At 63.3% G+C, this 40,778-nt stretch carries 47 protein-coding genes and 1 pseudogene; 26 read left to right on the plus strand and 22 right to left on the minus strand.

The features are described 5' to 3' along the window. The first annotated feature begins 279 nt into the window (after nucleotides 1-279). The 4 genes from NKH49_RS30025 (at nucleotide 280) to NKH49_RS30040 (ending at nucleotide 2,810) form a co-directional block, all read left to right on the plus strand. Entirely contained in the window at nucleotides 280-663 is a 384-nt protein-coding gene (locus tag NKH49_RS30025) for a RidA family protein (RefSeq protein WP_352470853.1), read from the plus strand. Between the two features lie 48 nt (nucleotides 664-711). After that, entirely contained in the window at nucleotides 712-1,065 is a 354-nt protein-coding gene (locus NKH49_RS30030; protein ID WP_352470852.1) for a VOC family protein, read from the plus strand. A 136-nt stretch (nucleotides 1,066-1,201) separates the two neighbouring features. Beyond that, nucleotides 1,202-2,305 carry a 3-isopropylmalate dehydrogenase gene (gene leuB / locus NKH49_RS30035; RefSeq protein ID WP_352541965.1) on the plus strand — a complete coding sequence of 368 codons (1,104 nt, stop codon included), beginning with the start codon at nucleotides 1,202-1,204 and terminating at the stop codon, nucleotides 2,303-2,305. A gap of 4 nt (nucleotides 2,306-2,309) precedes the next feature. Further along, nucleotides 2,310-2,810: a GNAT family N-acetyltransferase gene (locus tag NKH49_RS30040; RefSeq protein ID WP_352615516.1), complete on the plus strand. Its 501-nt coding sequence runs from the start codon at nucleotides 2,310-2,312 to the stop codon at nucleotides 2,808-2,810. Between the two features lie 279 nt (nucleotides 2,811-3,089). Here the strand turns inward: NKH49_RS30040 and NKH49_RS30045 are convergent, their stop codons facing one another. Both NKH49_RS30045 and NKH49_RS30050 read right to left on the minus strand, forming a co-directional pair. Beyond that, nucleotides 3,090-3,803, minus strand: coding sequence for a DUF805 domain-containing protein (locus tag NKH49_RS30045; RefSeq protein ID WP_352615515.1), 714 nt, complete (start codon nucleotides 3,801-3,803; stop codon nucleotides 3,090-3,092). An 88-nt stretch (nucleotides 3,804-3,891) separates the two neighbouring features. Next, a complete protein-coding gene (locus NKH49_RS30050) occupies nucleotides 3,892-5,724 on the minus strand; it encodes a DEAD/DEAH box helicase (protein WP_352615514.1) in 1,833 nt (610 codons plus the stop codon). A 202-nt stretch (nucleotides 5,725-5,926) separates the two neighbouring features. On the opposite strand from NKH49_RS30050, the gene NKH49_RS30055 reads away from it, so the two are divergent. Together NKH49_RS30055 and NKH49_RS30060 are read left to right on the plus strand one after the other, a co-directional pair. Further along, nucleotides 5,927-6,076, plus strand: a complete 150-nt coding sequence (locus tag NKH49_RS30055; RefSeq protein WP_352450216.1) for a hypothetical protein — start codon at nucleotides 5,927-5,929, stop codon at nucleotides 6,074-6,076. A 106-nt stretch (nucleotides 6,077-6,182) separates the two neighbouring features. Further along, nucleotides 6,183-7,217: an aspartate-semialdehyde dehydrogenase gene (locus NKH49_RS30060; protein ID WP_023680535.1), complete on the plus strand. Its 1,035-nt coding sequence runs from the start codon at nucleotides 6,183-6,185 to the stop codon at nucleotides 7,215-7,217. 186 nt (nucleotides 7,218-7,403) lie between these two features. Here the strand turns inward: NKH49_RS30060 and NKH49_RS30065 are convergent, their stop codons facing one another. Further along, the gene (locus NKH49_RS30065) at nucleotides 7,404-7,811 is read right to left on the minus strand and encodes an ACT domain-containing protein (protein ID WP_352615513.1); all 408 of its coding nucleotides are present in this window, start codon (nucleotides 7,809-7,811) and stop codon (nucleotides 7,404-7,406) included. A gap of 256 nt (nucleotides 7,812-8,067) precedes the next feature. Here NKH49_RS30065 and NKH49_RS30070 point away from each other — a divergent pair, with 256 nt between their 5' ends. Together NKH49_RS30070 and NKH49_RS30075 are read left to right on the plus strand one after the other, a co-directional pair. After that, nucleotides 8,068-8,478, plus strand: a complete 411-nt coding sequence (locus tag NKH49_RS30070) for a DoxX family protein (protein ID WP_352615511.1) — start codon at nucleotides 8,068-8,070, stop codon at nucleotides 8,476-8,478. Between the two features lie 190 nt (nucleotides 8,479-8,668). After that, the gene (locus NKH49_RS30075) at nucleotides 8,669-8,932 is read left to right on the plus strand and encodes a YMGG-like glycine zipper-containing protein (RefSeq protein WP_023680734.1); all 264 of its coding nucleotides are present in this window, start codon (nucleotides 8,669-8,671) and stop codon (nucleotides 8,930-8,932) included. Nucleotides 8,933-9,004: 72 nt separating this feature from the next. Here the strand turns inward: NKH49_RS30075 and rpsP are convergent, their stop codons facing one another. The 7 genes from rpsP to NKH49_RS30110 all read right to left on the minus strand — a co-directional run bounded on the left by rpsP (nucleotide 9,005) and on the right by NKH49_RS30110 (nucleotide 14,911). Then, entirely contained in the window at nucleotides 9,005-9,406 is a 402-nt protein-coding gene (rpsP, locus tag NKH49_RS30080) for a 30S ribosomal protein S16 (protein ID WP_352615509.1), read from the minus strand. Nucleotides 9,407-9,456: 50 nt separating this feature from the next. Then, on the minus strand, nucleotides 9,457-9,783 hold the full coding sequence (locus tag NKH49_RS30085) for a chorismate mutase (RefSeq protein WP_352615508.1): 327 nt from the start codon (nucleotides 9,781-9,783) through the stop codon (nucleotides 9,457-9,459). A gap of 7 nt (nucleotides 9,784-9,790) precedes the next feature. Next, nucleotides 9,791-11,419 carry a signal recognition particle protein gene (gene ffh / locus NKH49_RS30090; protein ID WP_352541973.1) on the minus strand — a complete coding sequence of 543 codons (1,629 nt, stop codon included), beginning with the start codon at nucleotides 11,417-11,419 and terminating at the stop codon, nucleotides 9,791-9,793. 309 nt (nucleotides 11,420-11,728) lie between these two features. After that, a complete protein-coding gene (locus tag NKH49_RS30095) occupies nucleotides 11,729-12,697 on the minus strand; it encodes a CPBP family intramembrane glutamic endopeptidase (protein WP_352615507.1) in 969 nt (322 codons plus the stop codon). A 147-nt stretch (nucleotides 12,698-12,844) separates the two neighbouring features. Beyond that, nucleotides 12,845-13,447, minus strand: a complete 603-nt coding sequence (locus NKH49_RS30100; protein WP_352615506.1) for a DUF1236 domain-containing protein — start codon at nucleotides 13,445-13,447, stop codon at nucleotides 12,845-12,847. A gap of 63 nt (nucleotides 13,448-13,510) precedes the next feature. Next, a complete protein-coding gene (locus tag NKH49_RS30105) occupies nucleotides 13,511-14,605 on the minus strand; it encodes a zinc-binding metallopeptidase family protein (RefSeq protein WP_352615504.1) in 1,095 nt (364 codons plus the stop codon). Nucleotides 14,606-14,695: 90 nt separating this feature from the next. Further along, complete coding sequence (locus tag NKH49_RS30110) at nucleotides 14,696-14,911, minus strand: hypothetical protein (protein ID WP_352615502.1); 216 nt, start codon at nucleotides 14,909-14,911, stop codon at nucleotides 14,696-14,698. A 204-nt stretch (nucleotides 14,912-15,115) separates the two neighbouring features. Here NKH49_RS30110 and NKH49_RS30115 point away from each other — a divergent pair, with 204 nt between their 5' ends. The 3 genes and pseudogenes from NKH49_RS30115 to NKH49_RS30125 form a co-directional block, all read left to right on the plus strand. Then, nucleotides 15,116-15,916, plus strand: coding sequence for a lytic murein transglycosylase (locus tag NKH49_RS30115; protein ID WP_352615500.1), 801 nt, complete (start codon nucleotides 15,116-15,118; stop codon nucleotides 15,914-15,916). Between the two features lie 113 nt (nucleotides 15,917-16,029). After that, nucleotides 16,030-16,452, plus strand: a complete 423-nt coding sequence (locus NKH49_RS30120; protein ID WP_352615498.1) for a DUF4279 domain-containing protein — start codon at nucleotides 16,030-16,032, stop codon at nucleotides 16,450-16,452. A 76-nt stretch (nucleotides 16,453-16,528) separates the two neighbouring features. Beyond that, nucleotides 16,529-16,792 (plus strand): annotated as a pseudogene (locus NKH49_RS30125) (IS5 family transposase); the annotation flags it as partial. 85 nt (nucleotides 16,793-16,877) lie between these two features. On the opposite strand, the gene NKH49_RS30130 reads toward NKH49_RS30125, so the two are convergent. After that, nucleotides 16,878-18,101, minus strand: coding sequence for an argininosuccinate synthase (locus NKH49_RS30130; RefSeq protein ID WP_352615496.1), 1,224 nt, complete (start codon nucleotides 18,099-18,101; stop codon nucleotides 16,878-16,880). A 168-nt stretch (nucleotides 18,102-18,269) separates the two neighbouring features. On the opposite strand from NKH49_RS30130, the gene NKH49_RS30135 reads away from it, so the two are divergent. Then, complete coding sequence (locus NKH49_RS30135) at nucleotides 18,270-18,911, plus strand: LysE family translocator (RefSeq protein WP_352479689.1); 642 nt, start codon at nucleotides 18,270-18,272, stop codon at nucleotides 18,909-18,911. Here the strand turns inward: NKH49_RS30135 and NKH49_RS30140 are convergent. From NKH49_RS30140 to NKH49_RS30150, 3 genes are all read right to left on the minus strand, one after another. Beyond that, nucleotides 18,883-19,362, minus strand: coding sequence for a hypothetical protein (locus tag NKH49_RS30140; RefSeq protein ID WP_352577270.1), 480 nt, complete (start codon nucleotides 19,360-19,362; stop codon nucleotides 18,883-18,885). The genes NKH49_RS30135 and NKH49_RS30140 overlap by 29 nt on opposite strands. Next, a complete protein-coding gene (gene rlmN, locus NKH49_RS30145; protein ID WP_352615494.1) occupies nucleotides 19,359-20,591 on the minus strand; it encodes a dual-specificity RNA methyltransferase RlmN in 1,233 nt (410 codons plus the stop codon). Before rlmN ends, NKH49_RS30140 begins: the two co-directional genes overlap by 4 nt. A 340-nt stretch (nucleotides 20,592-20,931) precedes the next feature. Beyond that, nucleotides 20,932-21,438: an invasion associated locus B family protein gene (locus tag NKH49_RS30150; RefSeq protein ID WP_023721899.1), complete on the minus strand. Its 507-nt coding sequence runs from the start codon at nucleotides 21,436-21,438 to the stop codon at nucleotides 20,932-20,934. A gap of 360 nt (nucleotides 21,439-21,798) precedes the next feature. Here NKH49_RS30150 and NKH49_RS30155 point away from each other — a divergent pair, with 360 nt between their 5' ends. Further along, nucleotides 21,799-22,407 (plus strand): methyltransferase family protein, encoded by a 609-nt coding sequence (locus tag NKH49_RS30155; protein WP_352929121.1) that lies wholly within the window; start codon nucleotides 21,799-21,801, stop codon nucleotides 22,405-22,407. Between the two features lie 44 nt (nucleotides 22,408-22,451). On the opposite strand, the gene NKH49_RS30160 is transcribed toward NKH49_RS30155, so the two are convergent. From NKH49_RS30160 to NKH49_RS30175, 4 genes are all read right to left on the minus strand, one after another. Then, nucleotides 22,452-22,814 (minus strand): YkvA family protein, encoded by a 363-nt coding sequence (locus tag NKH49_RS30160; protein ID WP_352540811.1) that lies wholly within the window; start codon nucleotides 22,812-22,814, stop codon nucleotides 22,452-22,454. Nucleotides 22,815-22,906: 92 nt separating this feature from the next. After that, a complete protein-coding gene (locus NKH49_RS30165) occupies nucleotides 22,907-23,203 on the minus strand; it encodes a 4a-hydroxytetrahydrobiopterin dehydratase (RefSeq protein WP_023679826.1) in 297 nt (98 codons plus the stop codon). Between the two features lie 6 nt (nucleotides 23,204-23,209). After that, nucleotides 23,210-23,806, minus strand: coding sequence for an RNA 2',3'-cyclic phosphodiesterase (gene thpR, locus NKH49_RS30170; RefSeq protein WP_352450198.1), 597 nt, complete (start codon nucleotides 23,804-23,806; stop codon nucleotides 23,210-23,212). Nucleotides 23,807-23,943: 137 nt separating this feature from the next. Then, nucleotides 23,944-24,588 carry an arylesterase gene (locus NKH49_RS30175; RefSeq protein ID WP_352450197.1) on the minus strand — a complete coding sequence of 215 codons (645 nt, stop codon included), beginning with the start codon at nucleotides 24,586-24,588 and terminating at the stop codon, nucleotides 23,944-23,946. 107 nt (nucleotides 24,589-24,695) lie between these two features. On the opposite strand from NKH49_RS30175, the gene NKH49_RS30180 reads away from it, so the two are divergent. The 4 genes from NKH49_RS30180 (at nucleotide 24,696) to NKH49_RS30195 (ending at nucleotide 29,634) form a co-directional block, all read left to right on the plus strand. Further along, nucleotides 24,696-25,406: an ABC transporter ATP-binding protein gene (locus tag NKH49_RS30180; protein WP_352615489.1), complete on the plus strand. Its 711-nt coding sequence runs from the start codon at nucleotides 24,696-24,698 to the stop codon at nucleotides 25,404-25,406. Then, nucleotides 25,406-27,955, plus strand: coding sequence for an ABC transporter permease (locus NKH49_RS30185; RefSeq protein ID WP_352615523.1), 2,550 nt, complete (start codon nucleotides 25,406-25,408; stop codon nucleotides 27,953-27,955). The genes NKH49_RS30180 and NKH49_RS30185 overlap by 1 nt, the downstream gene beginning before the upstream one ends. Before the next feature lie 219 nt (nucleotides 27,956-28,174). Continuing rightward, the gene (locus tag NKH49_RS30190; RefSeq protein ID WP_254817871.1) at nucleotides 28,175-28,954 is read left to right on the plus strand and encodes a Bax inhibitor-1/YccA family protein; all 780 of its coding nucleotides are present in this window, start codon (nucleotides 28,175-28,177) and stop codon (nucleotides 28,952-28,954) included. Nucleotides 28,955-29,064: 110 nt separating this feature from the next. Then, nucleotides 29,065-29,634 carry a GNAT family N-acetyltransferase gene (locus tag NKH49_RS30195; protein WP_352470829.1) on the plus strand — a complete coding sequence of 190 codons (570 nt, stop codon included), beginning with the start codon at nucleotides 29,065-29,067 and terminating at the stop codon, nucleotides 29,632-29,634. Between the two features lie 4 nt (nucleotides 29,635-29,638). Here the strand turns inward: NKH49_RS30195 and NKH49_RS30200 are convergent, their stop codons facing one another. Together NKH49_RS30200 and NKH49_RS30205 are read right to left on the minus strand one after the other, a co-directional pair. Then, entirely contained in the window at nucleotides 29,639-30,025 is a 387-nt protein-coding gene (locus NKH49_RS30200) for a DUF2794 domain-containing protein (protein ID WP_031212724.1), read from the minus strand. 475 nt (nucleotides 30,026-30,500) lie between these two features. Next, nucleotides 30,501-31,250: a DUF1223 domain-containing protein gene (locus NKH49_RS30205; RefSeq protein WP_352470828.1), complete on the minus strand. Its 750-nt coding sequence runs from the start codon at nucleotides 31,248-31,250 to the stop codon at nucleotides 30,501-30,503. Between the two features lie 175 nt (nucleotides 31,251-31,425). Here NKH49_RS30205 and NKH49_RS30210 point away from each other — a divergent pair, with 175 nt between their 5' ends. Then, entirely contained in the window at nucleotides 31,426-32,106 is a 681-nt protein-coding gene (locus tag NKH49_RS30210) for a ceramidase domain-containing protein (protein ID WP_352615488.1), read from the plus strand. Between the two features lie 51 nt (nucleotides 32,107-32,157). Here the strand turns inward: NKH49_RS30210 and acnA are convergent, their stop codons facing one another. Continuing rightward, nucleotides 32,158-34,848: an aconitate hydratase AcnA gene (gene acnA, locus NKH49_RS30215; protein ID WP_352615486.1), complete on the minus strand. Its 2,691-nt coding sequence runs from the start codon at nucleotides 34,846-34,848 to the stop codon at nucleotides 32,158-32,160. A 282-nt stretch (nucleotides 34,849-35,130) separates the two neighbouring features. Here acnA and ccmA point away from each other — a divergent pair, with 282 nt between their 5' ends. From ccmA to NKH49_RS30245, 6 genes are all read left to right on the plus strand, one after another. Next, entirely contained in the window at nucleotides 35,131-35,739 is a 609-nt protein-coding gene (gene ccmA, locus NKH49_RS30220; RefSeq protein WP_352615485.1) for a heme ABC exporter ATP-binding protein CcmA, read from the plus strand. Nucleotides 35,740-35,935: 196 nt separating this feature from the next. After that, nucleotides 35,936-36,601: a heme exporter protein CcmB gene (gene ccmB, locus NKH49_RS30225; protein ID WP_352470824.1), complete on the plus strand. Its 666-nt coding sequence runs from the start codon at nucleotides 35,936-35,938 to the stop codon at nucleotides 36,599-36,601. Further along, nucleotides 36,601-36,978: an Imm50 family immunity protein gene (locus NKH49_RS30230; protein WP_352470823.1), complete on the plus strand. Its 378-nt coding sequence runs from the start codon at nucleotides 36,601-36,603 to the stop codon at nucleotides 36,976-36,978. Before ccmB ends, NKH49_RS30230 begins: the two co-directional genes overlap by 1 nt. Before the next feature lie 102 nt (nucleotides 36,979-37,080). Continuing rightward, nucleotides 37,081-37,248, plus strand: coding sequence for a heme exporter protein CcmD (gene ccmD / locus NKH49_RS30235; RefSeq protein ID WP_352456348.1), 168 nt, complete (start codon nucleotides 37,081-37,083; stop codon nucleotides 37,246-37,248). Continuing rightward, entirely contained in the window at nucleotides 37,245-37,820 is a 576-nt protein-coding gene (locus NKH49_RS30240) for a DsbE family thiol:disulfide interchange protein (protein WP_352491647.1), read from the plus strand. The genes ccmD and NKH49_RS30240 overlap by 4 nt, the downstream gene beginning before the upstream one ends. 15 nt (nucleotides 37,821-37,835) lie before the next feature. Then, a complete protein-coding gene (locus NKH49_RS30245) occupies nucleotides 37,836-38,879 on the plus strand; it encodes a DUF2332 domain-containing protein (RefSeq protein WP_352491646.1) in 1,044 nt (347 codons plus the stop codon). A 16-nt stretch (nucleotides 38,880-38,895) separates the two neighbouring features. Here the strand turns inward: NKH49_RS30245 and NKH49_RS30250 are convergent, their stop codons facing one another. Further along, nucleotides 38,896-39,063, minus strand: coding sequence for a hypothetical protein (locus NKH49_RS30250; RefSeq protein ID WP_023721879.1), 168 nt, complete (start codon nucleotides 39,061-39,063; stop codon nucleotides 38,896-38,898). 264 nt (nucleotides 39,064-39,327) lie between these two features. Here NKH49_RS30250 and NKH49_RS30255 point away from each other — a divergent pair, with 264 nt between their 5' ends. Together NKH49_RS30255 and NKH49_RS30260 are read left to right on the plus strand one after the other, a co-directional pair. Then, a complete protein-coding gene (locus NKH49_RS30255) occupies nucleotides 39,328-40,245 on the plus strand; it encodes an SMP-30/gluconolactonase/LRE family protein (RefSeq protein WP_352470820.1) in 918 nt (305 codons plus the stop codon). Nucleotides 40,246-40,277: 32 nt separating this feature from the next. Then, complete coding sequence (locus NKH49_RS30260) at nucleotides 40,278-40,487, plus strand: tautomerase family protein (RefSeq protein WP_352615482.1); 210 nt, start codon at nucleotides 40,278-40,280, stop codon at nucleotides 40,485-40,487. Nucleotides 40,488-40,778: the final 291 nt, after the last annotated feature.

Consider the following 40,778-nt stretch of genomic DNA (forward strand, 5'->3'; position numbering starts at 1 on the left):
CGGCCGCAAGGACCGTGCTCAAAGGCCGGACATATGGACGCAAGCGATCGAAAACGACGCAAAACAACCGTTGCAGGCAGGGCGCCGTCCACATATGGATCCTGGGGTCTGCGCCGCGTCGCTTCGCTCCTTGCTTCGCCCCAGGATGACGACTGGAGAGATGTTCTGGCCAATCTCCAAGGTCTGCGCTTCCACGTCGTAACAACAATCGGTTGCCTCTGGCCCATGGCCGGGTGGACCCTATACCTTCAGGATGGCCGCAACCACTGCGAGGAAGCCATGCGAAAACTGATCTCCACCGGTTCGCCCTTCGAGAAGACCGCCGGCTATTCGCGCGCCGTGGTGCAGGGCGACTGGTGTTTCGTGTCCGGAACGACCGGCTATGATTATGCGACCATGTCGATGCCGGAGACCGTAGAGGCACAAACGCGCAATTGCCTGGCGACGATCGCCAAGGCGCTCGGGGACGGCGGCTTCGAGATGGCCGATGTGGTGCGGGCACATTACTATATTACCGATGCGGCTTTCGTGGATGTGGTGTTCCCGATCCTCGGCGAGGCCTTTGGCGAGATCAGGCCGGCGGCAACGATGATCGTGTGTCAGCTCAACAAGCCGGAGATGAAGATCGAGATCGAGGTGACGGCGCTGCGGCGCACAGCCTGATGCCTGTCACGGTTGCGAAAACGACACGGTTAGCACGAGGATCGGCCCATGGCGAAGGTCAGGCGCATCGTTGCAAACATAGACACGCAGGATATCGCGGCGGCAAAACCCTTCTATCAGGATGTGCTCGGCCTCGATCTCAAGATGGATATGGGCTGGATCGCTACCTACGGCTCGCAAGAGACGATGTCCGTGCAGGTCAGTTTCATGGCCGAAGGGGGATCAGGAACGCCGGTGCCGGACATCTCTATCGAAGTCGACGACGTCGATGCCGCGCTTGAAAGCATGAGGACGGCCGGCTTTGCCATCGAATACGGTCCGGCGGACGAACCCTGGGGCGTGCGGCGCTTCTTCGTACGCGACCCGTTCGGCAGGCTGGTCAATATCCTTTCGCATCTCTAGGCATTTTGTCTTGAGCATCGGAGTTTCCCAAAACCGGTTTCCACTTTTGGGTCCGATGCTCTGAACCGCAGGCTTGCGCGCCGGCCGCTTGGCGTTTAGCAAGGCCGCGGCTCACGACACAATCAGGACGGTTCTCATGGCTTCGAAAAATCTTCTCCTGCTTGCCGGCGACGGTATCGGCCCCGAGGCGATGGCCGAGGTGAAGAAATTGATCGCCGGCATGAACGACAGCCTCGGCAGCGATTTCGCCACCGACGAGGGCCTTGTCGGCGGTTGCGCTTACGACGCACATGGCGCGGCAATTTCCGATGCCGACATGGCCAAGGCAATGGCGGCTGACGCGGTGCTGTTCGGCGCCGTCGGCGGGCCGAAATGGGATGCCGTGCCTTACGAGGTGCGCCCGGAGGCGGGTCTGCTGCGGCTGCGCAAGGACATGGAGCTGTTTGCCAATCTCAGGCCGGCAATCTGCTATCCGGCACTGGCGGCGTCCTCCTCGCTCAAGCAGGAGGTGGTCGAAGGTCTCGATATCCTCATCGTGCGCGAGCTCACCGGCGGCGTCTATTTCGGCGAGCCGAAGCAGATCATCGATCTCGGCAACGGCCAGAAGCGCGGCATCGACACCCAAGTCTACGACACATTCGAGATCGAGCGCATTTCGGGCGTTGCCTTCGAGTTGGCACGCACGCGCAAGAACCACGTCACCTCGATGGAAAAGCGCAATGTGATGAAATCTGGCGTGCTGTGGAACGAGGTCGTCACCCAGACGCACAAGGCCAGGTATGCCGACGTCAAGCTCGATCACATGTTGGCCGATGCCGGCGGCATGCAGTTGGTGCGCTGGCCGAAGCAGTTCGACGTCATCGTCACCGACAATCTGTTCGGCGACATGCTGTCCGACATCGCCGCCATGCTGACCGGCTCGATCGGCATGCTGCCGTCGGCCTCGCTCGGCGCACCTGATGTCAAGACCAAGAAGCGCAAGGCGCTCTACGAGCCGGTGCACGGCTCGGCGCCCGACATCGCCGGCAAGGGCATCGCCAATCCGATCGCCATGATCGCCTCCTTCGCCATGTGCATGCGCTATTCCTTTGGCATGGTTGAAGAGGCCGACCGGCTGGAAGGCGCGATCGCCGCCGTGCTCGATCAGGGCTTGCGTACCAGGGATATTCATTCGCCGGGGATGACCGAGGTCGGCACGACCGAGATGGGCGACGCGATCATCGCCAAATTTTTGGGCTGATCCCGTGTCGGTCGACGTCCGCTGGGCGACGACCGGGGATGCGGCGGCACTCGCCGCCATGCTTTGCGAAATGGCGGTGCATTACCGGCAGCCGCCACTCGACGCCAGCCAAGCTTTGTCGGCGGCACAGAAATGGCTTGGCGACGAAGGTCCGGCCTATCCGCATTTTGCGCTCGCCTTCGTCGATGGTGAAGTTTGCGGGCTGGCCCCGGTTGCGATCGCGCATCCCGGCATCGATCTCGAGCGGCTGTTCCTCAAGGACCTATTCGTACGCAATGATGCCCGCAATGGCGGTGTCGGTCGAGCACTGATGGCATTCCTCGCCGGCCATTGCCTGCGCGAAGGCATCGGCCGCATCGACCTGACCACGAAGGACTGGAACGAAGGCGCGCTGCGCTTCTATGCCCAATTTGGTGCCGAGCGTCACGAGCAGAAGGTCTTTCTAAGGCTATCCGGCGAGGCGCTGCTGGCGATCGCGGGTGGTTCCTCGACGCGGAAGCCCTAAATTTGGAGATTGGCCGAAACATCTCCCCTTTCGTCATCCTGGGGCGAAGCAAGGAGCGAAGCGACGCGGCGCAGACCCCAGGATCCATGCCGTTACCCGGCGGCAGTGCTCGGCCGACCAGAACCGAGCGCTTCTTCGTGGTGGATATGAGCGCCATTCTGAACCGCTGCGTTCCTCGGCTTATGTCGCGGCATGGATTCCAGGGTCTGCGCTCCGCTTCGCGTCGCTCCGCCCTAGGATGACGCAGGCGTGGCGGCCGGCGACCCAATCGTGGAGGTACTAAACCCTGACACCTACCGGCACGGGACCCCACTGGTTTTCGCGCGGCTGCGTCGGGATCAGCGCAAAGATCAGGATGATCACGGTCCCGAAGGTCGGGATCAGGAAAAGCAGGAAGAGCCAGCCGGTCAGGCCGGTATCGTGCAGGCGACGCACGTTGAGCCCGAACCACGGCAGGGCTGTCGCCAGCAGGAAGAGACCGGAAAGGCCGACCGTCACTGCCGGCAATTCACTGTTGTCGAGATTGCCCATGGCGTCGTCGATAAAGACGCCGAGTCCTATGACCACGATCAGCGCGATCGTCCAGAACAGACAATAGCCCCAATACTCCTTGCGGCGGGCACGGCCGGCGAAGTTGAAGTAATTCTCGGTCAGACCCCACCAGAAGTAGCTCCACAGGCCAGCCGATTCGGCCGGACTTTGTTCAGCGGAACGGCCGAAATGTTGCGGCTGACGTGCCGCGGGCGCATTGCCGGCCTGAGTTGGGGCGGCGGTTGCAGTGGAGGCGTCGGCGGGCGCACTGGCAGGTTGGGCGCGGATCGAAAAAACATCGCGTGCCCGTCCGCCAGCCGGCTGGAATTCGACGGTCGTACCTCCGGCAACCGATGCTTCGCGGCGCAAATCTTCGCGCGCCAAAGTGTAGCGGTTGCCGTCGGCTCCGGTGATGAAGCCGAAACCCTGGTCTTCGTCGTAATGAAGAACTTCGCCGCGCATGCCCTGCCCACCCCCATTTCCCCGCCCCAGACTGTGCAAAATTCCGGCAGACCGCAAGGGGCGTGCGGAAATGGAGAGTGCTGGCTATTTACCCCGGCCGTTTCTTCGATTTCTTGTGTTTCGCAGGTCCGCCTTCGAACTTCGCCTTGGCCGGTTTCCCGGCCCAGGGCTTCGCCTCGAATGCCGGGCGCTGGTCGGCCGGTGCGCGCTTCTCGAATTTGGGCGTGTTCTGATCGAAGGTGCGCTTGCCGCGGTGCGGCTTCTTGTCGGGTCGTGGTTCCTGGTAGCCGGCCCGCGACAAATCCGGCGTGCCATCCAGCCGCTTGACCGCAATGTTGCCCTGCAGCTTGCGGTCGGGGCCGATCGCAGCGAGGAAACGCTCGGCCCAGTCCGCCGCGATCTGCACGAAGGTTTCCTCCGGCTGCATCTTGATGGCGCCGATCTCGCGCTTAGAAATGCCGCCTGTCCGGCACAGCATCGGGATCAGCCAGCGTGGCTCGGCATTCTGCCGGCGTCCGACCGACAGCGAGAACCAGACGCTGTCGCCGAAATCGTCGCGGCGGCTCGGTGCCTCATCCCGGCGCGCAAATTTTTCGCCCGACGGCGTGAACGGTGCCACGTCGAGAAGATCTTCCGGTGCCGAGTGGCTGGAGCGGCACATCCGCACGAAGGCGGCGGCAACCCGTTCGGGCCCGTGCTGATCGAGAAGCGCCTCAACGAAGCCGCGCTCCTCATCCTTCATAGGCTCGCTGAAGACCGGATCAGCGAGAATGCGCTCATCGTCGCGCCGTATCACGTCGTCGGCCGACGGCGGGCTCGCCCAGGTTGCCGCAAGGCCGGCACTTTGCAGCAGCCGCTCGGTGCGCCTGCGGGCACTATTGGGCACGATCAGCGCGCTGACGCCCTTGCGTCCCGCACGACCCGTGCGTCCGCTTCGGTGCAGGAGCGTTTCCGGGTTGGTCGGCAGGTCGGCATGGATCACCAGCTCGAGATTGGGCAGGTCGATGCCGCGTGCCGCGACGTCGGTGGCGATGCAGACCTTGGCGCGGCCGTCGCGCATCGCCTGCAGCGCGTGGCTGCGCTCGTTCTGGCTAAGCTCGCCGGACAGCGCCACGACGGAAAAGTTGCGGTTGTTGAAGCGTGCCGTCAGATGGTTGACGGCGGCGCGCGTGTTGCAGAACACCAGCGCGTTCTTGGCCTCGTAATAGCGCAGCACGTTGATGATGGCGTTTTCGCGGTCCGCCTGGGCGACGCTCAGCGCCCGGTATTCGATGTCGAGATGCTGCTTTTCCTCGCCGGAGGCCGAGATGCGCACAGCATCGCGCTGGTAGCCCTTGGCCAGCGTGGCGATGGAGCGCGGCACGGTCGCGGAAAACATCAGCGTGCGGCGGTCGGCGGGCGCGGCATCGAGGATGAATTCCAGATCCTCGCGAAAGCCGAGATCGAGCATCTCGTCGGCCTCGTCGAGCACCACTGCCTTGAGCGCCGACATGTCGAGCGAATTGCGGGTGATGTGATCGCGCAGGCGGCCGGGCGTGCCCACGACGATATGGGCGCCGCGCTCCAGTGCGCGCCGTTCGGTGCGCATGTCCATGCCGCCGACGCAGGACGCCACCGTGGCGCCGGTCAGTTCGTAGAGCCATTCCAGCTCGCGCGTTACCTGCAGGGCCAACTCCCGCGTCGGCGCCACGGCCAGCGCCAGGGGTGCCGCCGCGTGGGAAAAGCGCTCCGCGCCATCGAGAAGGGTCGGCGCCAAAGCCAGACCGAAGGCGACGGTCTTGCCGGAGCCGGTCTGGGCCGAAACCAGCGCATCGGCCTGGCCAAGCTCGAGAACGGCGTTCTGCACCGGCGTCAGCTCGACATAGCCGCGTTTTTCCAGCGCCTTTGCCAGCGCGGGAACAATAGCTTCGAAGTTGGACATCTTGCTCTTTCGAAATTCGGATTCTGAATACCCGGCGACGGGTCAAATGTCGGCAAGCGCCCACAGACGGGCGCCACGAGCCAGACGATGCTCGTTCGTACTTGGTGCCGCCGTCATTGTACAGGGCGGGCGGGTCGGCCTGCTTGCGATTGACTCTAGACGTAAACCGCGTAAAAGCCGGCACCGAACGGGATAGTTTTCGATGCGCGGCCTTTTGATGGCGCTTTCTGCCTTCGACATCCCCGGCCCCAATGCGAACCATTGGGCCGGGCGCGTCGCTGCGTCTCCTCGTTCCAGCAAAATCACGTTCTTGCTCAAAAAAACCGGCAAAACGACCACCAAAACGGTCTGATTCCCTTGGCCTAACCACCCTCTCCCGGGTCCGGCCCGGGGGTTGAAACCCGCATCGGCCGGCGGGTTTTCTCCAGAAACCGAGCGGAGAGGGACAGGAGATTTCGATGAGTTTCAAGGTTGCGATCGTCGGCGCCACGGGCAATGTGGGCCGGGAAATGCTCAACATATTGGAGGAACGCGGCTTTCCGGTGAGCGAGGTGGTGGCGCTGGCCTCGCGGCGCAGCCAGGGCACGGAAGTGTCGTTCGGCGACCGCACGCTGAAGGTCAGGGCGCTCGACCAATATGATTTTTCCGACACCGACATCTGCATCATGTCGGCCGGCGGCAACGTCTCCAAGGAATGGTCGCCGAAGATCGGCAAGCAGGGCTGCGTCGTCATCGACAATTCGTCGGCCTTCCGCTACGACCAGGACGTGCCGCTGATCGTTCCGGAAGTGAACCCGGATGCGATCTCGCTGTTCACGCGCAAGAACATCATTGCCAACCCGAACTGCTCGACGGCGCAGCTGGTCGTGGCGCTGAAGCCGCTGCATGACGCGGCCACCATCAAGCGCGTCGTCGTCGCCACCTACCAGTCGGTCTCCGGCGCCGGCAAGGAAGGCATGGACGAATTGTTCACGCAGACGCGCGCGGTGTTTGTCGCAGACCAGGTCGACGTCAAGAAGTTCACCAAGCGTATCGCCTTCAACGTCATCCCGCATATCGACGTCTTCCTCGACGACGGCTTCACCAAGGAAGAGTGGAAGATGGTGGCCGAGACCAAGAAGATGCTCGACCCGAAGATCAAGCTGACGGCGACCTGCGTGCGCGTGCCGGTGTTCATCGGCCATTCGGAAGCGGTCAACATCGAGTTCGAGAAGCCGATCACCGCCGATGAGGCGCGCGAGATCCTGCGCGAGGCGCCGGGCTGCCAGGTCATCGACAAGCGCGAGGACGGCGGCTACATCACGCCGCTGGAATCGGCCGGCGAGGACGCCACCTTCATCTCGCGCATCCGCGAGGACTCGACCATCGACAACGGCCTGTCGATGTGGATCGTCTCCGACAATCTGCGCAAGGGCGCGGCACTCAATGCGGTGCAGATCGCCGAGCTGCTGGTCGAGCGCGGGCTGATCCAGCCGAAGAAGAAGGCGGCATAGTTCGCTCACGGCCGTATCGCCGCTAGCGCGGCTGGCCTCCGCGGGGGCGCCGGACGACCGGCGGCCTGCGGTCGCAGGCTCGGCCTTCGGCCGTTTTGCGCCCTTCTCGCCGTTCACGGGGGGAAGGTTCCGGCAGGCGTATGAGGGGCAGCGCAGGCGTCTCAAATAGGCAGCAAGGCGCCGGCGTCACAGCCGGTTCTCCTCCGCTAGGTCCAACAGCAACTCCAGCGCCTCCGCCGCCCGGTCGGCGGGCACGAACAGATGATCGTGGTAGAAGGCCGAGACCGGATTGACGCCGATGCCGGCGGTGGCCAGCCGCGCGGTGATGGCGGCGAGGAAGCCGACCGCTTCCAGCGACGAATGGATGTTCAGCGTCAGCATCCGGCAGCGGAACACGTTTTTCAGTCCAGCGGCCTTGGCATGGTCTTCAAGCACGATCAGCGTCATGCCCTCGCGCTCGCGAAATGGCATCACCGGGTGGAGCCTGTCGGGAACGGGCGCATCGGGTGGCAACGTGGTGAAGACATGAACGCCGGCAAGCAATTCCGGCGTCATTGCCGCCAGCAACTGTTTCAGGTCGGTCTCTCCGGCCATCGGTTGCTTTCGTTGTGCGATCAGGCGGTGGTTGCCGTCGAGCGCTCGGAAGACACCTCTACGGATTTTCAATAACGCCCTCCACCTCACCCCGCAAGGTGGGCCAGGTTCGTTGCTGACTGAACTTGCACATCCAAGGCCGCCGTCCCCCGGAGCTGAAAAAGAGCTGGAGGCGTGTCGGATCGCCGTCATGGGCCGCGTCCTTGGTTCGAGCTGGCGAAGGAGCCAGTGCTCACAACGACCGGAGGGAACATCAATGACCATGTCTCAGGCAGCACCCGTCTCACCGCGTGCCCTGTGGGCCGGCCGCGTGCTCAGCGCCGTCATCGTGCTGTTCATGATCTTCGACGGCGTCATCAAGCTACCGCCGCTCGAAATCGTCACCCAGACCATGGTGCAGCTCGGCTGGCCGGCCGATGCCAATGTCTCGCGCATGCTCGGCATCATTGGACTGGTCTCGACAGCGCTTTACGCGCTGCCGCGCACCTCGGTGCTCGGCGCCATCCTGCTCACCGCCTATCTCGGCGGTGCCGTCGCCACGCATGTGCGTATCGGCAGCCCTTTGTTCTCGCACATACTGTTCGGCGTTTATCTCGGCGCCATCCTCTGGGGTGGCCTGTATCTGCGCGATCCAAGGGTGCGCGCGTTATTCCCGTTCAGCCAATAGCGCGACATCGAAAGCCGCTCGATGGTGGCCAGGCCGCCAGAGCGGGCGCGGTCTGCCGCCGCCTTTCTACTCTTTGGATCAAATTGAGCGCCGCCGGGTGGCAGCCGATCTTCTTCTTTGGATCAAATCGCCTGGTTGCGAGTTAGGGGGTGCAGCGGCGAGGACGGCACCCTGTTGGAGAGGAACGACAATGAAAAAGGTGATGATCTTGATGGCCCTGCTGGTGCCGCTCGGTGCCTGCTCCCGTACTGAGCAAGGCGCGGCAGTTGGTGGCCTGGGCGGTGCGGCGGTCGGCGCTGCTGTGGCCGGCAACCCGACCAAGGGCGCGGTGATCGGCGGTGCGGCCGGCGCTTTGGCCGGTGCGCTGATCGGCCGTGCCAGCGAAAGCGGCCAATGCCGTTATCGCGATCGTAACGGTCGTGTCTACGTTGCGAGTTGTCCGGAAGGCTATTGATCGGGCCGCATCATATGGATGCAATAGCAAAACGGCGGGCAGGGCCCGCCGTTTCGTGGTTGTGGAGATGATTTATTCGGCGCTGGCGGCTTCCGACTCGGCCGGCGCGGCTGCGGCGGCGGCAACGGCCGCGGCGGCATCTTCCTGCGCCTTCTTCAGCAAGGCTGCGCGCTCCTGCGCCTTCTTGCCGGGCTCGGCCTTCTTCGGGTTGGAGCGGGCTTCGCGCTTGGCGATGCCGGCTTCATCGAGGAAGCGCAGCACGCGGTCGGTCGGCTGGGCGCCATGCGACAGCCAATGCTTGACGCGCTCGGCGTCGACCTTGACGCGTTCGCCGTCCTTGGGCAGCAGCGGATTCCACGAGCCGAGCGACTCGATGAAACGGCCGTCGCGCGGCGAACGCGCGTCGGCGACGACGACATGGTAATAGGGACGCTTCTTCGAGCCCGCACGGGCCAATCGGATTTTCAGTGGCATTTCTTTTCTCCTAAAAGCTCTGATTTGGTTGATCGGTTGGTGGCTGGTCCTCAGCCGGTTTTCGCTATGCCGTTGGATGCGGCGATCTGCTCGTGATGGCGGATCACTTCGCGGACGACGAAGTTCAGGAATTTCTCCGCGAAATCCGGGTCGAGATGGGCGTCCTTCGCCAGTTGGCGAAGACGGGCGATCTGCTCCTGCTCGCGCGCCGGATCGGCAGGCGGCAGGCCATGTTCCGCCTTCAGCACGCCGACTGCCTTGGTGCAGCGGAAGCGCTCGGCCAGCATGTGGATCAGCGCCGCGTCGATATTGTCGATAGAGGCGCGATAATTGGCCAGCGCCGTACGCGCGTCCGCTATGTCCTTCTCTTCGTTCATGGCGCCCTCACTTCTTCTTGCCGAGGCCATTCTTGCCAAGCATTGGCAGCCCGCCACCGCCCGGCAGGCCGGGAAGTTTCATGCCGCCGGGCAGCCCAGGCAGGCCGCCGCCACCGGGAAGACCACCGGGCAGGCCCTTCATGCCGCCGAGCCCGGCCGCCTGCGCCTGCTTCTGCAAGGCTTCGAGCTGCTTGGGATCCATCTTGGAGAGATCCGGCATGCCGCCGCCCATCATGCCGCCTCCGGGACCGCCTGGGCCGCCAGGCATCATGCCGCCGAGCCCCATCTTGGAAGCGAGGCCGCCCATCATGCCGCGCATCAGGCCGCCGCCTTTGCCCTTGCCGCCCATCGCCTTCATCATGTCGGCCATGCCGCGATGCATCTTCAACAGTTTGTTGATTTCGGCCGCGTCGGTACCCGAGCCGGCGGCGATGCGCTTCTTGCGCGAGTGCTTCAGAATATCGGGGTTGGCACGCTCGGCCTTGGTCATCGACGAGATGATGGCGAGCTGGCGACCGAACATCTTGTCGTCGAGCCCGGCGGCGGCCATCTGGTCCTTCATCTTGCCCATGCCGGGCATCATGCCCATGATGCCACCCATGCCACCCATTTTCGACATTTGCTGAAGCTGGCCGGCGAGGTCGTTCAGGTCGAACTTGCCCGACTGCATCTTCCTGGCCATCGCCGCGGCCTGTTCGGCGTCGATGTTCTCGGCCGCCTTTTCGACGAGGCTGACGATGTCGCCCATGCCGAGGATGCGGTCGGCGATGCGCTTGGGGTGGAATTCCTCCAGCGCGTCCATTTTTTCGCCGGTGCCGATTAGCTTGATCGGCTTACCGGTGACGGCGCGCATCGAGAGCGCCGCACCACCGCGGCCGTCGCCGTCCATGCGGGTCAGCACGAGGCCGGTGATGCCGACGCGCTCGTCGAAGCTTTTCGCCAGATTGACGGCGTCCTGGCCGGTCAGCGAATCGGCGACCAGCAGGATCTCGTGCGGCGACGACATCTTCTTGATGTCGGCCATCTCGACCATCAACGGCTCGTCGATATGGGTGCGGCCGGCGGTATCGAGGATGACGACGTCATGGCCGCCGAGCTTGGCCGCCTGCACGGCGCGGCGGGCGATATCGACCGGCGTCTGACCGGCGACGATCGGCAATGTGGCGACCTTGACCTGCTCGCCGAGCTGGCGGAGCTGCTCTTGCGCGGCGGGACGCCGCGTGTCGAGCGAGGCCATCAAGACTTTCTTGTTTTGACGGTCGGCGAGGCGCCTGGCGATCTTGGCCGAGGTCGTCGTCTTGCCGGAACCCTGCAAGCCGACCATCATGATGACGACCGGAGCCGGTGCATTGAGGTCGATGGCGACGCCCTCGGCGCCGAGCATCTCGACCAGCTCGTCATGGACGATCTTGACGACCATCTGGCCGGGCTTGATCGACTTGACCACGGCGGCGCCGACGGCCTTCTCGCGCACCTTGTCGGTGAAGGAACGCACCACTTCCAGCGCCACGTCGGCCTCGAGCAACGCACGGCGCACCTCGCGCAGCGCCGCCGAGACATCAGCCTCCGACAAGGCGCCGCGGCCGGTGAGGCCGTTCAGGATCGAACCAAGACGTTCCTGTAGCGATTCAAACATTCTTTTTCCTTTTCCCTGGCACCCGGATGATGCCCGAGAGGTAATGCGTTCGCGCCAACTGTCCAAGCAAAAGCCGGTCCGGGCAAAGCCCAAAGCCAAAAAGCACCCGGGGGCGCACAGCGCTGCCGGGTGTTGGCCTCCGGGATCGATTTACAGCACTTCACCTCAAAGAGGTTTCGGCGTCCCGGTCGGTTTGCTCGGAGGAATACTCGTCGCGGAATTCGCGGCGTGTAGACAGGAAATCGGCCGCAGAGTCAAGCTTTGGTCAAGCTTTGCGTCAAATAGCTCAGGACGACCAGGCAATGCACATCAGCGCACGCTGCCGGCGCGCGCCATATCCGGCTCGACCTTCAGCGGTGAGCGCGGATGTAAAAGCAGCAGAACGGTCAACAGGCTGCTGACGATGCCGATCGAAGCGATGAGGACGGCGTCTGAAGTCGTCCAGCCCGCGGCTTCGAGCGGCTTGGCGTTGAACAGGGCGAAGGAATTATAGCTTTGCTGGTGCGAAATCAGCAGGAAGCCGGTCAGATTGTTGCCGAGATGGGCGCCAAAGCCGGCACCGAGATTGCCGGTTGCATAGACCAGAAGCGTCAGCAGCAGCGCAAAGGCAGCGATCGAGGCCAGCACGCAGGCATTGATGGCAGCGCTTGAACCTGGGCTCCAGTGCAGGGAGGTGAACAGCAATCCCGGCAGCAGCGCCCAGATGAAAGGGTTCTGGAACCGGCTCGCCAGGCCCCTGAGCAGATAACCGCGAAACAGCATCTCCTCCGACGACGTTTGCAGAAAGGTCAGGGCGGCGATCGGGATCAGGAACAAAAGCCACGCGGACAGGCCGATCGCGCCGCGCGCGATGTCGGGCTGCAAACCATAAAGCAGGATCTCGGAAAGCAGCGAGGTGATCAGCACCGCGGTCAGTCCTTTCAGGAACCCCGACCAAGAAATGCGCCGGCTGACGCCAATCAGGGCTGTCAGCTTCTCGCGATGGATCCAGCGCATGGCAGCCCAAAGGCCGAGCCAGATTCCGGCAAATGAAGCCAGCGCCGCAAGGATGCCTGCAGGAGAGGCCATGAAATCCTGCACCGCTCCCCCACCTGGCGGGGCGGTGCCAGACGATGCCTGCCAAACGGCAAAGGCATAGGTGCCGCCGAACAGCACGGCGGCAGTGGTTCCGAGCCAGAACAGGATGACGACCACCGCTCCAAGCAGAAGCCGCGGCAAAGTGGTCTTGTTGTTGGCGGTGTGCCGGTACTGTTGGAAGGCGGTTGGGTCGATCGTCACGCGGGCTCGCTGGCTGGTGCTTCGGCTCGCAAGGTCTAGAACATCGGCCCCAATGTGGAAACCGGTATTGCAGCGGCAATACCGGCTTGTGGCAATGTCGGGAGTGCGAGCGGCCGCCATTACAGGGCGACCGCCCTGTTTGTATCGTCAGCGCACGACGTACACGATACGCCGGCTGCCCGGATCGACCAGTGCCGGCTGGCCGTTCACATAGACGTAACGGTAATCATAGTCCGGAATCTCGCGTAGCTCGACGGTGTCAGGCAACGTCGCGCCCGTCACCACCTCGCCCTCGAGATAGACCGGATCGAGCCGATGCGTACGTACATAGGTACGGATCTCGGCCGGCGGTCTCCGGATAGGCTCGATCGCCTCGCCGGCGACGATTGCTCCGGTATGGCTGTCGGAATACTCGACGCTATCGGCGGGCGGCGTCACGACGGCAATGTCGGCGCTGGCCGGACGCTGTGTCAGGACCACACGGCTGCCGCCGAAATCGGCCGTCACATAGTCGGAATAGACCCAGCCCTGGCCGTTAGCCTCGGCGATGGTGCACCATTTGCTGTTGGCGATGCAGCCGTCGAGCGTCGCCGACTGGCCGGCCGCAAGCACGCCGATCACCGGATATTGCGGGCCGGGGCCGGCGCGTACATTGAGATCAGTGATGGCCGAGACGGCGGTGTCGGCCAAGGCAGAGCCCGACATCGCCATGAGCGCTCCGGCCACCGCCGGAAACAATATGCGTTTCATGGTCTTCTCTCCGTTTCACAGTCCCTTGGCACGGAAAACGAAGCAAAGCCGCATGCGTTCCGGCTAAAAGGCTTCGGCCGGCTCACGATTTGTTCCAGTCGTTTTCGGCAGGTCGGTCAAAAGCTCGTGAACAAAAGCAAGTTTTTGCGCCGCCACGTCCGAGATGACGAAGGGATAGAGATCGGGCAGGCCCATGCAGCGGTTGATCGAGTTGGACGCCTCCGACAGCACCAGCCAGCGGTCGAGAATCCTTTCGAAGGGCTCTGGGCTGGCGGCGGGTTCCGATGGTGCCGGCTGCAACTTGCCGCCGGTATCGGCGCGCGGCAGCTCGTTGGCTTCAACGGTTTCCAGCCGGCCGAGCGGGAAATTCAGGGCATGCACCATCTCCAGCGTGTCCGTGATGTGCATGTGATGCGCCCATGTCTCGGCCCAGTCCTCCCATGGGTGCGACGTCGCATAGGCCGAGATATGGCGCTGCTGCCAGTCGGGCGGCGCGCCATCGGCATAATAGGTCTTCAGCGCCTGTTCGTAGCCGGCGCGCTCGTCGCCGAACAAAGCGCGAAAACCGGCAAGCTTTTGCAAATCGTCGCGGATCAGGCGGTCCCAGTAATAATGGCCGAGCTCATGGCGGAAATGGCCGAGCAGCGTGCGGTAGTTCTCGCCCATCTCGACGCGCCGCCGTTCGCGCTCTGCCGAATCCGCCTCGGCGACGTTGAGCGTGATCCGGCCGTTGTCATGACCGGTCAGGATACGCTCGCCGCCCGGACCGCCGCCGATCGGATCGGCAAGAAAATCGAAAGCGAGACCGATCTCGTCGCCAACGTCCTGCTTGGGTGCGACCGGCAGGTCGAAGGCGAGCAGCGAATAGACGGCACGCTTCTTTGCCGCCTCGACACGGATCCAGCGGCGGCGGTTGCCGTCGACCGACAGATCCGGGATCAGCTGGTTCAGCGCGCAGGCGCGGCAGAAGGCATGGCCGGGCTCCGCCATCCAGTTGCAGGCGCATTCGTCGGCATTGGTGCAATGGAAGACGTCGGCGCCGGACAGCGCGAAGCGCGCATGCTCGGGATCGTAGAGCACGAGGCTGGCGCAGTTCAGGCATTGCGCGTTCTCGAAATAGAGACGGTGGCCGCACTGCGGGCAGTCGAAAAGCTTCATTGGCGTCTCAAATCATTCGAAATGCGGAGGACGATACGAGCAGGAGAACGCCAAACGCCTGTCAGCTGCCGACGTTCCTGCCGGCCGATGCTATTTTGCCGCAAGCTGGGCGACGACCTCCTTGGCCACTGCCTCGCCCGACAATCTGGCGCCGCCGCAGGTCTGCATCAGCGGACCGGCCAAATGCTCGCCGGCGAAGAAGATCTTTTCCGCCACGGGCTGCATCAGCGTGGCGCGCGCTTGCGAGCGGCCGGGCCGCCGCCGCCGCATAGCACACAAACCGCTCAGCGCCCCGCCGATGATCACGACATCAAACGTCTTCCGTGCTTATTCTGTCCCCGCCACAATAATTACTTGATCGTAGGCAAATTCCCGGGCGTCCGCCAGTGTGGTGGATTTGAGGTTCCTGCTGTATTGAGTCCATCGGCGTGGCGCCGGGGCAGTGACAAGCAGGTGTTTCGCAGGCAAGTTCGCAATTGGGAACGTGATTCAGGCAACTAGGAGAGCAGCATGGCATTTCTTGCCAAGGGGAAGATGTTTGTAGTGGCCACGGTGGTGGCGGTGCTTGCGCTGGCGACGGGCGCGCAGGCGGCGGCCAGCTGTGGCAAGAGCGGCGCCGGCTTCGAGGCATGGAAACCGGAGTTCGCCGCGGAGGCGAAGGCCGACGGTGTCGGCTCGAAGGGTCTGGCCGCTCTGGCTCGCGCAACCTACGCGACAAAGACGATCTCCGTCGACCGCGCCATCCATAAGGCTTTCAGCGGCTCGGTGGAAGCTTTCATGAAGCGCCGTGGCGCGTCCGCGATCATTGCGAGGGGCCGTGCGCTGAAGAAGGCCAATGCTGCGCTGTTCGACAAGATCGAACGGAATTACGGCGTGTCGCCGGGCGTGTTGCTCGCCATCTGGGGTATGGAGACCGGCTTCGGTTCCGCCATGGGCAACCAGAATACGGTCTCCGCCATTTTAACGCTGGCCTATGACTGTCGCCGTCCGGAGTTCTTCTACCCGCATGCCATTGCGGCCCTGAAGCTGGTTGATCGCGGAGCGTTGAGCGCCTCGTCGGTCGGTGCCGCGCATGGCGAGATTGGCCACACGCAGTTCCTGCCCGGAAATGTTTTGACGTATGGTGTCGGAAACAAAAATCTGCGCGACAAGAGCACTGCGTTGGCTTCTACAGCCAACTTTCTTAAGGGTCATGGTTGGCGACCGGGCGCCAGCGCGCAGGCGAATATCGGCGCAATTGCTGGCTGGAATTCGGCGAGCGTCTATCAACAGGCCATCGCCCGCATGGCCACGGCGATCGATGCCGACTGACAGGATATAAACGCAAAAATGACTGGGCTCGGTTGGAAGCGCGAGGCGAGCATGAAGAGTCTCGCAACAGCGCAGGGCTTGCCTTGCCCTTTGGAACCTAGCTAGGACAGGCGATGATCTCGCTCTCGATCGTTGATTTCGATGCGGACCCCGAGAGGGTGACTGCGATCCTAAGCCTCGAACCGACACGCATAGTCCGCAAGGGCGACCCGATGCGTAACGGTTCCCCGCGCAAGAAGAATGGATGGAGCCTCGATGGTCCGCGGCAAAGGCTCCGGAGTGGGGCCGAGCACGAGAATGCGGTCAACTACCTGATCGAGCAGATGCGAGGTCGGGAGGAGGCCTTCGCACGGCTGCGGCAGGAAGTGCGGCCAAAGCAGATAACTATCTACGGCGGGTTCTATCAGCCCTACGACGTACAGTGCGGCATTTGGCTTGAGCCGTCTGCGATGAGGGTGCTCGCGGATTGCGGTGTTGGCTGGAGCCTCGACCTTTTTGTTGAGGACGAAGCTCACCAACATGGAAGTGAGGTGTGAGCAGGCGTCCTGTCCGCATTGGGTCGTTTGCCGACTGGCTGGTTCCAAATTTGAGCGGAGTCTGATTCATAAGGGCATGAGCCGATACGATCTGACCGACTTCGAATGGCGCGTCATCGAGCCGCTTTTGCCCAACAAGCCGCGAGGCGTGCCGCGTGTCGATGGCCGTCGCGTGCTGAACGGCATCTTCTGGGTGCTGCGATCGGGTGCGCCATGGCGCGATCTGGCCGAGCGCTATGGCCCTCGCACCACTTGCTACAACCGTTTCGTTCGATGGCGGAAAGCAGGTGTCTGGGATCGGCTGATGGACGCCATTACCGAGGCCCATGACGGCACGGTGCAGGTAATGAGTCTACGTCCTAGTTTTCTCGGATCGTTTTCAGCTTTCACGAGATCGGTAGAGCGCCCAGCCCGCTGTTCGGATGTCAGCGCTGGCGGTTACGCGCCGCCAGCGTGCGCAGCCTGAGCGCGTTGAGGCGGATGAAGCCTTCGGCATCCTTCTGGTCGTAGGCGCCGCGGTCGTCCTCGAAGGTGACCAGCGCGTCGGAATAGAGCGTCTTCCTCGACTTGCGGCCGGTGACCATGACGTTGCCCTTGTAGAGCTTCAGCCGCACGGTGCCTTCGACGTCTTCCTGGCTCTTGTCGATCATTGCCTGCAGCATCAGGCGCTCGGGCGCGAACCAGAAGCCGTTGTAGATCAGCTCGGCATAGCGCGGCATGAACTCGTCCTTGAGGTGGGCCGCACCGCGGTCGAGCGTGATCGATTCGATCGCCCGATGGGCGGCGATCAGGATGGTGCCGCCGGGGGTCTCGTAAACGCCGCGCGATTTCATGCCGACGAAACGGTTCTCGACCAGGTCGAGCCTGCCGATGCCGTTGTCGCGGCCGAGATCGTTCAGCGCCGCCAGCATCGTTGCCGGCGACAGCTTCTTGCCGTTGAGCGCAACCGGGTCGCCCTTGAGGAATTCGATCTCGATCTCGGTGACCTCATCCGGCGCATCCATCGGCGAGATGGTGCGCTGGTGGACGAATTCCGGCGGCTCGCTCCACGGGTCCTCCAGCACCTTGCCCTCGGAGGAGGAGTGCAGCAGGTTAGCGTCGACGGAAAACGGCGCATCGCCCTTCTTGTCCTTCGGCACCGGGATCTGGTGCTGCTCGGCGAAATTGATGAGATCGGTGCGCGACTTGAACGACCAGTCGCGCCAGGGCGCGATGACCTTGATGTCGGGGTTCAGCGCATAGGCGGAAAGCTCGAAACGCACCTGATCGTTGCCCTTGCCGGTGGCGCCATGGGCGATGGCATCGGCGCCGGTCTCTTTTGCGATCTCGACAAGATGTTTCGAAATCAGCGGCCGGGCGATCGAGGTGCCGAGCAGATAGGTGCCTTCATAGACGGCGTTGGCGCGGAACATCGGAAAGACGAAATCGGATACGAACTCCTCGCGGACATCGACGATGCGGATGTCCTTGATGCCCATCATCTCGGCCTTGCGCCTGGCCGGCTCCAGTTCGCCACCCTGGCCGAGATCGGCGGTGAAGGTGACGACCTCGGCGCCGAGTTCGGTCTGCAGCCATTTCAGGATGATCGAGGTATCAAGGCCGCCGGAATAGGCGAGCACGACTTTCTTGACGGCTTTTGCTTTCGACATGGTGGGCAGTTCCGCGACAGGGGTTCTTCGCGGGCGAGGTATCACGGCGTTTTAGGCCAGCGCAAGGGACGAATGATGCCTGGACCAGATGCTTCATCTCCAAGAGGCTGGCGAGCACACGGCTCTTGCGCTATGGCTGCGCCGTCTTTTGCCGCTACGAGACGAGCCATGTCCTTCATCCCCGACAGTACGACGCTTATCCAGTTCTCCATCGCCACCTTCATCCTGGCGATCACGCCCGGGCCTGACATGACGCTGTTCGTCTCGCGCACGCTGAGCCAGGGCCGTGCCACCGGCTTTGCCTCGATGGCCGGCGCCTTGTGCGGCACGCTGATCCACACCACGCTGGTGGTGGTCGGCGTCTCGGCGCTGATCGTCGCCTCGCCGATGGCGTTCTTCGTGCTGAAGATTTTCGGCGCCGGCTATCTGGTCTTCCTGGCATGGCAGGCGATCACAAAAGGGTCGGCGTTTTCACCGGAGAAGAAGAGCGGGCCGCAGATCTCGCTGTTCCGCAGCTGGGCGGCGGGGCTCGGGGTCAATCTGCTCAACCCGAAGATCATCCTGTTCTTCATGACCTTCCTGCCGCAATTCGTCTCCGCGCATGATCCCAACGCGCCGGGAAAGCTGTTCTTCCTCGGCGCGATGTTCGTCGTGCTGGCGATCCCGGTGACGGCGCCGATGGTGCTGGCGGCCGAAAAATTCTCGGCCGCGATGAAATCCAGCCCGCGTGTGACCCGCGTCGTCGACTATCTGTTTGCCGGGGTGTTTTCGGCCTTCGCGCTCAAGATCCTGACGGCCCAGGCGAAATAGGGCGTCCGATCTGACGCCAGCTTCCGGCCGAGCGCCCGGCGCTCAGCCAGTAGAAAATACCGCCGACCATACCGCAGCCGATCACCGCCAGCATGACGCTGGTATTGGTAACCTCGAAATTGGCATCGGCCGTCTGGTGGACGAAGCCAAGGAAGACCGCCGAGACCACAGCACCCGCCAGCGCATAGAACAGCCAGTCACGCCGGCCAAGGATCTCGGAGACGAGGATGGCGATGGCGGCCGGCATGAAGGCGAAATAGGCGACGAACAGCGCGACGAAGGGGATTGAAAACCACAGCGACGCCTGCGCCGCCGGTTGCGTCTCGTCCGTTATCAGCCCAAGAGACGCCAGGAACATGATGTTAAGGAAGGCGCTTGCCGCCAGCGAAGCAACGCCGTAGCCGACAAGGATGACGGCGAAGCGGATGAGATAGGCGACGAGGCGGTTCACGCCTCGCCATGCCCCGCGATCATCATGGCTTCCAGCGCCAGCCGGTCGACCTTGCGCATGCGCTCGGAGTCCGACTTGAGCTGGCCGCAGGCGGCGAGGATGTCGCGGCCGCGGGGCGTGCGGATCGGCGAGGCATAGCCGGCATTGTTGATGTAGTCGGCGAATTTCTCGATCGTCTCCCAGTCCGAGCACTGGTAGTTGGTGCCCGGCCACGGATTGAACGGGATCAGATTGATCTTGGCCGGGATGCCCTTGAGCAGCTTGACCAGCGCCTTGGCGTCCTCGATCGAATCGTTGACGTCCTTCAGCATGACATATTCGAAGGTGATCCGCTTGGCGTTGGACAGGCCGGGATAGGCACGGCAGGCAGCGATCAGTTCGTTCAGCGGATACTTCTTGTTGATAGGCACCAAAAGGTCGCGCAGATCGTCGTTGGTGGCGTGCAGCGAGATCGCCAGCATGACGCCGATCTCCTCACCGGTGCGGAAGATCTCGGGCACCACGCCTGAGGTCGAGAGCGTGATGCGCCTCTTCGACAGGGAAAGCCCGTCGCCGTCGGATGCGATAAGCAGGGCCTTCTTCACCGCCTCGAAATTGTAGAGCGGCTCGCCCATGCCCATCATGACGACGTTGGACACTTTCCGCCCCTCGGCCGGCACGATGGCGCCGTCGGGCGTGTCGCGGTCGGGGAAATCGCCAAGCCGGTCCCGGGCGGTCAAGAGCTGGGCGAGGATTTCCTCGGCGGTCAGGTTGCGCACCAGTTTCTGCGTGCCGGTGTGGCAGAAGGAGCAGGTCAGGGTGCAGCCGACTTGCGAAGAGATGCAGAGCGTGCCGCGGCCTTCTTCGGGAATGTAGACGGTCTCGATCTCGACCGGCCGGCCGGCGCCGCGCGGCGGAAAGCGGAACAGCCATTTGCGGGTTCCGTCGGAGGAAATCTGCTCCTCGACGATCTCGGGCCTGGCGACGGTGAAATGCCTGTCGAGCGCGGCGCGCAGATCCTTGGAGATGTTGAACATGCCGGCGAAGTCGGAAACGCCGCGCACATAGATCCAATGCCAGAGCTGTTGGGCGCGCATTTTCGCCTGGCGCTCCGGCACGATGCCGGCGGCGACGAGGGCGGCCCCGAGTTCGGCGCGCGTCAAGCCGATCAGCGACGGTTTTTCAGGCGTCGTGCGGGTGCGCAACGCGTCACGCGCGCCTTCGACGGTAAGATCGAATGAAAGGGTCATTGTTGCGCCAATATAAGCGATTTGCGGCCGAATACAGCATCGTGCCCGAAATGAAGCGCGGCGCATAGCACAGGTTAGCGGCGGAGTCATGCCGGGCGCGCAAGCAAGGGCAGGGCTTCAGAAAAGGCTGGCGTCCAGTTTTACGTTGGAGACAACCAAATTGGCGACCTCGGCGCTGCCCTCATCCGACGGCGACGCCAGCGCCGTTCCTGCAACGCCGGCAATTGGCGAAAGCTTCCATGCGGCGCTCTTCTCCGCGTCACCATACAGGGAGAAATGCCCGGCAGGGCACTGAGGGCGGCCTCAACGCCTAAAAGGTTCGTTGTTCTTCCGGCTCTACCTACTTGCACTTGGCGATCGAGGCCAGCGCCGCCGAGATGCCCTTCAGCGAGAAGACGTAGGTGGTGGTGTTGCCGCGGCCGGACTTGGCCGACACCTTCATGTCGGTGCCGGTCTTCATCGCGGCTATCAGCACCGGCTCCTCGGCGGCGTTCTCGACCCAGGCCGACTTGCCGCGCGTGAACATCGAAAAAGACTTCTTGTCGATGGTGACGGTGGCCTTGGAACCTTCCTGGAAGGTATAGCCGGCAATGAATTGCGGCTCGTAGGACACTTGCTGCCCCGGCCGCTGGCTGACGAAGAAGAACATGTCGCCGTGATCGAGCGTCGGCGGCTGCTTGTCGGTTGGCACCGTCAGGACATAGCAGACCTTGCCGCCGCCCGACGCCTGATAACTGTAGGTGCCCCAGGCATTATGCTGGCCGATCTTGGTTGCCGACTGCGCCAGCGCGGGCGCCGTCAAGGCCACCAGGGCCAGGCTGGAAACTATAGCAATCAATCCGCGCATCGCTTTTCCCGTATTCCACTGGTGCGGCGGCAGGCCGGCTCGGCGTCCTGCCCGTCGCTTCATTTTGATTTAATCTGGGTTACCAAACGGTGAATTTCCCCTTAGAAAAGGATGTTCACGCCAGGAAACCGCCGCCGTCTTCGCGCTGCCGCTCGAAAAAGCGGCTGGCGCAATGTCCCTGCCGCGACTTGGAGGCCACGAAAACGGCAAGAGTTTGACTTTTCAAGCAGCTAGGTCTTGCGGCGATTCTCGCTTTTTGAGGTGCGTGACGAATTTCCCTGCAGGCGGTACCATGTCTGCGTTCGCCGCCACGGCGCTCGGCCAGGGTGCCCTCCCTGGCGGCTTACGGGAGATTTGGCCATGGCCATTTCCGAGACAGTTCTGACCCTGGCGGGCGGCACAGTCGTCCTGGCGATCGTGTTCGGCGTTCGTGTCGCCGTCCGCGTGGCGGCCGGTGGCGCGGTGCCCCGGTCGGATGGCGGGGAGGCGGCGGGCGGATCGGGCGCCCCCGACGTGGCCGGGGTCATTGCGCTGCCACCTTTGATCTTCCTCGGCTTCCTGGTGGCGGCAACCGTGCTCGAGGTGCTCGTGCCGCTCCCGGTCATGGCCGGGCAGGCGCTCGCCCGCTATCTGACCGGCGCCGTGCTCGCGGTGTGCGGCTTCGTGTTCATCTTTATGGCAGCGGACCGCTTTCAGGCCGCTGGAACCAACATACCACCGACCTTGCCAACGACGGCGCTGGTCGTCGACGGTATCTATCGTCGGACCAGGAACCCGTTCTATCTGGGAACGACCCTCGTCTATTTGGGCCTCGGCGTCGCGGCCGGAAGTCTTTGGGCTATCGCGCTCGTCATCCCCCTGCTGTGGGTGATCAATACCGGCGTTATCGCGCCGGAAGAGCGCTACCTCGAGCGGAAGTTCGGAGATGTCTATCGCGCCTACAAGGCGCGGGTGCGGCGGTGGATTTGACGGCCGGAAAGTCGGTTCTCACGCGATTTTTGCGCCGCACCGGCTCAGCTCTTGCCGGCGATGGCCTGCCTGGCGGCGAGCCGGTGCGCCGGCGTGATATGGGCGCTGACGGCGGTAATCGCGGCGGTCAGCACGGCGATGTCGTCGGTGAAGCCTAGCCCAAGGATGAAATCGGGGATGACGTCCGTCGGCAGCACGAAATAGCCGAGCGCAGCAATCAAGGTGCCCTTGGCGCGAAGCGGCGTCTTCTTGTCCATGGCACAGTAATAGGCGGCGACCACCTCTTCCATAAACGGGATATGCCGGGCGGCCTTCTTCGCCGTACGCCAGAACTTTTCGCGCACTTCGCTCTCGTTGCCCGGCTTGCTGCCGAGGCCGAAGAAATCAAAACCGGATTTTTGCGCCATCAACCTCTCCTTGCGGCCGTCGCGTGACTTCACGCGTGACCGCGACGCAAAATGTGGTGAAAGCCGAACCTCGCTGCAAGGTGCAGATAGGCTCAGCCGCCGAAATAGCGGTTCATTTTCCTGGCCAGATCGAAATCCAGCGCGGTCAGGCCGCCGGCGTCGTGCGTGTTGAGGGTCACGTTCACCGTCTTGTAGACGTTCGACCAGTCGGGATGGTGGTCCATCTTCTCCGCGGCCAGGGCAACGCGGGTCATGAAGGCAAAGGCTTCGGAGAAATTCTTGAAGGTGAAGCTGCGGGTGATCGAGCCACCATCCTTGGCCAGCGACCAGCCGTCGAGGCCGGCAAGTTCGGCGCGGATCGCCTCTTTTGCTAGTTTCTCCCTGGCCATGTCCGTCTACCGCATGATCCGCGAAGCGTCGGCGGCGCCGACCAAACGGCTGGCGACGCGGTTGTCGGCACCTGAAAGCGGCCAGGCCTCCTCGACGACGTAAGGCCCGCCGCCAACCGAATCGCGCGACGACATCAGCACGAAGCGGCCGACCCGGAACGGCAGCGTCGAAAAATTGCCGCGTGCCGACAGGTACTGGGCGACGTCGAGCGGGCTCGAATTGCGCAGGCGGGCCAGCGTCACATGCGGCATGAACTTGCGCGGGTCGGCCGGGATGCCGAGCCGCTGGCAGATGCGCTCGATCTCGGCCTGCAATGCGGAAAGATCGGGCGAAGCGGCGACCCCGGCCCACACCGCATGCGGCTTCTTCTGGCCGAAGGCGCCGACGCCGGACAGCGTCAGCGGGAAGGACGGGCGGTGAACACGGTCAAGCGCATTGGCGATGTCGTCGGCGACATGGCCCTCGACATCGCCGATGAAGCGCAGCGTCAGATGATAGTTTTCGACGTCGATCCAGCGGGCTCCCGGCAGGCCGCCCCTGAGCAGGGACAGCGAAAGAGCGGCATCACGCGGTATCTCGAGGGCGGTAAAAAGACGCGGCATGGGAAGCCTCCTGTCCTCGAATCGAACTCTTGCCCCTAGCGAATCATCGATATCCAAACGGGGCAAGGGGTTTGTTGGTCGCAGGCCTGCCTAAAAGCTTCCCCTGCGGAAGGTGTTGCGACGGCGAACCCTCGCCTTCAGGAATTGCCCCGGACCGCTTCAATGGTCTTCTCCACACTGGGCAGGATACCCTCGACGATGCGGTCGACGCCTCGGGCGTTTGGATGAAGGCCGTCCTCGAGTTGCAGGACGGATTGACCGGCTATGCCCTCGAGAAAGAAAGGATAGAGCGGCACGCCATATTTTTCAGCCAGTCGCGGAAAGGTCGCGTCGAAGGCGTTCTGGTAGTCGGCGCCGAGATTGGGCGCCGCGCGCATTCCGGCCAGCAAAACGGCGATCTTGCGCTGCTTCAGCTTTGCCAGCATGGCGTCCAGGTTCTTTTCCGCTATGGCGGGCGAAACGCCGCGCAGCATGTCGTTGGCGCCGAGCTCCAGGATGACCAGTTGCGTGCCGTCCGGCACCGACCAGTCGAGCCGCGACAGACCGCCGCTCGTCGTATCGCCGGAGACGCCGGCGTTGGCGACCGTGACATCGTAGCCCTTGGCGCGCAGCGCCGCCTGCAGCTTCTCGGTGAAGCCCTGACCTGGCCCGAGGCCATAACCCGCCATCAGGCTGTCGCCGAAACCGACAATGGTGAATGGTTCGGCACGCGCCGACGAAATGGCGCCGCAAATGGCGAGGAAAAGGGCGAACGCTGCGGCAAAGGTGTGTTTGAAAGCCATGCGGCCGGCCCCATATGACCAGGAACATCTGTTGGCGAAGGCAGGTTTTCGTCTTTGTCGAGCATCGGATGCACTAGCCTTCATCCCCCATATAGGACGATTTGATTTTGGAAGAAGCCGTCATTTCGCTGAAAGACGTATCGCTGACGCTCGGCGAAGGTGCATCCTCGGTCCATGTGCTGAAGGGCGTCAGCCTCGATGTGGCGGGCGGCGAAGCGACAGGCATCGTTGGACCTTCAGGTTCGGGAAAGTCGACATTGCTGATGGTTTTGGCCGGGCTTGAAAGGGTCGATTCGGGCACGGTCCGAATTGCCGGCGAGCTGCTCAACGGCAAAAGCGAAGATCAGATCGCATCGTTTCGGGGACGAAACATCGGCATCGTGTTCCAGTCTTTCCATCTCATCCCCAATATGACGGCGCTGGAAAACGTTGCGGTCCCGCTGGAGCTTGCCGGCCATGTCGATCCATTCGGCGTGGCGGCACGCGAGCTGGCGGCGGTGGGCTTGAGCGATCGCGTCACCCATTACCCCGGCGAATTGTCTGGCGGCGAGCAGCAGCGCGTGGCGATCGCCCGGGCGCTGGCACCGTCGCCACGCATCCTGATCGCCGACGAGCCGACCGGCAATCTCGACCAGGCGACGGGGCGGCACGTCGCCGACCTGCTGTTTGCCAAGGCGGCCGAACGCGGCATGACGCTGGTGCTGGTCACGCATGACCCGGTACTCGCGGCGCGCTGCTCGCGCCAGGTGTCGATGCGGTCGGGGCTGATCGAAGACGCGCCTAAGCCGGCCACCAGGGCTGGCAGGATGACCGCATGATGCCGCTGGCGCGCACGCTGAGGCTCGCCTTTCGGTTTTCGCTGCGAGAAATGCGTGGCGGGCTGTCCGGCTTCCTGATCTTCCTTGCCTGCATCGCGCTCGGCGTCGCTGCGATCGGCGGCGTCAATTCGGTGGCGCAAGCGATTTCCGCCGGTGTTGCCGACCAGGGCCAGACGCTGCTCGGCGGCGATCTCCGCTTCCAGCTCAACCAGCGCGATCCGACCAGATCGGAACGCAGCTTCCTCGACCAGCTTGGCACGGTTTCGCACAGTGCCAATATGCGCTCGATGGCGAGGCTCGAGGACGGCTCCGACCAGGCGCTGGTCGAGGCCAAGGCGGTCGACGGCGCCTATCCGCTCTACGGCGCGCTGGAGACCGAGCCGGTGCTGTCGCGAGAAGATCTGTTCGGCGAAAAATCCGGGGTCTTCGGCGCCGCCGCGCCGGACCTCTTGTTCGAGCGGCTGAACCTTGGCATCGGTGACCGGCTGAAGCTCGGCAGCGCGACGTTCGAGCTGCGTGCCAGGCTGGTCAACGAGCCGGATGCAGTGTCGGATGGCTTCGGTTTTGCGCCGCGGCTGATGGTGTCGACCGACGGGCTTGCCGCTTCCGGCCTGATCCAGCCGGGCAGCCTGGTCGAGAATGCCTATAAGGTCCGCCTGCCCGGCGGCACCACTGAGGCACAGATCAAGGCAATCCAGGAGCAGGCGACAAAACAGTTCCCGCAGGCCGGCTGGTCGATCCGCACCCGCAGCAACGCGGCGCCGGCGCTGTCCTCGAATATCGAGCGGTTTTCGCAATTCCTGACGCTGGTTGGGTTGACGGCGCTGGTGGTCGGCGGTGTCGGCGTGGCCAATGCCGTGCGTGCCTATCTCGACGGCAAGCGCGGCGTCATCGCCACCTTCAAGAGCCTGGGGGCTTCGGGCGGCTTCGTCTTTGCCGTCTATCTGGTGCAGATCCTGATGATCGCCGCCCTCGGCATCACGCTAGGCCTTGTGCTTGGCGCGCTGATGCCGTTCGCGGCCAGCGCCGCACTCCAATCGGTCATTCCAGTGCCGGCGGAAGGTGGGTTCTATCCCGGCGCCCTCGGCATGGCAGCGCTGTTCGGGCTGCTGGTGACGCTGGCTTTCGCCTTGCTGCCGCTCGGCCGCGCCCGCGACGTGCCGGCAACGGCGCTGTTTCGCGAAATGGGTTTCGAGGGCCGCGGTTTTCCCCGCCCGCTCTATATCGCCGCGGCATTGGGCATCGCGCTGCTGCTCGCGGTACTGGCGATCCTGTTTTCCGGCGACCGCCGTATTGCCTCGATCTTCGTTGGCGCCACGATCTTTTCGTTCCTGGTGCTGCGTGTGGTCGGCTCGCTGGTGCAGTGGGCGGCGAAGAAAAGCCCGCGCGTGCGCTCGACCGCGCTCAGGCTCGCCATCGGCAACATCCATCGGCCTGGCGCCTTGACGCCGTCCGTGGTGCTGTCGTTGGGACTCGGGCTGACGCTGCTGGTGACGCTGGCGCTGATCGACGGCAATCTCAGGCGGCAGATCTCGGGCAGCCTGCCGGAAAGGGCACCGAACTTCTTCTTCGTCGATATCCAGAGCAGTGACGTCGATGCCTTCTCCGCGCTGGTCGGCAAAGAGGCACCGCAAGGCAGGCTGATCAAGGTGCCGATGCTGCGCGGCCGGGTGATGGCGCTCAACGGCGTCAATGTCGACAAGGTCAAGGTTCCGGCCGAAGGCGCCTGGGTACTGCGCGGCGACCGTGGCCTGACCTATGACGCAAAGCTGCCGGAGAATGCGACGCTGACCGAGGGCAGCTGGTGGCCGGAGAACTATGCCGGCGAGCCGCTGGTCTCGTTTTCCGCCGAGGAAGGCAAAGAGATCGGGCTGAAGCTCGGCGACACCATCACCGTCAACGTGCTCGGCCGCAACATCACGGCCAAGATCGCCAATTTCCGTCAGGTCGAATGGGAAACCATAGGCATCAATTTCGTCATGGTGTTCTCGCCCAACACGTTCGCCGGTGCGCCGCATGGCTGGTTGGCGACGCTGACCGAGACGAATGCGTCGGCAGCCGACGATGCGCATCTTCTCAACGCCGTCACGCGTGCCTTTCCCGCGGTGACGACGGTCAGGGTCAAGGACGCGCTCGAAATCGTCAACCGGCTGGTGGCGCAGCTCGGCACAGCAATCAGGGCAGCAGCGGGGGTGGCGTTGATCGCCTCGGTGCTGGTGCTGGCCGGGGCGCTCGCCGCCGGCAACCGGGCTCGCATTCACGACGCGGTGGTGCTGAAGACCCTGGGTGCGACCAGAAAAACGCTGATCGCCGCGTTTTCGCTGGAATACATGCTGATCGGCCTTGCCACTGCGATCTTCGCGCTGGCGGCGGGCGCTGTGGCGGCATGGTTCGTCGTCGCGCGCATCATGACGCTGCCATCGCACTTCATGCCCGAGGTGGCGGTGGCGACCATCGGCTTTTCGCTGGTGGTCACGGTCGGCATCGGCCTTGCCGGCACGTGGCGGGTGCTGGGCCACAAGGCGGCGCCGGTGCTGCGGAATCTTTGAGCCAGAGCCGGTTTCGATTAAATCTCGGTAATGTTCCGGGCGGGAAGGCCAATAAAACCGTATCTCCGGCACTTCACGGAGCATTACGCTTGGTTACGGTCTTGTCCTTTACGCCAAGAACCATCATATTTCGGCGCAGGCATGCTGGAGCCCCGCCAGCGGCGCCTGGGTTCAAAAGGACCTGACACCGGACGGGGCAGAAGCAATATGAGGATTTCCATGGCTGATCCCGTTCGCAATTATCAGACGCGCGCCGTGCCCGGCGCCGGCGTCGATGCTGCCATCGACCAGGGCCTGCGGGCCTACATGATTAAGGTCTACAATCTGATGGGGCTTGGCCTCCTCATCACCGGCCTTGCCGCGGTCGGCACAATCATGCTGGCCACTACCAGCGATCCCGCCTCGGCGGTCGCGACGTTGCCAAGCGGCGAGATGCTGACCTCGTTCGGCTACGCGATCTTCGGCTCGCCGCTGAAATGGCTGGTGATCTTCGCCCCGCTGGCAGCGGTGATGTTCCTGTCGTTCCGCGTCCAGTCGATGAGCGTTTCGGCCGCGCAGACGACATTCTGGGTCTACGCCGGCCTCGTCGGCCTGTCGCTGTCGTCGATCTTCCTGGTCTACACCACCGCCAGCATCTCGCAGACCTTCTTCGCCACCGCCGCCGCCTTTGGCGGGCTGTCGCTCTACGGCTACACGACCAAGCGCGATCTCTCGGCGTTCGGGTCGTTCCTGGTCATGGGCCTGGTCGGCCTGATCATCGCGATGGTGATCAACATCTTCCTGCAGTCGTCGGCGCTTTCCTTCGCCGTTTCGGCGATCGGCGTGCTGATCTTCGCTGGCCTCACCGCCTACGACACGCAGAACATCAAGGAGATGTACTTCGAGGGCGACGAGACCGATGTCGCCGGCCGCAAGGCGATCATGGGCGCATTGAGGCTCTATCTCGACTTCATCAACCTGTTTATGTTTCTGCTGCAGTTCATGGGCGACCGTCGCTAAGTACGGTTTTCCTGGACCAGCGAGTTTGGAAAGGGCGGCCCAATGGCCGCCCTTTTCTTTTGTCCCGGCTTTTGCTGTGATATAGGGCAGATGAACGACGTGCCTAAATTATGAGCAGCATCACGATACGCGCCGCGACGTTGGCCGACCTTGACCAGATCACGGAAATCTATGCCGACGCGGTGATAAACGGCACGGCGAGCTACGAACTCGAACCGCCGAGCCGCGCCGAGATGGGCACGCGCTTCGACACTCTGATGGCGGGCGGCTTTCCCTATCTCGTTGCGGAAAAGGCCGGCGCCGTGCTCGGCTATGCCTATGCCGGGGCGTTCCGGCCGCGCCCGGCCTACCGCTTCGTCGTCGAGGATTCCGTCTATGTCGCGCCCGAGGCCAAAGGGCAAGGCGTCGGGCTGCTCTTGATGCAAGGGCTGATCGAAGCGGCCAAGGCGGCGGGTTTTCGCCAGATCATCGCGGTGATCGGCGACGGCCGGCCCGACAGCGCCTCGGTAAGGTTGCACGAGAAGCTCGGCTTTCGTCATTCCGGCCGCCTGGAAGGCTCAGGCTATAAGCACGGACGCTGGCTGGACACGGTTTTCATGCAGCTGCCGATCAACGGCGGGGCGTCCATCCCGCCTGATCCGCAATCGCTGCCCGAGCGCAAGTTCCGCCTGCAAAAATAAAGGGTTACGCCTCGACCAGCTTCAGTGTTCGGTCGAACACGCCAAGCACCCGGCCGAGTTCCTGGCCGCGCTTGAGGATGCGCCCGCCGGCGGCGATGACGGCGAACGCGCCTTGCCGGCGCGCCAGCTTCGGATCCTTGACGATCTGGAAAAGCGGCACTTCGCTGGTGCGGCGGAAGACGGAAAAAACGGCGCGGTCGGCGAGATGGTCGATGGCATAGTCGCGCCACTCATTGGCGGCAACCATACGGCCGTAGAGCCTGAGGATCTGGTCCAGTTCGCGCCGGTCGAACCGCACCGGCTGGTCGAGGCGTTCGCGTCTTGCCTCATGCAGCGGGATCAATATTGCGGATGCGTCCCCATCCTCCGTCCCGCTGCTGCGATCAGTCATGCCTGGATCCTCGCAATGAATCGTACGCCGACCAAAGTTGGCGCTTTCGTTGCCGAATTGCAAGGCCCGGCCGGGCAACGGCAGCACCGCGCGGTTTCTCCAGCGTCCAGTCACGTTTGCGAAACGCCTGTTGAAATTGGTGATGCTTTGCCACAATCCTGCCTTTTTTTATCCGTGCTCATGCCCCAATGTCCGACGAATTTACCGGCGTTGCCTGAGACGGTTCGGTCCGGCACCGGCTCGTAAACCCCAAGCCCCCCGCCCACGGGTCTGCGTCGGATCGAACCAACCTCGGTTTTTCCTTGGAAAGATCGGGTGCGACGATCCCAAAACCTAAATGACCGGCGTCAGAAGCAAGCTGACGCCGGTTTTTTATTAGCCGTGGCGATGCGATCCATCCAGATAGGCTGTCGTCGGAGGCTTGAGCGCGGTTATCCCTTCTCCCACAACAAGGGGAGAACGGGGGGCGCCCTATCTAAGGCTTGCGGATAAAGGCTGCGCCCAGGATCGGCCCGGGCATGCCGTCCTTGCCGACCGACTGCAGCAGCACGGCGCAGCCGCCCTTCTTGGCGATCTCGCTCATCGGCAGTTCGTAGCGCTGCGCCTTGCCGTGCCACATGCCGGCGGTCTGGATGCTGGAGACGGCGTTCCAGTAGGTCATGCTGCGGCCGCTGTTTTCGCCCTTGCCGATCTTTATCGTCTGCGGCGGATTGAAATAGACGATGACGACATGCGCGTCGGTTGGGCCGGTCACAGCGTCGCCGGCATCGATCATGACGCGATCGCTGGTCCGGCTGACCTTGATGCCGACGCGCATGCCTTCGCCGACCCTCTCCATGCGGGCCAGCGCGCCGTCGACTTCCTTGCGGCTGGCGCCGTTGACATGGCTGCGGCCGTTTATGACGGCTTGCGGGGTGTAGACGGAACGACTGCCGAAGGCGCGCATATACTCGTATTGCCGCTCGGTATTTTCCTTGCGGCTCAGCGTGTCCTGCCAGCCGAGGTAATCCCAATAATCGACATGATAAGCGAGCGCGACGATGTCCTCTTTGGCGGCGAGCTCGGCGAAGAATTCATCTGCCGGCGGACAGGAGTTGCATCCCTGGCTGGTGAAGAGCTCGACGACGCCTAATGGCTTGTCGGTTGGCTCGGCAAGGGCCCTGCCGGCAAACGCCGAGAGGGCCAGCGCAAGGGCCGCAAGCCGCAATGGTCTTCGAGATGGCATAGCCGTTCCGATCCCGCCGGTGACGCCGGCTTTGTTCTGGTTGTCGAAATATGTGGCAGAAGCGGCAGTCAACGGGAAGTCACGTTGCGGTGAAATTTTGCCGTTGCAACCGCTGGCAAGGGCGCAATAGGTGGACTTGCACTTTACGATGGAAGCGATTCGGGCGGCAATCAGCATGTGGCAATCTCTCCTGGCGCCGGTCGACCTCTATTGCGAACGGACGGGGCCGGAATTCTGGGCCGAGCCGCTCAATGCGCTGAGCAATCTGGCTTTTTTTGCCGCCGGGCTATGGGGTGTCTGGCAGGTGCGCAAGCGCGGCACCGGCACCTTCGCCGAAGTGCTGGCCTGGTGGGTGGTGGCGATCGGCGTCGGCTCGTCGCTGTTCCACACCTTTGCCAACCGTGGCACGGTCTGGGCCGACGTGCTGCCGATCGCCGGGTTCACGCTGGCCTACACGCTGTTCAACCTGCGGCGTTTTCTCGGCATGAAATGGGGCAAGGCGATCGCCATTTTCGTCGCCTTCTATGCCGTCGCCGGGCTGGTGACCTTTGCCGTGCCCGACTGGCTGCGCCAGGCGTCGAACGGGACGACCGGCTATCTGCCGCCCTTCCTGGCGCTCGCCTTCTTCGGCGCCATGGTGGCGGCCAGCGGCAACCGTGCCGGCTGGTACAATCTGGCGGGCTCGGCGATCTTCGTCGTGTCGGTCATCTGCCGGATGATCGATCCGCTGGTCTGCGGCGGCTTTCCGCTCGGCACGCATTTCCTGTGGCACGTATTCAACGGGCTGATGCTCGGCGTGCTGCTGGCGGCGACAGCGCGGTTTGGAAAGCCGGGAATTAGGGCAGTAGGGCAGTAGGGCAGTAGGGCAGTAGGGGAATAAGTCGCTTCTCCTTATTGCCCTACTCCCTTAAGCGGCCAGATCGCGCAGCACGTATTGCAGGATGCCGCCATTCTTGAAGTAGTCGAGCTCGTCCAGCGTATCGATGCGGCAGATGATCGGAACCTCTTTGACGCTGCCGTCGCCGTAGGTGATCCTGGCGATCATCTTCTGCCGCGGCTTGATGTTGCCCAGTCCGTCGATCTCGACCAGTTCGTCGCCCTTGAGGTTGAGCGAGGCCCATGAGGTGCCTTCCTCGAAGACGAAGGGGATCACGCCCATGCCGACCAAATTGGAGCGGTGGATGCGCTCGAAGGACTGGGCGATGACCGCGCGGACGCCCAGCAAATTGGTGCCCTTGGCCGCCCAGTCGCGCGACGAGCCGTTGCCATATTCGACGCCGGCGAAGATGACCAGCGGCACGCCTTCCTTCTTGTACCGCATGGCGGCGTCGTAGATCGATTCCTCTTCTTTCGACGGGTAATGGATGGTGTAGCCGCCCTCGCGGCCGTTCTCGCCCAGCATGTGGTTGCGGATGCGGATGTTGGCGAAGGTGCCGCGCATCATTACCTCATGATTGCCGCGGCGCGTGCCGTACTGGTTGAAATCGGCGACGCCGACGCCGTGGTCGGTGAGGTACTTGCCGGCCGGCGAGGCCGCCTTGATCGAACCGGCCGGCGAAATGTGGTCGGTGGTGATCTTGTCGCCGAACAGACCGAGCACACGCGCGCCCTTGATATCGCCGATCTTGCCGAAGCCCGACGTCATGCCGGCGAAATAGGGCGGGTTCTGCACATAGGTGGAATTGTCGTCCCAGGCATAGGTCTGGCCTTCCGGCGCCTTGACGTTCTGCCAGTACTCGTCGCCCTTGAAGACGTCTGCATATTTGCGGGCGAACAATTCGCGCGTGACGTTCTTCTCGATGAATTCCTGGATCTCGACCGAACTCGGCCAGATATCCTTGAGATAGACCGGATTGCCGTTGCGATCCTCGCCGAGCGGCTCGGTGGTCAGATCCTTGGTCACGGTCCCGGCCAGCGCGTGGGCGACGACCAGTGGCGGCGAGGCGAGATAGTTCGCTTGCACGTCGGGCGAGACGCGGCCTTCGAAATTGCGGTTGCCGGACAAGACTGCCGCAGCAATCAAGCCCTTATCGTTGATGGTCTTGGAGATCGGCGCCGGCAATGGGCCGGAATTGCCGATGCAGGTGGTGCAGCCGAAGCCGACCAGGTTGAAGCCGATCTGGTCGAGCTCCTTCTGCAGGCCGGATTTCTCGAGATATTCGGCGACGACCTGGCTGCCCGGCGCCAATGAGGTCTTGACCCACGGCTTCTGCTTGAGGCCGAGCCGGTTGGCATTGCGCGCCAACAGCCCGGCGCCGATCAGCACGCTCGGGTTCGATGTGTTGGTGCAGGAGGTGATGGCGGCGATGACCACATCGCCATGGCCAAGATCGTAGCTCGTGCCCTCGACGGCATAGCGCTTGTCGATTTCGGCGGCCTTCCTGTATTCGGACTCCATGGCCTTGGCGAAGCCAGCCGGAATGTCTTCAAGTGCGACCCGGCCTTCCGGCCGCTTCGGGCCGGCCATCGACGGGACGACACTGCCGAGATCGAGCTCCAGCAGGTCGGTGAAGACCGGATCGGCCGAGCCGGCATCGCGCCACAAGCCTTGCGCCTTCGAATAAGCCTCGACCAGGGCGATGCGGCTTTCGTCGCGACCGGACATTGTCAGATAGCGGATGGTTTCGCTGTCGACCGGGAAGAAGCCGCAGGTGGCGCCATATTCCGGCGCCATGTTGCCGATGGTGGCGCGGTCGGCCAGCGTCATGTTGGACAGGCCCGGCCCGAAGAATTCGACGAACTTGCCGACGACGCCCTTCTTGCGCAGCATCTGGGTGACGGTGAGCACCAGGTCGGTGGCGGTGACGCCTTCCCTCAGCCTGCCGGTGAGCCGGAAGCCGATGACTTCAGGCAGCAGCATGGAGACCGGCTGGCCAAGCATCGCGGCCTCCGCCTCGATGCCGCCGACGCCCCAGCCGAGAACGCCGAGGCCGTTGATCATCGTGGTATGTGAATCGGTGCCGACGCAGGTGTCGGGATAGGCGGTGGTCTCGCCGTCTTCGCTGTTGGTCCACACGACCTGACCGAGATATTCGAGATTGACCTGATGGCAGATGCCGGTGCCGGGCGGCACGACGCGGAAATTGCGGAACGCCTGCTGGCCCCATTTCAGGAACTTGTAGCGTTCCTCGTTGCGCTCATATTCAAGCTCGACATTGCGGGCGAAAGCCAGTGGCGTGCCGAATTCGTCGACGATGACCGAATGGTCGATGACCAGATCGACCGGCACCAGCGGATTGATCTTTTGTGGGTCGCCGCCGAGCGAGGCCATGGCGTCGCGCATGGCGGCAAGGTCGACCACGGCTGGAACGCCGGTGAAATCCTGCATCAGCACGCGTGCCGGGCGATAGGCGATCTCGACGCCGGCGGTGCCCCGGTCAGTCAGCCAGCCGGCGACCGCCTGGATGCTCTCCTTGGTGACGGAACGGCCGTCCTCGTTGCGCAGCAGATTCTCCAGCAGCACCTTCATCGAATAGGGCAATTGGGCAATACCGGTGAGGCCGTTCTTTTCGGCCTCGACAAGGTCATAGTAAACGTACTCGGTGCCGCTGGCGGTCAGCGTGCGGCGGCAATTGAAGCTGTCGAGTGATTTGGACACGTGCGATCCCTAACTGTCGGTTGCCGGAAGGGAACGGACGCCAGTGGGCATGCAAATCACGCGCAAAGGTGCGGGTACGGCCATTTCCGCTATCCGTTCCCAAGCGTCCGGGCCGTTCAAGGCGGCACGCGCGCTGGTTCGGCGCAAATTCGGTTCCCGTGCCGACCGCTGGCACGGATGATGCGGATATAGAGAATTTTCTGGAATAGTTCTAGACACGGAATCGCCATTTTTGCTGCGGCGCACCGAAGCCGCGCCTGAACTTTCGGCGAAGGGGGACGGATGCGGCTGATCGCCGAAAATCTGGGCGGCGAACGCGGCGGCGAGACGGTATTTTCCGGCATCGAATTCGCGCTGGGGGATGGCCAGGCGCTGGTCGTCACCGGGCCGAACGGCGCCGGCAAATCGACGCTGCTCAGGATCGTCGCCGGACTGTTGCCGGTGGCGGCAGGCCGTGTGCGGCTCGAAGGTGGTGGCGAAGACTTTCCGTCGGCCGCCTCGGCGTGTCACTATCTCGGCCACCTCAACGCGATGAAGACGGCGCTGAGCGTTACGGAAAACCTGTGCTTCTGGCGCGATTTTTCGGGCGCCGGTTCCGCGGGTGTTGAAGAGGCGCTGGAAACCGTCGGGCTGGGCGGCATCGGCCATCTGCCTTTCGGCTATCTCTCGACCGGGCAACGTCGCCGCGCGGCGATTGCAAAACTGCTGGTAAGCCACCGGCCATTGTGGCTGCTCGATGAGCCGACGGCAGGACTGGACAAGGCTTCGGAGGAGAGATTCGGCGAATTGATGGGGAAACACCTCGAGAGTGGGGGGATCGTGGTTGCGGCGACGCATTTGCCGCTGGGGATCGAGGGGGCACAAGGGCTGGTGATGGGCGAGGCCGTTTGATGTTGGTGCTCTACGGCGCCCCCCTCTGTCCTGCCGGACATCTCCCCCACGAGGGGGGAGATTGGCAGCTTCGTCGCTGCGCTCAACTCTCAACGATCGAGATTGGCGAAGGCAGTCGTGACAGCCAATCTCCGCCCTTGAGGGGGAGATGTCCGGCAGGACAGAGGGGGGTGCCCAGGCGAAAGCATCTCACATCATGCTAGCCCTCTTCCTGCGCGACATCCGCCTGAGTATCCGCGCCGGCGGCGGGGCGCTTACCGGCGTGATTTTCTTTCTCGCCGTTATCGCGACCATCCCCTTCGGCGTCGGTCCCGAGCTGAAGCTGCTGGCCCGCATCGGCCCGGCGATCCTGTGGATCGCCGCATTGCTGGCCTGCCTGCTCGGCCTCGACCGGCTGTTCCAGGCCGACCGCGAGGACGGCTCGCTCGATCTTCTGGTGCTTGGCAACGACCGGCACATGCTGGCCTTGACCGTTCTGACGAAATGCCTGGCGCATTGGGCGGGAAGCGTGCTGCCGCTGGTCATCGCCGCTCCCTTGCTCGGCCTGTTCATGAACATGGAGCCCATCGGCATCGGTGCGACGGCGCTGACGCTTCTGGTCGGTACGCCGGCGATCACCTTCATCGGTGCCGCCGGTGCCGCGGTGGCGGTGGCGCTGCCGCGCGGGGGCCTGCTGATCTCGGTGCTGGTGCTGCCGCTAACCATTCCCGTGCTGATCTTCGGCGTATCAGCAAGCTATGGCGCGGTGGCGAACCCCGATCCTTTTCTGCAGCCCTTCCTCATTCTCGCCGCGCTGACCCTGTTCCTTGCCGTGCTCGGGCCGGTGGCGGCGGCGCTGGCGCTTCGGCACGGAACGGATTGATGTGGCCGCTGCGCATAGAGAACCCGATCTTTCTCCAGACAATCTACGGCAACTATCCGGACCTGTCTTCCGTCGAGGTAACCAAGGCCGAAATCAATCGTGAAGGGCCTAGCATGTACCTTTCCTTCATCTCGACCGTCCTCCCCTACCGGCCCCCCGCCAAATGGGCGGCGTTCAATGCCGTGTCTTTCGGGCTTGAGTTCATCGCGGTCGAATCGATTAGCCTTCGCAAGTTCCGGAGCCATGGCTGGAGTGCAATCAGGATGTGGGATGACGCCGGTAGAATCCTGCTTACCTGCGAAGGGGCTGTCAGGCTGTCTCTGACGTGCCAATACATGCGTATCAAAAACATATCAGGTGTTTTGCGTTCGCAGTGACCTTCGGCTTGCGATAACCGCAAATCTGCCGCAGACCCGTTCATTGCGACAAACAGCCGGTGAGGCTATGAATTCCGCCGTGAGAAGCCTTGGATCGGGAAAATGAGCGTTCACGCCCTTTATGTCACCGCCGCCTATGCGATCACGGCCGTGGTGCTGGGTGGGCTGATCGGCTGGATTCTGCTCGACCAGCGCGGCCGCAAGCGAGAGCTTGCCGAGCTGGAGGCATCCGGCGTGCGCCGGCGCTCCGACAAGGCAGTAAAATCATGAGCACGGAAACCCAAACACCGGCGCGCCGCCGCCTGATCGTGCTGCTGCCGCTGGTGGTCTTTCTCGGGCTGGCGGGATTGTTCCTGGCGCAGCTTTTGTCCGGGCGCGACGTGTCGGAAGTGCCGTCAGCGCTGATCGGCCTGCCGGCGCCGCAGACCAACCTGCCGGCGCTCGAAGGCACCAATTTGCCGGGCCTCGATTCAAAACAGTTCGCCGGCAAGGTGACGCTGGTCAACGTCTTCGCGTCCTGGTGCGCGCCGTGCCGCGAAGAGCATCCGGTGCTGCTGGCGCTGTCGCAGGACAGACGCTTCGTCATGGCGGCGCTGAACTACAAGGACCAGCCGGAAAACGCCCGTCGGTTCCTTGGCGATCTCGGCAATCCATTCCAGGCGATCGGCGTCGACCAAGCCGGACGCACGGCGATCGACTGGGGTGTCTACGGCGTGCCGGAAACCTTCGTCATCGGCAAGGATGGCAAGATCGCCTATAAGCATGTCGGGCCGCTGACGCCGGACTCGGCGCGGACGCTGCTGTTACCCGAAATCGAGAAGGCGCTCGCGGCTCCGGGCTGAGACACCTGAAACGCGATGGACGAACGAGACATCCGCGATCATTTTCTGGCACAGGCGAAAGCCTGCGATGGACTTGGCTCGCCTTTCACCGCGAATTTATGCCGTGCGCTCGCTAAGGTTCTCGACGCAAACACCAGGACCGGGCAGGCGGTGCTCGGTTGGCCGGGCGACGCGCGCGCCGACGCCCTCGCATTGCGGCTTTGCGGCGCGCTGCATGGGTTGGTCCTGACGGGTGCCAATGAGCGATTGGCACTGATCTATCCGCCCAACCAGACAAGCGAATCCGAGATCGCGGCGGTGCTGCCGGAGGCAATTGCGCGATCCGACGAGCGGATCGTCGCCGGCCTCGCCGGTGCGCCGCAGACCAATGAAATCGCCCGGTCGGCGATGCTGCTGCCTGGATTTCTGACGGTCGCGCGGGAAACCGGCCTGCCGCTGGACTTGTGCGAGATTGGCGCCAGCGCTGGGCTCAATCTCCTGTTCGACAGCTTTCACTACCGCTACGGCGATGCCGAGTGGGGCGACCGGACCTCCACCGTTCGGTTGGCGCCGGAGGTGCGCGGACTCGCTGTTCCGCTTGGTGGAGCGATCGACGTCCGCCACCGCGCCGGCTGTGACATCGCGCCGGTGGATGTCGCCGACGCAGCCACACGGTTACGGCTTCGGTCTTACGTCTGGGCCGATCAGGCTACGCGGCTGGCCCGGCTCGACGCTGCGCTGTCACTTGCCGAAAAGTTTCGACCGCCACTTGTCAAAGCGGACGCGGCGGATTTTGTCGGGAAGGCGCTGGCCGCGCGGCAGGAGGGTGGCGCTTTTGTGCTCTATCATTCGATCATGTGGCAATACCTGCCGCGGGCGACCAAGGATGCGATCATCGTCGCCCTGGAGCAGGCGGGCAGACAGGCCACGGCCGCTGCGCCTATCGCAAGGCTGAGGATGGAGCCGCGCGATCCCACAAACAATTGGGCGGTACTCAGCCTGACTTTATGGCCGGGCGGCGAGACGCACCGCCTGGCCCATTGCGATTACCACGGCCGCTGGATCGAATGGGTGGGCTAAGCCCGATCCCATTCACTCAGCCGTAGATCTGCTTGTGGACCTGGTAGAGCATTTCTGAGCGGTCGGCGCGCATGTCGGCGAGGTCGCGGCTGCTGAAGCTGTCGATTTCGGCGACGAGGCGGTTGTAATGCCGGCGCTTGGCGATGCTGGCGCGAGCGCGGCTCATGAGGCTGTCGATGATCATAGCGAGTTTCCTTTTGCGCCGCATTTCGCGGCCAGTTGTTCCTCCCTTGATCGATACGGAGCATGACATAGTTATGGTGCGTTGCAAAAATAAGATGTTGCAATGCACCATTGCGCTGGGCGCATAGCCGATTAACGGGATGTGACCTGCCGTCCGGGCCAGCATTCGCTTCCATAATGCTTCAGACGCATCATCGATCTTGCCATATCGACCGCAGGCTGGCTTGATCGCGCCCTTGCCAAGCGACTGCTACCGGGAGGAACCATGGCCAGCGAATTCTACGAAGTTCTCGATCCGCGCTTTTCGCGGCTTTTCAACGGCAATGCACAGGTGGACAGGCTGTTTACCGGCTGCCGATGGGCGGAAGGACCGGCCTGGTTTGCAGCCGGGCGCTATGTGGTTTGGTCCGACATCCCGAACAATCGCATGCTGCGTTACGACGAGACCGACGGCAGCGTCAGCGTGTTCCGTCAGCCGTCCGGCAATTCCAACGGCAACACCGTCGACCGGCAAGGCCGGCTGGTTACTTGCGAGCATTCCGGCCGCCGCGTCAGCCGCACCGAGCATGACGGCTCGGTCATCACCATCACCGACAAATGGCGCGGCAAGCGGCTGAACTCGCCCAATGACGCGGTGGTCAAGTCCGATGGCTCGATCTGGTTCACCGATCCGAGCTACGGCATCGATACCGATTACGAGGGCGACAAGGCCGAAAGCGAGATCGGCGCCTGCCATGTCTACCGGGTCGATCCCGGCACCGGCGAGACCGAGGCGGTGATCACCGACATGGTCAGGCCCAACGGGCTCGCCTTCTCGCTCGACGAGAGCAAGCTCTATGTCGCAGATACCGGCCGCACGCATGGTGCGCAAAACCCAGCGCACATCCGGGTGTTCAATGTCGGCCAGGGCGGCAAGACGGTCTCAGGCGAAAAGGTCTTTGCCGACTGCACCGCCGGCCTGTTCGACGGTTTCAGGCTGGATGCGGACGGCCGCATCTGGACCAGCACCGCCGACGGGGTCCATTGCTACGATCCAGACGGGACGCTGATCGGCAAGGTCAAGGTACCGGAAGTCGTTGCTAATTGCGTGTTCGGCGGCAACAAGCTGAACTGCCTCTACATCGCCGGCACCACATCGCTCTACATGGTCCGGCTCATGGTCAACGGCGCCAAAACCTACTGAGCGGCTGCCAAGCATATGCAAGGGAGGGAACCATGCCATTCGTGAATATCCGCCTGGTCAAGGAGGTGATTGCCGACGACCCGGCCGGCAAAAAGGCCGCGATCGCCGCCCAGGTGACAGCGGCCATCACCGGCGTCACCGGCCTGACCAACAACGATGTCTGGGTGGTTTTCGAGGAGGTCGCTGCACGCGACTGGTTCGTCGGCGGGACCGACATCGAGACGCGGAGACGGAAGGGCTAATCTCCCGACGGAACGGCAGCGAGGCGGAAGTTTGCGAGAGGCCTGGGGGACAGCGCCCCCTGCCCTGCCGGCCATCTCCCCCACGAGGGCCCACTTGGGGGAGATCGGCAGCTTCGTCGCCTAGCCCGTCTTTCAACGTTGGAGGTTGGCGAAAGCGGGGATGACGGCCAATCTCCCTCCTGTTTGGACCGGAGACATCGCGCTCGTGTCCTCGAATGGCATCCCGAACCTCCCGGCGCAAAGCGCGCCAAACTGTTCGCGATGTCCTCGCACACCTGTTCGCGATGTCTC

The sequence above is a fragment of the Mesorhizobium sp. M1088 genome, from assembly GCF_040318575.1.
Taxonomy (GTDB): domain Bacteria; phylum Pseudomonadota; class Alphaproteobacteria; order Rhizobiales; family Rhizobiaceae; genus Mesorhizobium.

Coding starts and splice junctions, on each gene's coding strand:
- NKH49_RS30205 (WP_352470828.1), bottom strand. CDS start 31,250: ATGCCATCTCGAAGACCATTGCGGCTTGCGGCCCTTGCGCTGGCCCTC.
- NKH49_RS30165 (WP_023679826.1), bottom strand. CDS start 23,203: ATGGCCAGGGAGAAACTAGCAAAAGAGGCGATCCGCGCCGAACTTGCC.
- NKH49_RS30160 (WP_352540811.1), bottom strand. CDS start 22,814: ATGGCGCAAAAATCCGGTTTTGATTTCTTCGGCCTCGGCAGCAAGCCG.
- NKH49_RS30055 (WP_352450216.1), top strand. CDS start 5,927: ATGCGCGGCCTTTTGATGGCGCTTTCTGCCTTCGACATCCCCGGCCCC.
- NKH49_RS30155 (WP_352929121.1), top strand. CDS start 21,799: ATGGCCATTTCCGAGACAGTTCTGACCCTGGCGGGCGGCACAGTCGTC.
- NKH49_RS30260 (WP_352615482.1), top strand. CDS start 40,278: ATGCCATTCGTGAATATCCGCCTGGTCAAGGAGGTGATTGCCGACGAC.
- NKH49_RS30195 (WP_352470829.1), top strand. CDS start 29,065: ATGAGCAGCATCACGATACGCGCCGCGACGTTGGCCGACCTTGACCAG.
- NKH49_RS30210 (WP_352615488.1), top strand. CDS start 31,426: ATGTGGCAATCTCTCCTGGCGCCGGTCGACCTCTATTGCGAACGGACG.
- NKH49_RS30230 (WP_352470823.1), top strand. CDS start 36,601: ATGTGGCCGCTGCGCATAGAGAACCCGATCTTTCTCCAGACAATCTAC.
- NKH49_RS30045 (WP_352615515.1), bottom strand. CDS start 3,803: ATGCGCGGCGAAGTTCTTCATTACGACGAAGACCAGGGTTTCGGCTTC.
- leuB (WP_352541965.1), top strand. CDS start 1,202: ATGGCTTCGAAAAATCTTCTCCTGCTTGCCGGCGACGGTATCGGCCCC.
- NKH49_RS30115 (WP_352615500.1), top strand. CDS start 15,116: ATGGCATTTCTTGCCAAGGGGAAGATGTTTGTAGTGGCCACGGTGGTG.
- NKH49_RS30250 (WP_023721879.1), bottom strand. CDS start 39,063: ATGATCATCGACAGCCTCATGAGCCGCGCTCGCGCCAGCATCGCCAAG.
- NKH49_RS30240 (WP_352491647.1), top strand. CDS start 37,245: ATGAGCACGGAAACCCAAACACCGGCGCGCCGCCGCCTGATCGTGCTG.
- NKH49_RS30120 (WP_352615498.1), top strand. CDS start 16,030: ATGATCTCGCTCTCGATCGTTGATTTCGATGCGGACCCCGAGAGGGTG.
- NKH49_RS30065 (WP_352615513.1), bottom strand. CDS start 7,811: ATGGCCGGAGAGACCGACCTGAAACAGTTGCTGGCGGCAATGACGCCG.
- rpsP (WP_352615509.1), bottom strand. CDS start 9,406: ATGCCACTGAAAATCCGATTGGCCCGTGCGGGCTCGAAGAAGCGTCCC.
- NKH49_RS30025 (WP_352470853.1), top strand. CDS start 280: ATGCGAAAACTGATCTCCACCGGTTCGCCCTTCGAGAAGACCGCCGGC.
- ccmA (WP_352615485.1), top strand. CDS start 35,131: ATGCGGCTGATCGCCGAAAATCTGGGCGGCGAACGCGGCGGCGAGACG.
- NKH49_RS30070 (WP_352615511.1), top strand. CDS start 8,068: ATGACCATGTCTCAGGCAGCACCCGTCTCACCGCGTGCCCTGTGGGCC.
- NKH49_RS30255 (WP_352470820.1), top strand. CDS start 39,328: ATGGCCAGCGAATTCTACGAAGTTCTCGATCCGCGCTTTTCGCGGCTT.
- NKH49_RS30050 (WP_352615514.1), bottom strand. CDS start 5,724: ATGTCCAACTTCGAAGCTATTGTTCCCGCGCTGGCAAAGGCGCTGGAA.
- NKH49_RS30175 (WP_352450197.1), bottom strand. CDS start 24,588: ATGGCTTTCAAACACACCTTTGCCGCAGCGTTCGCCCTTTTCCTCGCC.
- NKH49_RS30075 (WP_023680734.1), top strand. CDS start 8,669: ATGAAAAAGGTGATGATCTTGATGGCCCTGCTGGTGCCGCTCGGTGCC.
- NKH49_RS30100 (WP_352615506.1), bottom strand. CDS start 13,447: ATGAAACGCATATTGTTTCCGGCGGTGGCCGGAGCGCTCATGGCGATG.
- NKH49_RS30135 (WP_352479689.1), top strand. CDS start 18,270: ATGTCCTTCATCCCCGACAGTACGACGCTTATCCAGTTCTCCATCGCC.
- NKH49_RS30130 (WP_352615496.1), bottom strand. CDS start 18,101: ATGTCGAAAGCAAAAGCCGTCAAGAAAGTCGTGCTCGCCTATTCCGGC.
- NKH49_RS30185 (WP_352615523.1), top strand. CDS start 25,406: ATGCCGCTGGCGCGCACGCTGAGGCTCGCCTTTCGGTTTTCGCTGCGA.
- ffh (WP_352541973.1), bottom strand. CDS start 11,419: ATGTTTGAATCGCTACAGGAACGTCTTGGTTCGATCCTGAACGGCCTC.
- NKH49_RS30245 (WP_352491646.1), top strand. CDS start 37,836: ATGGACGAACGAGACATCCGCGATCATTTTCTGGCACAGGCGAAAGCC.
- thpR (WP_352450198.1), bottom strand. CDS start 23,806: ATGCCGCGTCTTTTTACCGCCCTCGAGATACCGCGTGATGCCGCTCTT.
- NKH49_RS30150 (WP_023721899.1), bottom strand. CDS start 21,438: ATGCGCGGATTGATTGCTATAGTTTCCAGCCTGGCCCTGGTGGCCTTG.
- NKH49_RS30060 (WP_023680535.1), top strand. CDS start 6,183: ATGAGTTTCAAGGTTGCGATCGTCGGCGCCACGGGCAATGTGGGCCGG.
- NKH49_RS30105 (WP_352615504.1), bottom strand. CDS start 14,605: ATGAAGCTTTTCGACTGCCCGCAGTGCGGCCACCGTCTCTATTTCGAG.
- NKH49_RS30200 (WP_031212724.1), bottom strand. CDS start 30,025: ATGACTGATCGCAGCAGCGGGACGGAGGATGGGGACGCATCCGCAATA.
- ccmB (WP_352470824.1), top strand. CDS start 35,936: ATGCTAGCCCTCTTCCTGCGCGACATCCGCCTGAGTATCCGCGCCGGC.
- NKH49_RS30085 (WP_352615508.1), bottom strand. CDS start 9,783: ATGAACGAAGAGAAGGACATAGCGGACGCGCGTACGGCGCTGGCCAAT.
- NKH49_RS30190 (WP_254817871.1), top strand. CDS start 28,175: ATGGCTGATCCCGTTCGCAATTATCAGACGCGCGCCGTGCCCGGCGCC.
- ccmD (WP_352456348.1), top strand. CDS start 37,081: ATGAGCGTTCACGCCCTTTATGTCACCGCCGCCTATGCGATCACGGCC.
- NKH49_RS30030 (WP_352470852.1), top strand. CDS start 712: ATGGCGAAGGTCAGGCGCATCGTTGCAAACATAGACACGCAGGATATC.
- rlmN (WP_352615494.1), bottom strand. CDS start 20,591: ATGACCCTTTCATTCGATCTTACCGTCGAAGGCGCGCGTGACGCGTTG.